Raw genomic sequence first — 54,489 nt, 5'->3', positions numbered from 1 at the left:
GAAGTGGAGCGCGATCTTCGTGTCGCGCCCGCGGGGAGCCTTGCGGAAGGCTTCGCGGAGCCCGAGGCGGTTGGCGAGGCCGGTCAGGGGATCGCTGCGGGCCAGGGTCCCCATATCCAGCCGGAGCGTGATCTGCCGGACCGCGACGCGATAGGCGAACCGGACACCGTCGAGACCGCCGAGCAGGAAGACGCTGAACATCGTGGCGATGATGCCGTGCGGCGTGTCGCCGACCCGCGCCGCGGACACGATCGCGGGAAGGGCGGCCAGCAGGACCGCTGCGGTCGCGATGACGGGGCGCACCGAGAGGCGGCTGACGACGCCGCTGCAGTAGCCGAACAGCAGGGCGGTCGCGAGCATCTGCATCGCCATGTCGGGATGCGTGAAGATTCGCGCGGCGATCGTGCCGACCGAACCCGCGACGCAGACGGTCGACAGGGCATGCCGCAGCTCCCATTGCCGCGCCTCCGGCATCGGGAGCGGTCCCTGGGCATTGCGCTGCCCGTGCAGGAACATCAGCACCAGCTTGCTGACCGAGGCCAGGGCGCCGATCACGGCGGCCGCGAACAGGATGGGATCGTCGAGCACCTGAGCGGTGAACAGGCCGACGCCCAGCAGGGTGAGGCCCATGATGCTGGTCGGCACGCGGGTCAGCGTCAGTTCGGCAACGAGGGCCCCATAGACCTCTTCCGATTCCCCGCGCGTCGACATTCGGCAGGCTTTCCCCCCGAGAACGGGGATAGGGAAAGCACGGGTCGGTTAAAGTTCGATGGGATTCCGGGCCGAACGGCCGTCCCGGCCCCTCTGCCACAGGATGCGCCCCGCCTGAGCCGATCGGCCCGGGCGGGGCCTGTCGGGCCGGTGTGGTCCCGGCGCCGCACCCCGCCTCCGATTCATGCGACCGCCTCCCCCTGGCCCGGAAGTTCCATCGCGCCTGGCTCCGGGCCTGTAAGCGAGACCATGACCGACCGCCTGCTCCACGCCGCCTGCAGCATCCTCGTCCTCCTCGCGATCGGCGTGCTGTTCTCGACGAACCGACGGGGTATCCGGCCGCGCGTGATCCTCGCCGCCCTGGCGCTGCAGGTCGGCCTCGGGGCCCTGGTTCTGTTCGTGCCCCTGGGGCGGGACGGCTTGAGCGCGGCGGCCGGCACGGTGCAGACGGTGCTCGCCTATGGCGACCGGGGCACCGCCTTCCTGTTCGGCGGCCTCGTCGAGCCGAAGATGTTCGAGCTGTTCGGCGGCAGCGGCTTCATCCTGGCCCTGCGGGTGCTGCCGCAGATCCTCTACGTCTCCGCGCTGATCGGTGTGCTCTACCATCTCGGCGTGATGCAGGCCCTGGCGCGCGGGCTCGGCGCCGTGCTGCGCCGGCTCGTCGGCACCTCGCCGATCGAGTCCTTCTCCGCCGTCATCACCATCGCCATCGGGCAGAGCGAGATCGCCGTGGCCCTGCGGCCGTTCCTGCCGCTCCTCACCGGGGCCGAGCTCTTCGCCGTGATGACGAGCGGGGCGGCCTCGACCGCGGGCTCGATCCTCGCCGGCTACGCGGCGCTCGGCGTGCCGATGACCTACCTGCTCGCGGCCTCCGTGATGGCGATCCCCGGCGGCCTCCTCTACGCCAAGATCCTGATGCCCTCGGCGGAGCCGACGCGGATCCTGACCACGAAGGTCACCTTCGGCGAGAGCCGGGCGGCGAACCTGATCGAGGCGGCGGCTGACGGCACCCAGAAGGGGCTCGCCGTGGCCGTCTCGGTCGGTGCCATGCTGATTGCCTTCGTCGGGCTGATCGCGTTGGCCAACGGCATCCTCGCCTCTCTCGGGAGCCATCTCGGCTACCCGCAGGCCTCGATCGAGGGCGCCCTCGGCCTGCTGCTCAGCCCGCTGGCGTGGCTCTTGGGCGTGCCCTGGGAGCAGGCGCCCCTGGTCGGCGGGGCGATCGGCCAGAAGATCGCCTTCAACGAATTCCTGGCCTATGCGAACCTGTCGCCGACGCTGCAATCGGGCGCGCTGGGCCCGCGTAGCACGGCGATCGTCTGCTTCGCGCTCTGCGGCTTCGCGAATTTCGCATCCATCGCGATCCAGCTCGCGAGCTTTTCGAGCCTCGTCCCGGAGCGGCGCGCCGAGGTGGCCCGCTACGGCTTGCGCGCCATCCTGGCCGGGACCCTCTCGAATCTCACCAGCGCGGCGATCGCCGGCCTGTTCATCGGGGGCACGGGCTGACCGCCATCCGCTCCCCGCACGAAGCCCCTACCCGGCCACGTGCGGGGCGAGGGCCGCATTGCCGCGGATCAGCGCGCGGCCGGCATAGATGCCGCCGACGGTCTCCAGCGCGAGGCGCTCGAGATCCCGGCGGCGTACCTCGGCCATGGCCTCGGCCGCGGAATCCGGCTCGTCGCCGATCGTCAGCAGCGCCTGTTCGCCGAAGGCGAGCGCCGATTCGAATGTCTCCCGGATCTGGTAGGCGACGCCCGCGTGGATCAGCGCAATGGCGTGTTCGCGGTCCCGGGCGCGGGCGAGCACCGGCACCAGGGGGAATTCCGCCCTCGCCAGTTCGGCGATGCGCCGCGCGGCCTCCGCATCGTCGAGGCAGACCAGGATGGCGCGGGCCGTGCCGGCGCCGGCGGCCCGGAGGATGTCGAGGCGGGTGCCGTCGCCGTAATAGACCTTGAAGCCGAAGCCTTCGGCGAGGCGGATGTTCTCAGCGCTGGTGTCGATGATCGAGACCGAGCAGCCGCGGGAGATCAGCGGCTGGCTGACGATCTGCCCGAACCGGCCGAAGCCGACGATCAGGGCGCTGCCGGCGAGGTTCTCTGGCACCTCCAGACCGTCCGTCGTGACGGCGGGCTTCGGGCCGAGGCGGTCGAAGGCGATCACCATCAGGGGCGTCACCGCCATGGACAGGATCACGGTCGCGGTCAGGACGGCGTTGGTCGGCCCGTCGATGAGGCCGGCGCCCGTGGCCGCCGCGTAGAGCACGAAGGCGAATTCGCCGCCCTGGGCCATCAGGGCCGCCCGCTCCAGGGCCTCCGGATGCGAGGCCCGGAGCACCCGGGCCACGGCGTAGATGACGAGGCTCTTGGCGACCATGTAGGCGGCCACGCCCGTGAGGATCAGCGCCCAGCTCGCGGCGATCACCGTGAGGTCGAGGGACATCCCGACGCCGAGGAAGAACAGGCCGAGCAGGATGCCGCGGAACGGCTCGATATCGGCTTCCAGCTGGTGTCGGAAGCTCGATTCCGAGAGCAGCACCCCCGCCAGGAAGGCGCCCATCGCCATGGAGAGGCCGCCGAGCTGCATGGCGAGCGCCGCGCCCAGTACCACGAGCAGGGCCGCCGCGGTCATCACCTCCCGCGCCTTGGCCGCCGCCAGCAGGCGGAACAGCGGGTTGAGCAGCCAGCGTCCCGCGGCCACGAGGGCGAGGACCGAGCCGAGGGCGATCCCGATGGCGATGATCCGGGCGAGCCCGCCGGTCTCGGCCCCGCCCGGCGCCATCAGGGCGACGACGGCCAGAAGCGGCACGATGGCGAGGTCCTCCAGCAGCAGGATCGCGACGATGCGCTGGCCCTTCGGCTTCGAGAGCGCGCCCCGTTCGTCGAGGAGCTGCATCACGATCGCCGTCGAGGTCAGGACGAAGCCGGTGCCGGCCACGAAGGCGATTGGCGCCGAGAAGCCCAGGGCGAGGCCGACGAGGGTGAGCGCTGCGATGCAGGCCCCGACCTGGGCGAGGCCCAGGCCGAAGATGTCCCGCCGCATAGCCCAGAGCCGGGAGGGCTCCATCTCCAGCCCGATGATGAACAGGAACATCACCACGCCGAGCTCGGCGATGTGCAGGATGGCATGGGCGTCGCTGAACAGGCCGAGGCCGAAGGGGCCGATGGCGAGGCCCGCCACCAGATAGCCGAGCACCGAGCCGAGTCCCGCCCGCTTGAACAGCGGCACGGCCACGACGCCCGCGGCGAGCAGCGCCACCACCTGGACGAGCTCCCCCGTCACCCCGGATCCTTCGACAGTCATGGCGTTCACGCGACCTTTCCTGCGGGTTTCATGGGGTCCGGGGCTTCACGGATAGCGGACGGGCGGCGGGTCCTCGGGGAGGGGGATGAACTCGCTCTCGCCGGGCACGGTGTCGAAGCGGGCCCGACGCCAATCCTCCTTGGCCTGCGCGATCCGCTCCGGCCGCGAGGAGACGAAGTTCCACCAGAGGTGGCGCGGCCCGTCCATCGGTTCGCCGCCCAGCACCATGAAGCGGGCAGCCTCGGTCGCGCGCACGCTGATGCGGTCGCCCGGCCGGAACACGAGGAGCTGCCCCGGGCCGAAGCCGTCGCCGGCGATCTCGATCGCCCCCGAGACCGTGTAGATCGCCCGCTCGTCGTAATCCGGGTCGAGGGGCAGCACGGCGCCAGCCTCCAGGGCCACGTCGGCATAGACCATCGGGCTCGATGTGCGCACCGGTGAGTGGGCGCCGAAGGCCTCGCCGGCGATCAAGCGCACGCGCTTGCCCTCGCCGGAAAGCACGGGCAGCGCGTCCGCGTCGTAATGCGCGAAGGCCGGGGCCGTCTCTTCGTCCTTCGCCGAGAGGGCGACCCAGCTCTGGATGCCGAACAGGCTCGATCCGGTCTTGCGCAGGTCCGCGCCGGTGCGCTCGGAATGGGTGATGCCGCGCCCGGCGGTCATCCAGTTCAGCTCGCCCGGCCGGATCGGCAACGCCGTGCCGAGACTGTCCCGGTGCATGATCTCGCCCGCGAACAGGTAGGTGACCGTCGAGAGCCCGATATGCGGATGGGGCCGCACGTCCATGCCCTGGCCGAGCAGGAACTCGGACGGTCCCATCTGGTCGAAGAAGACGAAGGGGCCGACCATCCGGCATTCCGTCGAGGGCAGCGCCCGCCTGACGGCGAACGAGCCGAGATCCCGCGAGCGCGGGATGATCAGGGTCCGGATCGCGTCGCAGGAGAAGTGATCTCCCGGGACCGGATCCTCCGCACCGTGCCAGCTCATGGGTGGTCCTCCCGTGTCGTCGAAAGCGGAGAAGGCGGGCCTCAGCCCCGGATGAAGGCGAGGAGGTCCCGGTTGATGACGTCCGGATGGGTGGTACACATCCCGTGGGGCAGGCCCTCGTAGGTCTTGAGGGTGCCGTGCTTCAGCAGGGGATGGGCGAGCAGGGCGGAATCGGCGATCGGCACGATCTGGTCGTCGGTGCCGTGCAGGACGAGGACCGGCACGTCGATCGCCTTCAGGTCCTCGGTGAAATCCGTCTCCGAGAAGGCCTTGATGCAGTCGTACTGCGCCTTGGCCCCGCCCATCATGCCCTGGCGCCACCAATTGTCGACGATCCCGTCCGAGACCTGCGCGCCCTCCCGGTTGAAGCCGTAGAAGGGGCCGGCGGGCACGTCGCGGTAGAACTGCGCCCGGTTGCCGGCGAGCGCCGCCCGGAAACCGTCGAAGACCTCGATCGGCAGGCCGCCGGGATTGCGGTCGGACTTCACCATCACCGGCGGCACGGCGCCGATCAGCACGGCCTTGGCGACCCGGCTCGGCTCGGCGCGGGCAACGTAGCGGGCGACCTCGCCGCCGCCGGTCGAGTGGCCGACATGGATCGCGTCCCGCAGGTCGAGGGCGGCGGCAAGCGCGACGACGTCGGCCGCATAGGTGTCCATCTCGTTGCCGGTGGCCGTCTGGCTGGAGCGGCCGTGGCCGCGACGGTCATGGGCGATCACGCGGTAGCCCTCGCCGAGGAAGAACAGCATCTGGCTGTCCCAATCGTCGGCGCTCAGGGGCCAGCCGTGATGAAAGACGATCGCCTGCGCCGTGCGGGGACCCCAATCCTTGTAGAAGATCTCGGTGCCGTCCTTCGTCGTGAGCGTGGGCATGGTGAACCTCCTGAGGATGGTCGGGCCGCCGGATCCTTCCGCCGGGGACGGCGCCGCCTTCGACGTCAGGAGAGTGCCCCGGGTAAGAGCGCTCGAAAACAGAAACGATCGAAACGTATCGTTTCCAGTTTTAGTCTGATCGCGAAGCGGCCTCCGCCGGGCGATTCCCCTTCTGAAGCGCTGGCGCAACCAGAAGATGAATATGCGGTGCAGACAAGTCTCAAGCGAGCGAAGGCATAGGAGCGCGCGAGATTTCGTCGATGCCCGTCCGTCGAAATCCTTGCGGGTCGCCCCGCTCCGACCGTAGCGGTGAAGGCGGGCTTTCCTGATTTATCGAACGGTTCGATCGAACGTATTCGGCTGTTTGGGAGGAGCGGGCGGGACCATGTTCCCTCCATCCGGTGGCGGCCACAGCGACCCTCACCGCAGCCCGAAGATGGAGCTCCGATCATGTCCCGTATCCTCGCCGCCGCCCTCGCCCTCTCCCTCGTCGCCGGCACCGCCGCCCAGGCCCAGAGCTACACCGCCCCGGCCGGTCTCCCCGCCCAGACCACCCATGCGGTGAGCGGGCGCTGACGCCTCCGCCCCCTCCCCCAGGGGCCGGCTTCGTCGTGTCAGGATATGGCGGAGGGGGTGCCCGGCGGCGTTACGGCGCCGGGGGTGTGTCTCGTTCCGCCGCTTCCAGCGCGGCGCGCCAGGCCTCGATCGCCGCCTCGCTCGGGCCGGCGACGGCGGAGAGGGGATCGGAGAACAGCCGCCATGCCTCGGCGAAGGTCGGCGCCACGGCGGTGAGGATCGGCCGCTCCGCCGCGATCGCCGCCGCGAAGGCGGCGACGAGCCCGCTGCGGGCGGCCTCCAGCTTGCCGAACTTGCTGAGCACCACGAGATCGCAGCCGGCGAGAATCTGGCGCTGCACGCTTTCGCAGGCGGCGACGATGCCGGAGCCGCACAGCTTGCAGGCGTCGGAGCCCGGCCCCAGCTCCTGATAGATGTCGTAGCGCGCGCCGGTGGCGAGGTCCTCGAGCCGGTGCCGCGCCCCCTCCGGATCAGGTCTCTCGACGACGCCGGCCACGCGCAGGCCCGCCCCCTGCCAGCGCCGGGCGCTCGCCAGGAGAAGCGCCTGCATGGCGTCGTTCGGGGCTCCCTGGAGAGCCAGGATCGGCCGTCTGAGGATCGGCAGGCTCATGCCGTGCGCCGGATCGTGAAGCGAAACCAGATCCTCCCTACGGCAACCGGGCCCTCTCGGGGAAGCGGCGGTCTCAGGCACGGCCGGGCAGCGGCTCCGCTGTGACCGCGTGGAGGAAGCTCGCGAGGCTGGCGCTGCGCACGGGCCGGAAGGGCGTGCCGCCGGCCTCGCAGCAGCGCTTGACCAGCCCGGTCGCCTCGTGGCTGACGCACTCGACCGGAAAGAGCACGAGGTCGCTCTGGCTCACCAGGCCCGGCAGCAGGCTCATGCTGTCCTCGATGCCCCCGTCATGGCTGAGCAGCGTACCGTCGCGGGCCTCGACGAACCGGCGCAGGCGCGCGACCTGTCGCGGCCGTCCGCCGACATAGAGCAGCCGGCGCCCGGCGAGCGGGGCTTCCCCCGGTTCCGGCGCCTGCGCCGTCGCCTCATCCCCGCCGAGCAGGCCCTCCAGGGCGGCGAGCTCCGCTTCGAGGGCGCCGCGCCGCGCGAACTCGGTCTCGAGCGCGCCGCTCAGCTGCGCCGAGGCCCGCATCAGAACGGCGAGCTTCTCCTCCAGGGCCTCCGTGTGGGCGCATTCCCGAGCGAGCCGCGCTTCGAGGGCGTCCAGCGCCGCGCGCATCGCCGCGTCCGGCTTCGCGGGGGAGGCCTGGGCGACGGCCCGGGTGGCGAGGCTTTCGCGCCGGCGGGCTTCGAGGTCGTCGCGCTCCCCCGTCAGCGCGCGGATCCGGGTCTCCTGCGCCGCGATCCGCTCCTCGCGCTCGGCGAGGTCGCCCTCGAGCTGGCGCAGCCGCCGGATGTCGGCGCGGTTCGACTGGCCGACGAGGTGCGAGAGCATGTGCACCTCGCCGAAGATGTCCTGGACGAGGGGCCAGTCGGTGGCGGGATGCGTGATCGCCGCCCAATAGGCCCCCGGGATCTCGCCGCGCTCCAGCGATGCGCGCCAGAGCGCGCGCACGGCCTCGGCGCTCTCTGCCCTGTCGAAGCGCCGGATCTCCCGTTCGTGGCGCCGGTCGAGCATCTTCTGGAGCAGCCGGCCGCCCCCGTCCCGGCGCCGGGCCAGATGCACGACCTCCCCGTGCAGCCGATGCTCGCTCATGCTGCGCGCCTCCGCGACGCCGAGCTTGGCGAGCAGCGAGCGGGCGTCCGCCGTCGAGAGACAGGTGCCGACGATCGAGCAATGCAGCGTCTCGGACAGCTCCCAGATCCGCTCGCGCCGATGCTCCGGGGGCGCGCCGATCTCCGCTGGGGCGACGCCCTCTGGGGATGCGGAGACGGGCGCGAAGGCCGGCCGGACGCCCCTCGCCTGCAGGGCGCGCAGGGCGGGTCCATCGAGATGAGAGCCGTAGGCCACGCGCGTCCCCATCGGTCTGGCTGTATCTAATCAGATATAGCGAGACTGGCGCAAAACACGGCTCTTGACCAGGGGCTTTGGGAGGGCTTTCGCGCCCCGGCTCTATTCAGGCGGATTGAGCGCGGACCGGAGGACGAGGGGAGTCTCCCTCGCCCTCTGGTCCCGGGACGGCCCTCAGGCCGCCATGCTGCGGGAGGCTTCGCGGACCTGCTGGGTCGAGCGGTCGACCTCCTGGGTCGCCGCGGCGATCGCGCCGACGCTCTGGCTGATCTCGGTCACCGCGGTCGTCATCGCCTGCATGTTGGCCGACATCTCGTGGGCGACGGCCGATTGCTGCTCGATGGAGGCGGAGATCGCCGAGGAGATCTCGTTGACCTGCGCGATCGTCTGGCCGATCCCGGAGATGGCGGCAGCGGCCTCGTTGGCCGCGCCCTGGGTCTCGTTGATCTGGGTGCTGATGCTCTCGGTCGCCTTGGCGGTCTGGGCGGCGAGGCTCTTCACCTCGGCGGCGACCACGGCGAAGCCCTTCCCCGCCTCCCCGGCCCGGGCTGCCTCGATGGTGGCGTTGAGGGCGAGGAGGTTGGTCTGGGCGGCGATCTTGTCGATCAGCTCGACCACCTCGCCGATGCGCTGCGCGGCCGCCGCGAGGCCGGCCACGACGGTGGAGGTGGCATTCGCCTGCGCCACGGCCTGGCCGGTGACCTGCAGCGCACGGGAGACCTGCTGGCTGATCTCGCCGACGGAGGCGGCGAGTTCCTCCGCGCCGGAGGCGACGCTCTGGGTGTTGCCCGAGGCTTGCTGCGAGGCGCTCGCGGCGCTCACCGCCTGCTGCGAAGCCTGCGACACGGCGTTGGCGATGCCGTCGAGGTCGCGGTCGATCCCGCGCTGAAGCTCGGCCCGCCGCATCCGGTCGACCACGGCCGCCGTGACGTCGGTGGCGAACTTGACGACCTTCACGAGCCGGCCTGCCGCATCCATCACCGGATTGTAGGTGGCCTGGATCCAGACCGGCCGGCCGCCCTTGGCGATGCGCTTGTACTCCGCCTGCTGGAACGTGCCCTGGCGAAGCGCCGCCCAGAACCGCCGATAGGCCTCGCCCTCCCGCTCGGCCGGATCGACGAACAGACTGTGGTGCTTGCCCTGGACCTCGGCGAGGGCATAGTCGACCACGGCGAGGAAATTGGCATTGGCGGTGATGACCGTGCCGTCGAGATTGAACTCGATGATGCCCTGCGAGCGGTCTAGCGCCTGGATCTTGCCCTCGAAATCGGCGTTGCGCAGCTTCTGGGTGGTGACGTCGGTGGCGCATTTGAACACGCCGTAGGGCTTGCCGTTGCGGCCGATCAGCGGGTTGTAGGAGCCCTGGATCCAGACCTCGCGGCCGCCCTTGGCGATGCGCCTGTACTCCGCCTGCTGGAACTCGCCCCGGCGCAGGGCCGCCCAGAACTGGCGATAGCCGTCGCTCTCCCGCTCGGCCGGATCGACGAACAGGCTGTGGTGCTGTCCCTGGATCTCCTCCAGGCGGTAGCCCAGGGCCGCCAGGAAATTGGCGTTGGCGGTGACGACCTTCCCGTCGAGGTCGAACTCGATCAGTGCCTGCGACGCGTCGATGGCCTTCAGCTTGGACGTGGCAGCATGGTTGCTCAACAACATCGGCAATCCCCTTCTGGATGTATTTTGCACCAGTGGCCAAGAGGATAGCCGGGACGAGGCTGCCAAGAATTGAAGCCGCCCGCGACGCGGCGGCGTGCACGCTCAATTTTCTTGGTAGATTTTATACCATTTTTACCAACGTGCCCGTGGCGGCAGTCTGGATACCGAGATTCCGGTCATTTCGGCAAGCAGATCGTGCGCAACCATGGCGGTTAGCCAGCATTGCGCATCCTCGAATGGTGGGATGCTGACCGCCGAACGCCCCGGCGACCGAGTGAGGTCATGATTCAGCTTGCTACCTTCTCATAAAATTTCGCGGATGGCGAGCTAATGCTTTTGAGGAATTGGCGTGTCATGCTTGCGAATTGCGCGGCTGCCCGATGCAAAAAAAACGCGCGGGGCTATGATTTTTTCAGTTCCTGATTGTAAACTTGTTGACAAATTCGCTTGCAATTGAGCGGGCGGACGCCTGCGCGAGGCCGGTCATTGTCTTTCATTGCTCGCGACATCGATCGATGCAAAATAAAATAGGTTTCGAGACGAGGACTGTCCATGTTATTCATGGCCTGGGTCGGGAAAGGCCGGGGCAAGGTGCGAATCACTGGAGGGCGCCCTGAGGCCACTTCTTGCCGTGCTGGCAGACTTTTCCGAGCCCTCGATCATTTCGAGGCATGGACCCCGTCCCCTCGGAGTCTCTGTCATCGAGGCGGGTTCCCATGCCGACACGATCATTGCTGCGGGCGGCGCCGAGGGAGCAGGGTGCATCGCTGCGCGGCCTCTCCTCCCGCCATTTCCTGAAGCTCATCGAGGATACCGGCGAGGTCGGCTTCTGGTCGGCCGATCTGAGCGGTGAGCGGTTCGAGGCGTCGGTCGGCCTCTCTCGTATCCTGGGCCTCGACCCCACCGTCGTGGTCACCTTCGATATGTGGCTCGACATGATCCATCCCGAGGATCAGGCGGCCCATGGCGACCAGATCGAGGTGCTCCGCTCGGGGCAGCCCATCGCCCGGGAATTTCGTGTCATCCGACCGGACCGGACGCAGCGCTGGCTGCTGCATCGGGCCGAGGTGATCCTGGGGCCGGACGGCCAGCCGAGCCACGGCATGGGCGTGGTCTTCGACGTGACCCTGCGCCACGACACCCTGAAGGCCATTCGGCAGCATCATGACCGCATGAACGCCCTGATTACGGCCAAGATGGCGGCGTTCTGGGTCATCAAGCCCAACGGCGCTCCCAGCGAGATGCTGCAATGGATGGCCCTGACGGGCCAGACCCGCGCGGAGACGGAGGGGCACGGCTGGTTGAACGCGATCCATCCCGACGATCGGGCCCGGACGCAGGCGGCCTGGGCGGCGGCGGTCGCGGAGACGACCCCCTACAACGCGGATTACCGCATCCGCTGCGCGGACGGGGTCTATCGCTGGTTCAACGCCCGCGGCGCGCCGGTGCTCGACAAGGATGGGTCGGTGCGGGAATGGGTCGGCGTCTGCCTCGACGTCCCGGGCCGCGGCCGGCTGAGCTCGGGGGCGTCCTCCCCCTCCCCGGTGGTCTCGGCTTCCCCGGACGAGGCCTCAGGACAGCTCCTCACCCCCGCGCAGATAAGGGCGGCCCGGGGCATGGCCTGCCTCTCGAAGGAGGAACTGGCTCGGCGCGCGAACGTCTCGGTCTCGACGATCGTCCGGCTGGAGGATGGCGAGTCGCCCGTGCGCCCGCGGGCGGACACGCTTCTCGCCGTGCGCCGGGCTCTCGAGGAGTCGGGGATCGAATTCCTGTTCGACACGGCCGGCAAGCCCGGCTTGCGCGAGGTGTGATCCCGCTTCCGCGGGCGTGTGCCGGACAAGGAAAAGGCCCGCCGGGGGTAAGCCGGCAGGCCTTTGCAGGGTCCACGCAGGTCAGTGCCGCGGGAGCCGCACGGTCAAGGAGAGGACCGGGGCTCGACCAGCCGACGAAACGAGCTGCCTCATCCCTGCCGGTCGTAGTCGGGCGGCGTGTCCTGATCCGGGGCGGCAGTACGCGAGGGGGAGCGGCTGGGGCCGTGATGCATCATGGCTGACCTCCTTTCGCAAGGCGACGCGCCGGGCGTCGAGGAGGTCAGGCTAGGACCGTTCGCGGGGATCTCGCAAGCCCCTTTTCGCGTCGGCTAACCGTTGTGAACGGTGTTGTCCGGTCCCGCAGCCCGGCGGGGCGTCGTCCTCCGCGGCCCCTGTCGTGGGAGGAGGGCCGGGCGCACGCCAATCTGCCGCACGGCACGGGGCAAGTCCTGCGCCTGTTGTTTCTGTGAAGCACGCTGCGACGAAGCAGGGTGCGACGCGGAGAGGCTGCCGTGGCTCTCGCCCTCATCATCATGGCGGTCGGTGCCCTGGGCGCCATCGCCATCACTGTGGCCGCTCTGCCAGGGGCCGACCGATTCTTGCGCTGGTAGGGCAGCGCGAGGAAACCCGGCGGCCTCTCGCGGGTTGGTGCGCCGAAAGATCGCGCACAAGGTGTCTTCCCATGGCCGGACTGGTGATGCTCGCGGGGCTTGTCGGAGCGGCCGGCACGATGGTGTGCCTGATGCCCGGCCTCGATTCCTTCTTCGAGTGGTGACGGATCGGCCCCGGCCCGCCGGGGAGGTCTCGTAGCGGCGGCGCTGCGGTCGATGCGCTACAGGAGGCGGCATGGGCCTCCTCCTCATCCTTCTCATCGGGCTCGCCGCCGGCCTCGTCAGCGGCATCATCGGCACGGGGTCCTCGATCATCCTCGTGCCCGTCCTCGCCTCGGTCTACGGGCCGAAGGAAGCCGTGCCGATCATGGCCGTCGCCTCGGTCATGGCCAATGTCGCGCGCATCCTCGCCTGGTGGCGGGCGGTGGAGTGGCGGGCCGTCGCGGCCTATGCGGTCACGGGCGCGCCCGCCGCGGCCCTGGGGGCCCGGACGATGCTCGTCCTCCCGCCCCGCGCGGTCGACACCGCCATCGGCGCCTTCCTCCTGCTGATGATCCCCGCCCGGCACTGGCTGGCGGCCCGCCTCCTGAGGCTCACCCTCTGGCACCTCGCCGGGGCGGGGGCGCTGATCGGCTTCCTGACCGGCATCGTCGCCTCGACGGGGCCCGCCTCGGTCCCCGTCTTCCTCGGCTACGGGCTTACCAAGGGACCCTTCATCGGCACCGAGGCCGCGGGCTCGCTCGCCGTCTATGCGAGCAAGGCGCTGACCTTCCGGGATGCGGGCGCCCTGCCCTCCGCGAGCCTGATGCGCGGCCTGGCGGTGGGCGCCTCGCTGATGGGAGGAGCCTTCCTGGCCAAGCCCTTCGTGCTGCGCCTCGCGCCCGAGACCTTCCGCTTCGTGATGGACGGCCTGCTGCTGCTCTCCGGGGCGAGCCTTCTCTGGGGCGGCCTCGTCCGGCCCGCCCTGCCGTGAGCGCTCAGACCTCCGCCGGGCAGGGCTGCTCGTCCCGCTCCGCGGGCTCGTAGCCGCACCAGAGGCACTGGCCGAGATCCGCCATGCGCTCCCCGTTCCGCTGCGAGCAGAGCGGGCAGACCACGAGCTTGAGCTTCGTCGGCGACCGGAAGGCCAGCCCGCGGCCCAGGAAGGTCACCTTGCGGGTGGCGTTCTCGGGGGGCTGTCGGTCGCGGCTCATCGGATCCTCGGTCGGGCGGCGGGGGCCGCGCTCAAGCTGCGATTCAACGGCCGAGCCGCAGGGAGGTTTCCTCGGACCGGGGCGGCGGCCTCCCGGCCCGCCGGCCCTGCGGCATGCGGCGCGGGCGGTCGATTTGGCTTCGTCGGGCTTCGAGGCGTCGGAAGCCGGGGCTTCGAAGCCGGATCTCCCCGGCTTCGGGGCGTCCGGCCGGGGGAGCCTGTCCGCCTCCGAAGCCGGCCCCCGCCCCGTCCGGATCCAGCCGCAGAGCGGAAACAATCGGCGCGTAGGAATGCGGCCTCCGCGTACACAACCGGGTGGAATCCGATGAAACGTCTCGTTGCCGCCGGCCTCGTCACCCTCCTCGGCCTGTCCGCGGCCGTGGCCGAGCCGCAGCCGCCCGGCCCGCCCGGCGGCCCGCCTCCCGGACCCGCCGAGGGTGCCCGCCCCGAAGGCCCGCGCCGCGGCCCGCCCGAGGGCGAGCGCGACGGCGGTTTTCGCCCCCCTCCCCCGCCGCCGCGGATGCCCGAGACGAAGGGCGCCCATCTCCGCTTCCACCGGGGCGAGACCGGCCTCGACTTCAAATGCGCCGCCGAGGATTCCACGAAGGCCTGCGTCGACGCCCTGATGCCGCTGGTCGACAAGCTGCTCCAGCCCCGCTGAGGCGGGAGGGGCCGGGCTCAGTGCGGCTGCGTTCCGAACCGGAAGCGCTGGAGCCCGGCCAGGCTGTGGCCGACCTCGGCGAGGGCGAAGACCAGGGAGACGGGCTTGCGCTCCAGGGTCACCGCCGGGTGGAGCGCGTTGAAGGTCAGGAGCTGCCCGGCCAGCTGCTCGAGATCGTTGCCGTAGCTCTGGTCGGCGTAGAGCGGGCCCAGGAAGCGCCCGATCCGGCCGCCGGCCACGGGCGGCTGCGCCCGCGCGGCGGAGACGGTGCCGACGGAGCCGATGAAGCCCTGGAAGACGTCGTCGTGCAGGCGGCGGGCGGGCACGCCGCCCCCCACCACCCAGACGGGGGTCCCGTCGGGCCGCAGGACGCGGTAGCGCACGGAGAACTCGCTCTGCGCCGCGATCGCCGTGGCGACGACCGAGCGCGTGAGCGCCCGGTCCTCCGGGTGGACGGCCTCGGCCCAGCCGAAATCCGCGGCCCGGGCGAGGGATTGCCCGGTGAGCCTTTCCCAGTCTTCGCTCAGATAGGTGAGGCACCCGGCGGAATTTGTAGAGAAGATCATGGTTCCCGAACGCGGCCGATCCCTCGGGTAGGCCACCGCCCCGGAGAATTTTCAAGCTGTCCGACTGAAGCATCGCCGGCTCAGTCTGCGCGAAAACGCGACGGTGATCCGCGCCGTCTACGGCGTGCCGCGCCGGATTTCGGCGAGCACGTCCCGTTTCACGTCCCGCAGGTAGCGGATGAGGCGCCGCCGCATGCCGGGATCGCGGGTGAGGACCCAGATGCGGGATCCCAGCAGGCCGGGTCCGAGGCTGCGCAGCAGATCCTCGGCTGGTCCGGCGACCTCCCGCTCGGATGTGCCCACCATCCGGCGCAGGTCGCGCGGGGTGGCCACGACGATGGCTACCTCGGCAGGCCCGCTCATTCCGACAGGGTAAGCGGCCGGGCGCGCCGGCGAAAGTGGTAAAAAGTCTTACGCTTTGCGGGCCGAGCGATGCGCGCGGCCTATAGCGGGGCGGCTCCCGCACGGGAGGCCGTCTTCTAGTTGATGTCGATAAGGCAGCTGGAGGAGTCGATCCCCGGCTCGGGCGGGATCGATCTCTTGTCGGCAATGAAGGCACGCGATCCAGGCGCGACGTTGACGCTCGGCCAATGCGTGATGCCGCACGAGGAGCTGAATTGCCCTCCCGAGTTCGTGACGGTGTTGTCGCGTACGTCGATCATGCCCGTCGCCCCATCGACGTTAATGCCAACACGAGCGTTGGAGATCGCGTTGTTCATGATCGTTCCCCCGGAAACCTGAGCTTTGTACCAGGGGTTCGAGCCTATCATGAGCCCGAAGCCGCAAAGCTTGGCCGGCCCGCAATCGATCGTGTTGTCCTTTACGGTGCTACCACCGTAGCGGCCGCTGGTTTGGGGCCAAGCGTGGATCATCAACTCGGCGAACGAAGCACCTCGAATATCACGGCTGTGAGAAAGATTATTCTCTTTTATTGAGCATTTTTGGCATCCACCTAAAATTAATTGTACGTCAGTGTTGTCGCGAAATGTATTAGAATCAACAATCACGTTGCTGGCATCCCGGATGGTCAGGCCATCGGCCCACAGGCCCTTCTCACCGTGGTTGCCGTTCGAGCCAATGTAGTTGCCGGTGACGTTTAATCCTGATTTGAGTCCGAGCACTTCGAGAGCAGAATAGCATGAGATTTCGGAAATTGAGGAACGCTGGATCGTGAAATTATCGGCGTCGATCCTTAGGCCGCCGCCGAGCCGTTTTCTCGAACGATCACTACAGATCGCGCGGGTGGCATTGCGGTCCTTGTTCATGAAGCCTTTGATCGCGATCCCATCGAAGCTCACGTTCCCGGCGGTCACCCGGATCGGCAGTCCATCACCCGCCAGAGCAATCTGCGGTGATATCTGGATGACGGCACATCGGCTGGCATCGGTCCGGCAGTCCACGGTGCCATTCGGACCCGGACGCGTCTTCAAGGTGACGGGCTGATCGACAACGAGTTGCGTCTTGATCAGATAGGTCCCGCTGGGCAGCTCGACGGTGCCCCCTTTGGGTGTCTTGCGAATGCAGTCGCTCAGGATCGGTGCAACATCGACGTTTTGCCGGTCCGCGCCGGACGGCAGGGCGCAAGCCGCTGCCGGCCCTGCCATCGAAAGGCCAAGAGCAGTCGCTGCCGCTCTCAAGAGCATGGCCATTCGCCGTCTCCTCTCACGAATCACAACCGAGGCGTGCTTCTATCAGCCTCGCCGACGCCAATCATCGGTTGTTGCGGTGAGAATGTCCTTTGGATCAGTTTGTTCGCGCCAACCTCCGGATCGATCGTGCGACGGCTGCACGCCTGAAGGGACAGGGGGAGGATAATTCTAGCAAGAAAATCAGGCGTCTCGAAGGTTAGAGGTAGCTGCGACGAAATGGAGCAGTCGCCTCTCTTGCTGCAGCAAAATGTTGCCTGCGCAACTACATTCTCGCCTTCAGAAATCGCGAAAGGATTCCCGGTGTGTTAGGACCTTGGCCCTGCATGGCTGCCCAAGGGAACAGAACGAATACGGCAGAATGCCTTTTGGCGCAGGAGACAGGACGTATGGTTTCATTGTTTAGAAATTCGGAAATTATGGATGCCCTGTTGCTACTGCGGCCCTACGATATGATTGATAAACAAAAACGCCGGTTCGGGCGTGCGTTGGACGGGGGGTATGTATTACTTGATGATACGGTGAATTTTGATTCGGTTTATAGCTTTGGGATTAGTAATGAGATTTCATTTGAAAAAGAAATGGCGGAGCTTGGGAAAGCCGTCTATATGTACGACCATACTATTGATGGAATTCCGGAAAATCATCCAAAATTTTTCTTCCATCGCAAGGGTATTGCAGGCACTGATCGCCCCGATGAACAACTCTTTAGTCTGGAGACGCTGATTTCAGAGAATGGGAATAAAAACAATAGCAATATGCTTTTAAAGCTTGACGTTGAGGGAGCTGAGTTCGAGGTTTTTGAAAAGGTCGATTTGCAAGCCCTTTCGCAATTTCGGCAGATTGCGATCGAAATTCATTGGCTAGCCAAGCTATGGGAGCAAGATTTCCGAAAAACCTTCGTGAATGGCATGAGGCGGCTGCTTACAAATTTCTCCATCGTTCACGTGCACGCCAATAACAACCGTCAAGCCGTGTTCATAGAAGGATTTCCGATCGCAGACGTTCTCGAGATCACATTGGTCAGATCGGATATCGTATCATTGCGACCATCTCGGACAGTATACCCGACCAATCTCGATTTTCCAAATAATCCTAGGCAGCCTGACGTTCTTCTGTGGTTCTTCCCATTTTACCCATTTCTAGACCAGCATGAGGAGCCCAAGTATTCTGATGCACTGCAAAATGCGAACGTATTCGCCAAAAGACAGCAGGCGGAGGATATGCGTAAGACGGTCGCCGCTCTCAAGGAAGCAAGATCTGAGAGCGCCAAAGTAAGCAGTGTGCGTCCGACTGCTGGCGAGATGGTCTCAAATAAATCGAAGAAGCTCAAAATATTATATTACGGCTTCCATGAGGTTCTGGCGTACGATGATATAAGCCTTCTGTCTCGGTTAGGGCATACCGTCTTTAGCCCGTTGGTTTTTCGATCCTTGGATCAAAGCCGAAAGCTGCGCTCGGTTCCATCCAGTTATATTCATGCGGAACTCGCAAAGCAGTACGAAAAAACTGGCCTCAGCCGTGAATTCGTGTCGCAATTCGACGTCGCGATATATATCCACAATCCATCTGAAAATATCAGTAGGCATATTCAGGCGTTGAAACATATTCCTGTCGTGTACCGCACAATAGGGCAATGCACAAACGCAAGCGAGGCTGCCCTTAAGCCCTTCGAGAATCAGTTGACGATTGTTCGTTACTCAGATTTTGAAACACGCGGACTCAATCATTGCCGAACTGACGCGGTGATCAGATTTGGAAAGAAGATCGATTTCCTCTCAAATCGAACGGAAAGCGGACGAGTGACGACGTTTCATAGTGGATTTGTGAGGAGAACGAATCAATCAACTCCAAATGTCGAGGATTATAAATCTATATCTTCCTTGGGAAATTTTGATCTCTATGGTTCTGCCAATGAAGGTATCCCTGTTTATCGCGGACTCGTGGATGATGAAAAGCAATTGGAAATCTATAACAATTCAAGCTTGTATCTGTTCGTTCATACGGTCCCGACCTCATACACTCTGAATTTCATCGAAGCCCTTTGCTCAGGAGTACCTGTTCTGGCGCCGACGGCAGATTATATTGTGAGAAATACGCATAAGTATGGGGTGCATGTCGATTTTTATGCGGAGCGGTACGAGATTCCTGATCTGCTTGGCAACGACGAGCGTGTCCTGTTTTATTCCGTGGACGATGCAAAAAAGAAAATAAGCCGCTTGATGGATGATGGCGATTTGCGGCAGGCGATTAGATACAATCAGACAAGGGTAGCAATTTCCGAATTTGACGAGAAGTCGGTCGGAAAGGATTGGGATAACCTGCTGAGACGGATCATCTAAGGCTGGTTCGATCATGTGGCGACTGAGATGGCCGGTTGCCGAAAAGGTAAGCCCGCAGGATTGTTGACGAGCGGGTTTGGCGGAAAAGGCGGACATTCGGTCGCCTCTCCGATGACCTCCCGGCAGGCCGGCGCGGCTCCACCTTCGGCGGTGGGGCCGCCGTCGCAAGGGCCTGTCGCGCAGGCGGCTTGAGACCTCTTTGACGGACAACGCGTCCGGCCGGGCCCGCGGAGGCCGGCTGGCGGAAGGGGTGTCCGCCACACCAAAATATGATATGGCATAAATATATGATTATTAGAGAGAATTTTTAAATCGATCGAGGCAGCGTTGGACGTTTTGTTGGACGTTGTGTTGGCTGTTCATCTGAACTCCTAGTTATCCTGCACCTCCTGCACCTCCTGCGCCCGGCTGGTTGTGCTAACGTATCGAGATGCCTTCCCTGCTTACCGTCGCTGACCTCCACGCCCAGCTCCAGGTGATGGAGAGCGATCTGGATGCCGCAGTGAGCGCCTACCTCGCCGACCCGAGCACGTATCTGTTCCGGCTTCCGCAGGGGTTTGGTGTCGACCTGGCGGCTGCGGTCCAGGCCTCGGCTCTCGCCCGGTCCGTTATCGCGCGCCCGGACTCTACGACCGCTCAGCGCCGGGCGGCCCTGCGCCGCGCCATCCTTGCCGCCCCACTGGTCCGTGAGTGAGGACTCGCATGGTATTCTGCGACGCTTGGCGTAGGCTGGGCGCCCCGCACCAGCGAGAAGAAGACAGATGCCTGCCGAGGGACATGGCGAAGTGACGGCGGGGCAATACGGCCGGGCTGTGCGGCTGAACATCAGCGGAGGGCGCGCTCTCGGCAAAGGTCACACTGTCCTCCTGCCGCCGGCCGAGGCGGTGAAGCTGCTTCGGGAGGTCGCCGCAGCAATCGAAGCGATCATCAAGCCGACCAGCAGTGAGCAGGCTGGGGATGATCGCTGAGGAGCCGCCCGCCCAGCGCTTCGAGCGCTACCTGAAGGCGGTGGAGTCCGGGCTGCCGGAGCGCTATCGCATTCCGGGGCGCCCACGACCTCAACCTGCACCGTTTCTCTTCCGGGCCGTTCTGCGGACGATGAAGCTCATCAATGTTCGGTCGGTCGGGCTTTTAAAATTTCTCCGAAGATATATCCAATTTCGATGAGTATTTTTCTCAGCGGCTCTGCAAGCCATGTATAATTTTTATTTTGCGACACATTTCTCAGTTCGATCGCCAAATCATGCAGATCAAGCAATGCCTGCTCTAATTCCTCATCTATGAGAAATTTTGAGGACAAGGCTATCTGCCTCGACTCGGTTTCGCATTATGGAATGCTGACGGATATGATTTGATTAGTCCACGAATTGCAGGTTGCAATGAGGTGTCGTTTTACCAGTCGGGATCTCCTGACGCCGATTGGCCTCCTGATCGTGATGCTCGGCGTGATCGCGCACGCTATCGGCCGGCTGGTGGGGTGGCTGCCGTGAAGATTCATGCCCAGGCGGTCGGCAAATCCGCGACCTGCGTTGTGTAGCAAGGCGAGCGCATCTCGAACTTCGTCGACCAGTCCGTGCGAGCGCGCTCCAGCCCGGCCCCGGCCGGCACGACGGTGCCGCGGCCCCAGCGTGCGTTGCAGGCGTCCAGCGCCGCCATCAGCGGGCCGGAACGCTCGCGGTCGAGTCGGCCGATCAGCGCCCGTGGGCTCTCGGCCAAGGGCACCAGATCGGTGGTGATCACCCCGGCCTTCGAATAGCGCCACGGCACTTGGCCCTGCTCACGCCAAGTGCGGGCCACGCCGAGCTGCGCGGCTTGGATCAGCACGAGGCTGTCGTTCGTCGCCTCCGGCAGCCCGACGACAGTCTGAACCGAGCGCTGCGGCTCGCCGCGGTCATGCTCGCTCGTATGGTAGAAGACCGTGACATGGTTGGTCGCCAGCCCTTCGCGCCGCAGCTTCTCGCCGAGTCGGGTGGCATGGGCTGCCACCGCCTGCTCCAACATGGCCTGCTCGGTCACCCGGCCGGCAAAGGAGCGGGTCACCGCGCAGCCCTTGCGTCGGGCCGGTACCAGGTCGAGCCCGATGCAGGAGACGCCGCGCAACTCGAAGATCATGCGCTCGCCCACCACCGTGAGCGCCCTGCGCACAGGGCGCGGATCGATGTCGCGCAGGTCCGCCACGCTATCGATGCCGAGCGCCTCGAGCTTGGCGAGCGAGGCCCGGCCGATTCCCCATAGCGTGCCGACATGGATGCGCGGCAGCCAGTGGTCGTAGGCTGCGGGATCGGTCAGGTCGCAGACGCCGCCGAGTTCCGGGACGCTCTTGGCGATGTGGTTGGCGAGCTTGGCGAGCGTCTTGGTCGGGCCGATGCCGATGCAGGTCGGGATGCCGGTCCAGGCCCGGACCGTCGCTCGGACATCGAGGGCGAGCGTGAAGCGGTCGCGCCGGGTGAAGCCGGTCAGGTCGAGGAAGCTCTCGTCGATCGAGTAGACCTCCACGTCGGGCGTCGCGTCGCGATAGATCGCGTTCAGCCGCGCGCTCATGTCCCCGTACAGGGTGTAGTTCGAGGAGAAGACCCGCACGCCTTGCGTCTGGCAGAGCTGGCGGATCATGAAGAACGGCGCGCCCATCTTGATGCCGAGCGCCTTGGCCTCGGCCGTGCGGGCGATGGCGCATCCATCGTTGTTGCTGAGCACGATCACCGGCACGGCCGAAAGCCGCGGGTCGAACACGCGCTCGCAGGAGCAATAGAAGCTGTTGCCGTCGATCAGGGCGATGGCCCGGCCGCTGCCGATCCGGTCGCGCAGGCGTGCCGCCGGGTCGCTCACCGGCCGAGCCCGGCCCGGGCGATGTGCCAGCGGATCGTGAAGCGGACCACGCCCCAGATCTCGGCGAAGCCGTACTCGTCCAGGGCGAAGAGCGGCATGGCGTCGTTGTCGAAGGCAAGCCGCGGGCGGGCGTGCTCGACGAGGTAGCGCTTGCAGGAGAGCTGTCCGTCGATCACGGCGACGACGACGCTGTCATGGGCGGCGGTCAGGCTGCGGTCGACGCAGGCGAGGTCGCGATCGTGGATGCCGGCCCCGCGCATGCTGTCGCCGCGGATCTGCATCAGGAAGGTTGCCGGCGGGTTCGGCACGAGCCAGCGCGGCAGCTCCAGGGCGCCTTCGAGGAAGTCGTCGGCCGGGCTCGGAAAGCCCGCGCATAGCGCCGGCCCGACCAGGGGCACGCGCACCGTACCGTCACCCGCTGACGGTAGCTCGTCGACATATCTGATTCCCGCAGCCCATGAGCCTGCCACGCGCTTTCACCCGTGCTCCGGCCGGCCCGCGCGGACGTAGCCATGCGAGATGGCCTTGCGCATCTCGGCGAGGTCCTGCTCGACCCGCAGCAGATCCTCGATGGCGAAGGCGAGCGCCCGCTCTGCATCCCCCTCTGCGGCCTCCAAGTAGGCGACAGCCGTCACCTGCGCCTCGCTCATGGCAGCAACGGTCTGGATCTGCGACGCGGTCGCCATGGCTGCCTCCGTCCCGGAAATTGAGAACGAAAGAAGAACAAAACCATCGGTCGCATCCGGTCAAGGCACGATCCGGCGTACCTCGAAGATCGGGGGAAAGCGGGGAAGAATCAGTCGCCGGGGCTTGACGGTGCAGTGTGACGCTGAGTGTCAAAAGGCTGAATCAGCCGGAAAATGTGCAGCCCCGATCGGACCGCTCTGATGGCTCAGGCCCTGTGCTCGTTCGGGCATAGGCGGCTATCGCCCGCCCCGGCTATCCGGCCGGCATGTTAGCCTCAGCACCGAATCTCGCCTTCCTGCCGCCCGAGGCCGCCGCTTGGCGCACGGCCTTCGTCGCGCTCCATCGATCTAACTCGCCCTGCCCGCATCTGAACGCAGAGCGCTGGGGCGCGATGTACGATTCCGCCCTGGCCTTCATCGACCGGTTCGGCGCCGAGGCGGTGGCCTGCGGCTGGACGGACGTGGAGCTGTTCGGGGTGCATCCCGAGCACGGCACGCTGCGCGTGGACTGGTGCGGCGCGCTCATGATCGGGGTCAGGCCGGCCGTGTCGGTCTCCGCCGACCGCATCAGCTTCGGGACTATGGCCATCCGCCACCACGCGCCGGGCCGCCCGGTGGGCGTGCCGATCTGGACGTTCGCAGCTAGCCGGAAGAGCCGCTGAGCGGGTAGGCTCGCGCCATGGCCGATAACACCCCACTGCCGGCGAGCAGTTCAAGGCGAACGCGATCACAGCCGGCGACGTCGTCGCGCTGATCGCGGCCTAGGAGAAAAAGCCCGGTGACTCGCCGCCTCCGCTCGGCGACGGCTACAAGCTCGACGTCGGCGCCGCGATCGAGGCGCATGCGCCCGCGGCGAAGGCCCTGGCCGACGCCAGTGACGACACGTGGATCGTCGAGGCGCGGCGGATTCTGGCAGCGGTAGAGTAAATGCTGCTCATAGCAGTTACAGGATGTGTTGCGTAAGGGTCTCTTCAGACCACTGCAATACCTGCGGTCTCTGTTCAGTGGTTGTGCGTCCGACCGCCATGCCGAACGGAACCGTGACATCAGCCTTCCTTAGCGCATACGTGGCGGCAAGCATTTGGGAGCCAGAGGTGATGACGTCGTCGATCAAAACGACGGGCCTCGAGAGCGATTTGGTTATGCGGAGCTGTGCGTGAAATTGGCTCGCACTGCGATATCCGCCAACTAGATGCTGCTTATCCTTTGGGGCTGCCCAGAGGAGAGCAGGACAGGCTTCTGCGATTCCGTTTGAGTATCGGGCGATAGCCTCTGCAAGTGCTAGTGTTCTGAAAATAGGCGGCACACCAATGTGTGCATGACTATTAGGGATTGGAACCAGCGACACTTGGACTTGCGTCAATTCTACGAGCCGCGCCGCCAACGTTCTGGCCGCCAATTCAAGCCCCACATCCATGTTGTCCTTAGTTAAATTGACAGCGCGTCCATTGACTTTCACGGTGCAGTATCCGTTGAATGGCTCTCCTTTTACGCTTTTTACTATAGCCAGAGCGCGGTAGTCGGCGTCTCTCCATTTCCCGCCGGCGGTCAGATACTGGCAGGCGATGTGTACAGGCAGAGATGTCATTTTCTTATGGCGTCGAGCACATCCTGCGTCGAAGAGATCACAGCAACCTTGGGCTTGTCTATAAATTTTGCAGGCCAGCTTAGCGACCGATCCTCGGCAACCGACCGCATGATGAAAAGCCAACGCCCGAGCCGCCCACACTCGGCTGCCTGGTGTAACGTCCCAGATGTGTCCGACGCCTCCACAATCACGCTCGCGTCTGAAACGGCGGCCATAACGCGATTGCGCTTGGGGAAGTTGCCCTTGAACGTGGGCTCTCCGATAGCAAAAGGGGTCAGCAGCAGATGGTCAGCATAGATCTGCTCTTGAAGCCGTGCGTTCTCGGCCGGGTATGCTTTGTCGAGTGGGGTTCCAATCACCGCTGCGGTGCGCCCCCCGGCTTCCAAGGCAGCGGTCAGGGCTGCCGTATCTACGCCCTTAGCAAGTCCGCTCACCACGGTCACACCAGCTTGTACAAGCTCTTTAGCGAGCCGGCGTGCGCGCCTCCTTCCTTCGTCGCTCACATCGCGAGTACCGACGATGGATATTGACGGCGGAGTCAGCGCTGCGAGGTCTCCAGCATAGTGGATCGTCGCAGCGCCGTCGTCGCGCGGCGAGCTAAGAAGATTGAGTTGCTTCGGGTCGAGCGCGGGACGCTGAATGAAATCGAGCAGATCTGGCAACGCCAATGAGGCCGAATGGCCAGGGGCCTGGTACCGAGCGCGTCGAGGAGGCGCCGTGTGTCGCCGGTGCAATTCCATGGCAAGCATGATCTTACCGTCGAGCTTAATCGCCTGTTGAGAAAATCGTAATTTTTTTGTCAAGGTAAACGAAACTTTGCGCCCTGGCAGGGGCTATCTCGCATTTTGCTGGGTGCAAAAGCGCGCAACGAAAAGCCCGCCGCGGCGAGCCGGGCGGGCGAGAGATATTCTGGGAGGAGTCGGGTGGCTGCAAGTGCCGCGCCAGATCACCCCTTGCGTGCGGCCCGATCCGCGATGAACCCGCAGATGCAGCCGCTCGCCAGGGCGCTCGTCCTTGAAGTCGCGGACGAGCTTTCTCATGCTCGATAGGTCGGAGGGGGCGCGAATAGCCCCCAGAGCCCTCGAAAGCTCATGGCTCTCGATTGCCGCCGATGGTCGGGTCAACCGGCGGCGGTGGTTCATCCCCACTCGCAGCCGACAGCGCTCATGACGACAGCTGCGCGTGCAGAGGGGGGCAGCGTGCCGTCATCTCGATGCCACTCGTAGGCGCGGCCGAACGATGGGCACCAAGAGTTTGCCGCGGAGCCGTCCTGGCCCGTGATCTCGCGCATTACTCGATGGTGCTCGTAGACCAGCCAATCGGCATATTCCCGCATCAGGCGGCAGCTTGCGGGCTCGGCGACGGCGGTCGGCGTGCCGATCAGGCTGAGCGTGCCACCGATCAGCGGGAGGGCGACAAGCCCGCGCAGAAATCCGCGGCGCGGCGGATCCGGCTCTTGGCGCATTGCCGTGATGGCGCGGGTTACCGGACCTGTGGTATAGGTTTTCTCACGCATCTGGTTGATCCCTTCTCGATCCTGGGTGTTCAGGCCTCGGCCGGTGTTCCAGCACCTGCCGAGGCCGTCTTATTTGTGCGCTCCATCCTCTCGCGAACAGCGCGAATGAACTCTGCGTTTTGCGATGTACGGTTGCGCTTCGCCTCACTGGCCAAAAATTGTCTGACGTCATCGGGCATTCGAAACGTAGCCCTGTGCTCTCGCTCCATGCTATGTCCCCAGCAGTCACCGTGACTGCATGCAGGCACTGTCACGGTGACTTATAGGCGTCAAGCAATTTATGTCACGGTGACATCACATGGCAGCCGAGGCCACCGGGCGCGCGTCCGACAAATTTATGCTCCGTCTTCCAGACGGCATGCGCGATCAGTTGAAGGTTTCTGCTGAAGAGAACAAGCGGTCAATGAATGCCGAAATTGTAGCGCGTTTGGAGGAGAGCTTATCCGGTAACGCTGCGATGCGAGCGCTTGCTACTAGGAAGGAAAGTGCTCTTCGCGCTCTTATTGATGCTGTAGAAGAAATATACGAAGAAGCAATTCTTGTAATGTTTTGCTATATAAGCCCAGAACAATCTGAGAAAATGCTGAATAACCTTAAGCCGGATGAATCTCGCAAGTCTCGTTCTCTCGCGGTCTATCAATTGTTAAGGGATGCCTACGAGAGGTATCGAGGATAGCTTACCAGCTTGCCTCGGATTTGAACGCAAACAGCCCGCCGCGGCTGTGCCTGGCGGGCTGGAAGGTCGAGCGGGTGTGGTTGGGGCCCTACGGCGGCCCGCGGCGGCGCTCCTCGAGATCTCGGACGATGGCGGCGATAGCGATGCCCACGATGGCGCCGCCGAGACCCGCCATCCAGAGCCAGGACGCCGCGCACGGAAGGGTGCAGGACGTCATGTCGGCGGCGCCCCTGCAGGCGACAGGAACGAAGTCTTCCACCAGTCGCCGATGTAGGGCCGGGTCCTCTCGAGCCAGGGCTGCACGTCGGGCTTGCTGGCGACCAGGGCGCCGACCATCAGCACCGCGCAGCCGAAGCCGATCGCGAGCGCGTACTGGTTTCGCCTCGGCACCGCCGGCCGGCCGTCCCGCTCGTCCAGGGCTCCCGGGGTGCACACGTGCAGCACCACCGCCACGATGCCGATCATGATGACCCAGGGCAGCAGCTCGTTGTTCAGGAACCACTGCGGCGCGCCGCCGAGGCGGTAAAGGATCGCGTAGATCCCCTGCAGCTCGCTGCTCAGGAACTTGAGCCAGATGCCGACGATGAGGAAGTCGCGAGGAATCGGCGTGCGTCGCAGGAAGCCGCCCCAGGCATCCGGGGCGAAGATCCAGAGCGCCACCGCCGTCGCGGCCACGTCGAGGATCCTCACATAGAGGATCATTTCCCCGTTGGGCACGAAGACGTTGAGGATCTGGTACCCCGTGAAGAAGACCGCGGACGCCCAGATGATGATGCTTCGGATCGTCTCCGGGCGGTTGTCGGCGTAGATGTTCACGAACACGCTCAGACCTCACCATCACCCGGGCCACCGAAGCTCCTGAGCTTCAGGACGTCCTCGATCGCCATCACGATGCCCCGATCCTGCTCGGCGCGTTTTCTGCGCTCGCGCCGCGCCTGCTGTTGGGAGATCCGACGCCGCGCGTGCTCGGCGATCAGCTCCGCCTCCTGCGAGTTGCGCTCGGCCTGCTCGGCCGCCGCCGTCGTCGCCTGGGACAACGCCTCGCTCGCGAGCACCTGCTCCGAGAGCGCGCCGTCGAGGCGCTTCTCGGCCTCCTGCCAGTGCGGGAAGAGCCACGACATGATCCGCCTCCAGATCATTCGCCGTCGTCCTCTGGCGAGGCGCGCAGGCGCTTGGCGATCCCCCGGATAGCCGAGCCGATGTTCCGCAGATCGTGGCGGGCTTCCCTCGTCTCGCCTTCGAATTCCCGCGACAGCGTCTGCACGGCGGTGGTCAGGCTGGTGATCGTGGCCGTTTGGCTCTTCACCGCCTCCGCGTTGTCGGCCGAGGCATTCTTGCTGGTCTCGATCGCGACGATGACGCGCTCAAGCAGATCGCCGTGCCGGTTGTGGGAGCGGATCAGCATCCAGAAGAGGATCGCCACCGCCAGCAGCAGCAGCAGGCATGCCGCACCCAGCACCTTGTATTGGAGCAGAATGTCGGCCGCCTGCGCGGCCGCCTTGGTCGCCTCCGCGGTCTGAGCGACGGCCTCGCTGATGAGCACGATTCAGCGCTGCCCCTGCTCGCACACCGCCCGCCATTTGGCGTTGAGGATCCGCAGCTGCCGGCGGGTCTCAGCCGTGTCCCGGGCCGCGTAGAGCACCGGCGCCGTCATGGTCTTGCAGAACCGGGCCGCGGGCGGCGTGGGGTCCGGGGTCTGGCAGGCGAACACGAAGAAGCCCGCCACGGTGCATGTGACCAGCATCGCTCAGTCCCTCCGGAGGTCTCGGGGATCGTCGGGGTCGTCCGCGGCGGCGTCGCCTGCGCGTTCCGCCGCCGCTTCCTGGCGCTCGGCTTCCTGATGGGCGGAGGCGGCCTCGCGGGCCGCCCCCAGTTCGCGTTGCGCCTCGGCGGCCCGGGCGCCATCAATCCAGCCGACGATCACGTTGCCGAAGGTGCGCGCCAGCAGGCTGAGGATGGCGCTGAGCAGCGCCGAGGCGGAGAACATCAGACCGGCGCCACGGGGGTCGGCGTGGGCGTGATCGCCGTCGCCGTCGCGCCGGCAAGGGAGGCCTGCTCCTCCATCGGCAGCAGAGCGATGATGTGGTCGCGGATCGCCTGCTCGCCGCCGATCCATTTCACGAACCAGGTCGGCGCGTTCGTCACCGCATAGTTCAGGGCGTTGGCGAGAACGGCGTTTCCGACCGGCACCGAGAGCGTCTTGCCCGCGACCGCGCCGGCCACGGTCGACATGCCGAAGGCGATGGCGCGCTCGACGAGCTGCTGGGTCAGGATGCCCCGCACCACGGCGCCCGCGGCGGCCGGCAGGCGGCGGCAGGCGAAGGCGATCACCGCCATGATGACCGAGACGACGATCTCCTGGATGCCGGCGGCGGCGGAGGTGAGCCACGAGCCGTAGGGCACCGTGACGACGGCGGTGTTGTTCGACGGCTCAGCGATGGTGGCGGCGGCCTGGGCGAACGCCGCATCGCAGCCGAGAGCCAGGATTACGGCTGCCCCGGCTGCGACCACCAAGCCGAGGACGTTGAAGCGATGTGCAGCCGCGAGCAGAAGGCCGCCCGCCGCCGCCAGAGCAGAAACGAAGAGAAGGCCGCTGGCGAGGCCGACAGCGGAGCCATCTTGCCCAGGCGGGTACGCCATGGCGAAAGCGGGGGATGCGACACAGGCGAGCGCCAGCGCCGCGAGGAGAGCCTTGCGGATCATGGTTGGTCTTTCGGTTGTGAGGTTGCACGGCGGGCCCGGCCGGCTCGGGTTGTGTCACGCGATGCCCCTGTCGTGAGAGGCAAACGCGGTTGGGTTTCACCGGTGAGAGGCTACGGGCTCAGCGCCGGGTGAGACGGTCGAAGAGCCAGCGGCCGAGGCGCGCCCACAGCGAGGGGTTCGGCGGGTAGCGGACCGGCGGCAGCGGCGGCGCGGGCGGGTTCGGGCGATCGTCGCTCATCACGCCTCGCTCACGCCGGCCCGCGCGCCAGCGATCGTCGTGGGCAGCTTCGAGGCGGTCGGCAGCGGCACGTCGGCCGGCCAGCGATAGGCGACGATCTCCGACCGCTTGAAGGACGCCACGTTGACGGCATCGCTCTGGTTGCCGCCCAGGCCGAACACGGTGTCCTTGTTGGCCCCGACCACGAAGAAGGTGTGGCCCTGCCAAGCGGAGTTGCCGCGCTTCTTCGTGGCGATGGCGCCGAGCACCGGCTCCTTCAGCCCGACGCCCCAGCCCTCGAAGGACCGGGCCGCGAGGCTGCGCGATCCGCGGTGGCCGGCCCGCTCGAGCATCGCGTTCACGAAGGCCGCGCACCAGGCGGTGCTGTCGGTCTTGATGCCCGGGAAGCCGGCATCCGCGAAGAGCTTCACCACCTCCGGGTTGTTGGCCGCGCCTGGGGCTTCCTTGAGGCCGTTCAGCGCCTCCGCGAGCACGAGCCAGCCGGGTTTCTCGATCGACTCACGCTGCTGCGTCAGGTCGGCCTTCTGCAGCGCGGCCCGCGTCTTCGGCCCGGCGATTCCGTCCGGTACGAGCCCCGCCGCCTTCTGAAAGGCCGTCACCGCGGCGATGGTTTTGGGCCCGGCATCGCCATCGGCGCCGGTCGGCCCGAGGTCATACCCGCGCGCGATCAGAGCACGCTGGATCTCAGCGACGGTCATGATGATTCTCCTGGGGATCCGGCGAGCCCGGCCGGCGCGGGAAGATCAGCGCTGCGGGATGAAGCCCGAGCCGGTGAAGTTCAGCGCGGTGGTGCCGCTCGGGACGTTGGCGGTCGTGATGTTCGAGGCTGCGTTGTTACTGCCGGACTGCCGGAAGTAGACGAACGTGTCCGCCGCAATGGCGGTCAGGAAGTTGTAGCCCGACGTGAAGGTCATCTTGCTGTATGGGCCAAGCACGACCGGATTGCCGATCTGGCCGGCCGAGAGGCCAAAAGGCAGACCGGCCACAATGAACTGGCCGCTGGCGGTCGTGTACGTCCCGATGTTGCCGGAGACGTTGAAGCTGAAGCGCATTCCATTGGCTTCGTACCAATAGAAGCCCTTCTGGTTCGTGTAGGTGGTTCCCGCGAGGTCGCCCGGCGTCGTGAACGTCATCGTCGGCGTCCACGTGAAGGGCTCGACGAAGTTCGGCCCGTAGAGGCCGCTGCGGGAGCCGAAGGGCACGCTGTAGCCCCAGGCCCCGAAGTCGTTGCCCATGATCTTGTTGCCGGGCCCGTCCTGGCTGATCTGGATCAGGTTGCCCGACCCGGTCGTGCGATAGGTCGCGGTGTTGTTGGTTGCGATCAGGATGCCGCCAGTCTGCTTGACGTAGCCGACCGTGCGGGCCTGGGTGATGTCCGGATCGAAGGTCGTGCCCGTGATCCAGAGCTTGCCGCCGCCCGAGACCGACGCCGCCGGATAGTCGGCAAGGCGCTGCTGGATCTTGCCGCCGTTGACGGTGAGCACCCCGTCCCCGCTGGCACAGACATCGCCATCCGGGCTCGCCACACCGCCGACCGTGTTGATGCGGGTGATCGTCGCCCGGCCGTGGCTCACGAGAACCGAACAGCGCGTCGAGGCGCCGGCGGCGGACTTGGTCGAGTTGAGGCTGTCGATCTCCACACGGCGGGAGCCGACCACGTCGAGCACCGCGCCGTCGCCGTCCATGTCGAGGTGGCCGAAGAAGTACCAGGTGGTCTCGGTGTTGGTCCCGACGATGAGCCGCTGGCGGTAGCTCGAGAAGAACCGGAAGTTGGCCGCATCCGAGCGGCCGAGGCTGAGCGCCACCGGCGTCCCGTCCTGGTAGATGTTCAGGAGCTGAGCGTCGTTCGCGTTCCCGGAGTTGATCATCCCCCAGGGCCAGTTGTGGACGACCAGGGCCTGGACGTAATCGGCGTTGTTGTCGATCGCGAGGCCGGTATTGAGCGGGCTCATCTCCAACTGGCGGATGGAGAACGTGCCGCGGCTGTTGACGTTGACCGCGTTGACGCAGAACCAGCACTTCTGGAGGCGCACGTGCCCGATCATGAAGCGATCGGTGTCCACCAGGTCGAGCGCGGCCGGGTACTGCACGACGGCGGCGCGCGTGGTGACGCCACTCTGGTCGAAGTCGATCAGGACCCCGTCGATGCCGGCGTTGTCCGCCGCCTTGAAGACGGATCCGGCTGACATGTTGAAGGTCTTCGGGACCCGGATCGTGGTGCCGTAGCGCCCGACCTCGCGCGCTGCGCCCGCGCCGCGGAGCTGCTGCGTGTTGCAGAAGGTGATCCGGTCGGTGATCGTGTAGCGGCCGGTCGGGAAGCGCACGTCCTTGCAGGTGGCGAAGGCGTTGCGCACGTACTGGGTCAGATCGGCCGTGCTGGTGCCCGCGCGGATGTCCGCCCGCAGGCCCGGCGGGATGAACGCCATCACGTTCACTTCGTCCGCCGACCGCTCGCCCAGGCCGTAGGCGAAGGCGCCGGTGACGGGTGCCGTGACGCTGAAATCGGCCGCCTCGCCGGTCGAGCCAGGGCCCCCGATCTGCAGCGCATCCGGGGTCAGGATCGTCTTGCCGGCCTGCCGCTTGCCGAGGTTCGGCAGGCCGGAGCCGAAGCTGATCGTGCCGTCGCTCTTCAGCGTGCCCGGCGAAAGCGGGCGGTCCTGAGAAAGCGCCGGCCCGGCAGCGAGCAGGACGCCGAGGAAAGCAAGGATGCGAAGCGCGGTCATCAGGCAAGGATCCACAGGTTCGCAGCGCCCCGGCGGAAGCCGAGGCCCTGGTAGGGGTTGGTGATCTGGAGGGAGGCCTGACCGGCGATGCTGTCGCCCGTGCCCGCGCCGGCCTGCACAGTGATCGGTCGCGTCTCGGAGCAGGCGCCGCTCTCATCCGCGATGAAGAGCGTCTGCCCCATCGGGTATGAATCGACATCGGGCAGGGAGATCGTGCGGCCCGCCGTCAGGGTCGCTATGCCCACCTGAACGTCGGAGGGCAGGCACTGGTAGTCGGCGTCCTGAACGGTGGTGTGGCCGATCGCGGGAGCCTGGATCGCCCAGGGCTCGGACGGCCATGCGCCGCCGGCCTTCGGGCCCCACATGCGCCGACCCTGGTTCGAGGCGGTGCGATCCTCGATGTAGTAGTCGCCATCCTTACCGACCAAAGACGTGGGCGGGATCGTGCCGGGGATGATCGTGGCGCCGCGCTCGCCCTGCCGGCCGGCGATGGCCACGGGCGTGATGATCGGCTGCTGGCGCGCCGCGAAGTTCACCACCACGCCCACGAAGCGCGAGACGTAGGAGAGCAGGCCGGACGGCTCGTAGAGGTTCACCCGCACCGGCATGAAGAGGTGCCGCTCGTCGCCGACCACCTCCAGCACGTCCGCGGTGAAAACACCTCGAGGGAAGCCGCGCGTGGTGCTTCTCGGGACGCGGAAGATGAGCGTGTTGTCGGCCCCGGCCTTGAGCGACAGGCCGCCGCCGGTCTGCATGCTCAGCTCGAGGACGGGTTCGACGGAAGTGGTGCCCGCGACGGCCTGCGTGATCGGCATCACGAACGAGCGGCCGGCCAGGGACAGGGCGTTGCCGCTCGTGTCCTGAAACGACAGCTCCCCGTACCAGTCTTCCTGGGTCGTGAAGGGGTAGAGAGGAAAATCGGCCATGAGCGCGTCCGCTGGCATGCGCCCGCGCGCCAGGAGGCGGGCCCGGAAGAGCCTGCCTTGACGGTGCGAGCGCGGAGGGGATCGTGAGGCGGGTGCGCGCCTAGTGCGCGGTCGTGCCGGTGCCGGGCTGTGCCGGCGGGTCGTCGGCGCGCGGCCCGGTGGTCGCGTCGCTCTGGTGGCCCTGCTGCAGGAGCGCGGTCAGGCGCTCCATCTCGGCCTTCGCTTCCTTGAGCAGGTCGATCAGCTCGGCGTTCTGGCCCGCCAGCATCTGGCATCGGGCGAGCGCGGCGTCCCGCTGCGCGGTCAGCTCGCCGAAGCGGCCGTTGATTTCGGCCGCGCTGAGCGGCTGAGGCGCTTGAGGCTGCCCGGTCATGCTGCCGCCTCGGGCGCGCCGCGCTTGGTGAGGTTCGTGGTCTGGATCTGGACCGGCATGGCCACGCCGCCGCTGGTGAGCACCATCACCCATGAGAAGGGTTGGTGCGGGAGATCGCACAGCATGATCCCGACATCGCCCACGGCGATCTCCGGAACGAGGCCGGCCCGCGACGTGATCGAGACCGGCTCGCCGAACGCGAACGGGCTATCCGCGGTCGCCTGATCGAACTTGTCCTTGAGATACGCGGCGATCTCATCGGGAGTGCTCAGCGTGCGCTGGACGCTTTCGGCAAAGGTGAGCATGTTCTTGTCCTCATGCTTTCGGGGTTATGCCGGCGATGTGGAGTTCGTCTATCTGGACTTTGCCGGCGGCATTGTTGGAAGTGTAGCTGTATTGAATTCGCGCGTTGTGGTTGCCGGCCGAGAGGTATCTCAGCGCCGACCCAGAGAAATAAGCTTGGTTGGGGCCTGAGAACTGTGTCGACTGTCCATTGAAAAGACAGTAGGCAACCAAGTTTCCGTCAATGAGCAACTTGATGCCGCTGACGGTCGCGATGTTGGTTCCGCTGGTTCCGGAGACCGTCAACCTGCCGAATATCTCGATGATGGTTGGAAAGTCCGGGTTGGAGACCGAGAAATTGAAGTTCAGGTTCGCGTCGATGTTGTCGTTCGCGGTGCCGGAACCGGAGATCAGGGTGTATGAGCCGATGTCGACCCGGAGGGGATTGGAGGCCTGCCCGGAGGTAAGCCGCAGATACGGGACGCTCAGGGTGCCGGTGCCTGAATCGAACGAGAGCAGAGGGACGCTCGACCCGCCCGAGGTGATGAAGAACCCACTCGCGTCGACCACGAAGCGGCTGGTGCCGTTGTCGAGCAGGTCGAGATAGTAGCCCGCCCCATAGGTCTGGCCGCCGCGCTGGGTCGCGAGCAAAGCCTGGACGCGCGCCGAGACGCCGGACGGGCCCGACACGGCCTGCATCGAGAACCGCCCCACCGCCGTGCCGGCATCCGTGCGGGCATAGACGTCGCTGATCTGCGAGGCGAAGGCGTTGTCGCTCGAGATCCGGGCCTGCTGCTCGTTCAGGAAATAGGCCCGGTCTGCATCGGTTTGCGCGACCACTGCGCTGACCCGGGAAGACAATGCGCCATCGGCATCGGCGCGAACGCTCCTCTCCTCGACGATAAAGCCGACGAGGTTGCCGACGTGGTTATTCACCTCGGCCCGCAGTGTGTCGATGGACGTTGCGTTCGCGCTATCGGCGGTAGCCCTGGCCGTCTGCTCGGCGGTGATCGCGGCGCTGTTCGAGTTGGCAGTCGCTACGACCGCTTCGATACGAGTGCTGAGTGCGCCATCTGCATCGGCGCGGACACTCCTCTCCTCGACGATAAAGCCTGCAAGACTGGTGACGTGCGTGTTCACCTCGGCTCGCAGGCCGTTGATCGAAGTGGCATTCGCACTGTCGCCGTCCGCGCGAGCCGTGCGCTCGGTCGTGATGGCCGCCGTGTTGCCGTTGGCGACGGCTCGGACCGAGTCCAGGCTGGTCGCGAAGGCCTCGTCGGCAGCGCTGCGTGCAGTGCTCTCGGAAATGATGGCGGCAGTGTTGTCACCGATCTTGGCGACAGCAACGCTCAGATCATGAACAAGGGCATCATCCGCGGTCAGGCGCTCGGTACGTTCGGTGTAGATCGCAGCGGCATTGGATGCACCAACGCCAAGGCCTTCGATGGCTCGGTCGAGAGCGTTCTGCGCCTTCGCGTCGGCCGCAAGGAAATCGGAGATCGCTTTGGCCGAGACCTGCTGAGCGTAGGCCTCTACCTCCAAGATGTGATCAATCCGGCTGCGGACGTCGTCGGTGAGCCCGGCATAGTCGATCGGCGGCAGGGTGACGTTGACCGAGGACGCCGGCAGGGTGACCGGGGCGTAGAAATAGGCGCCCGGCAGGCCCGTCGCGCCGAAGGCCCGGGCGCGCAGGATGAGCGTCGTGGGATCGACGGGGTTCAGCTCAATGGAGCCGGAGACCGGCGCGTCGTCGCGGCGGTCGTACCGCGTGCCACCGTCGTATGAGAGGCCCACCTCGAAGGTCTTGGCACCCCGGCCGGGCGCGATGGCGTATTCCAGCCGGAAGCCGGCGGCGACCGGCACGGCATTGGCCGTCAGGTTGAGGATGGACGGGCTCTCGGGATCCGTGATGCCGCCATAACCCGCAGGCGGGACGCCCGGGGCAGCGCCGATCTCGGCCCACACCCGCGGATCGTCGATCAGTGCCTCGACCTGCGCCCGGGTCGGTCCGTCCATCTTCACGGACTGGATCAGGTAGTTTTCCTGCAGCACCTCCAGGCGCCCCACCTGCACGGCGGTCATGTCGCGGCGGCCATCGGACAGCACCTGCGCCAGGGACAGACCGGTGGCCGTCTCGATGGCGTGGCGGGACGACGCGTCCAGAACGATCTCCCGCGGCGTGCGGCCCTGGCCGGAGACGGTGAGCGGCCCCCATTCCCGCCCGGCCCGGTCCCGCAGCACGGCGACCTCGCCCGCCTCGAGCACGATGTCCGCGTCGAGGATCAGCCGATCGCCGATGCTCTCGACCACGGCCGCCACCTTGCGGACATCCAGGAACCACGGATCGACCGAGATGGAATTGCCGCGCCTGTAGATGCGGCCTTCCATCTCGACGCCGAACGGGGCCGTCTGCCGCCGGAAGGCGCCGCAGGCCGCCTTCCAGCGGGTCAGGTGCTGCCCGTGGGCGTAGCTCTTCACGCCGGTCCAGCGCTGCCGGGTCGGCGTCAGCGAGGCCTCGCCGTAGATGGCGGTGGCCTGGTTCGGCGCGCGGTAATCGCCGTCCTGATCCCACTCGCCGATGACGTGGCCGGCGCCCGCCTCGGTGTCGAGGTCGAAGGCGAGCTGCGTGGAGCCCTTGGCGATCTGACGCCGGGTGATGACGTGGCGGCGGACCGATTTCGGCTCGTCCCGTACCAGAGACCAGAAGCGGCCGAGATGCACAGGCTCGGCCCGCATCGTCAGGAGCACGGTCGAGGCCGCCTCATAGACCGAGACCGGGCCGCGGATCGTCGCGTCGAAGGTGTCGAATTCGGTGAGCCGCCCCGCGTAGCCGAGCGCCGTGCCGAGATCAAGCTGGCTGTCCGGGATCGCGCCGCCGTAATCCTGGTTGCGCATGATGTCGAGGTAGGCCCAGACGGCCTTGCTCGTCTCCTGCTCGATCCAGCCGGATCCGGTCCAGACCGGAATGATGGCGGCGGCATCCACCTCGACCTCTGAGAAGGCGGCCGCCTGGTTCCCCTTGGTCGCGTAGATGCGGAAGGCCAGCTCGGTGATGCCCGGGCGGATCGCCACGTCGCCGACCCAGCCCGAGGCCGCATCCCACTGCACCTCGTCGACATTGGCGACGCCGTGGCCGCTGTTGGCGGACGTGTCGACCATGCGGTTGCGCCCGCGCACCGCGTAGCGCCCGGCCGGCACCTCGCGGAACTTGGTGCGCCGCACCGGCTTGGTCGCGAAGATCAGGCCCTCGCTGGCGTTGTCCCCGGCATAGAGGGTCTGCCACGGGCCCGTGGTGTTTCCGCTCTCGTCGATCGGCGCATACTCGAACAGCACCGACCAGGCGCCGGGCTTGTCCGACAGGACCGCGCCGCTGCCCTTGGTGATGGTCGCGCTGATGCCGCGGGGAAACTGGAAATCGACCTGGATGCGCGTGATGAGCGCGCCGCGCTGGTTGATGTTGAAGGGACCGGCGACGGATGGATTGTCGGCCGGCCGCGGCAGGGTGCCGCCGACGCCGGAGGCGCTGACGACGTTGCTCGGCACCAGCGTCGAGGCGGTGCCGTAGAGGAATTCGACCGCGTTCCGGGCATCGTCGAACGGTGCGATGAAGCCCGTGCCCTCGCGCCACATCACCTGCTTGCCCGCCCGGATCTGATAGACCCGGTAGCGGCCGAGCCCGAGCGTCTGGCGCTTGAACAGGATCTGGTCGTCGCCGTCGTATTGCGAGAAGTCCGGCTGGCTCAGGTCGGGCTTCATCCAGCTGCGGCCGTAGGCGCGCGGGATGCGGTCGCCCTGCTTCGGCAGGTTGCCGCCGCCGGCGACGCCGTAGATCTCGCGCGTGTCGGTGGCCTGCTTGTTGGCCTTGGCCCGGGAAGCCAGGGAGAGCATCGCCGCGCCGCCGATCACGAGGCCCGCCTGGATGGCGGTGATCGCGAAGGTGGAGGTGATGCCGGCAGCCGCTCCGATGGCACCGGCGATTGGCGCGGCGAAGGCGACCAGCGCCACCGCCGCGATGCTGAGGGCGATCGAGAGCGGGCTCTTGCGCTGCCCGGAGGCGCCCCCGCCCATGCCGCCGCGCGGCAGGTAGACCACCACCACGATGGCATCCGCCGGCAGGTAGCGGCGCGGCCACGGCTTGACCTTGCCTGCCCTGTCCCGGCCGCGGGTTACCCACGCTTCTTCCAGCGGCTGCAGCGGATCGCGCGCGCGCTGGACGGCGATCATGTGCGGGCGCGAGCGATCCACGTGCCGGCCGACCACCTGGGAGAGGCGGCGGCGGCTCGGGTCGAGCGTCCGCGGCGGCGCAAGAGGCTTGCCCGCGGCATTGAGGGTAATGAGCTGCATGTGTAGATTACTACGAGGAGAAAGCCATGTCAGACGAACTCACAATCACGGTCTTGCCTGATCCGGTCGCAAAGTTTGAAAATCGCGAGGCATTGATGGTCGTAGACGTAGCGTCTGCCTCTGATTGTCAGCTCGGCCAAATATTTAGAAGTCGAGAAGAAATCGAAAGTTTTATATCTCTGCTGAAAGAGGCAAGGGACAAAGCCTTTCCGGAACATTAAATCAGCGCGGCAGATAAAAATCGCAGCGCCAGTTGCGCATGTGGAGATCGGCGGGGCCGTCGAAGGTCACCCCCGCCTTCTCGTCGGCATGCAGGACGCCGCCGCCGTCGAGGTCGAGATAGACACCGGCATGGATGGCGCGGGCATGCGAGCCGGGCCGGTGCATCAGGACGACGGCGCCATGAACCGGAAGCGGCACCTGCTGCCAGCGGGCGCGCTCCTCATGCCCATGGAAGGCGCGGACGAGTTCGCGGGCGTTCAGCCGGTCCGGGATCAGCACCGGCGGCAGGTCCCGGCCGAAGAGATCGCGCTGGATCTCGCGGACCCATTCCCAACAATGGCGCTCGACCGTGTTGGGCTGGCCCTGAAGCGCCGAGACGTAGGCGGCAGGATCCATCACGAATTCCACAGCCCCGGATAGGTCTCGAGGTCATAGGTCTGACGCGGGAAGGCCTGCGTCGCGATCTCTCTGAAGGTCAGCTCGCCCTGCGCCGAGGCCGCGGACAGCGTCACCTTCTTCAGCTCCAGGCCTTCGATCAGATCGACCGGCGTGCCGAAGTCGTCGCCGAGATAGGCCCGATAGGTGACCTTGACGACGCCGCCCCCTACGGCGCGTTTCAGCACCGGAAACAGCTTGAACGACACGCCGTCGATCTGCAGGTTCGCTGGCGTCGGCCCGCTGTCCTCGAACCCGGGCGGCGTGAGATCGAAGGCGCAGGCGATGGCCGTGGCCGCCTGCCCGTCCTCCAGCCGAATCGCAACGTCCTCCTCGACCCCGGCCATGAAGAACAGCGGGGCGTCGAAGGACGGGTGATCGAGCTCGACGACATGGTGCACGATCTGATCGACCGGTGCCGAGGCATAGGCCTCGTCCCGCGCCTGCTCGGCTGCTGTCGCCACCTGATCACCAATCCAGAACGTTGAGGGTGAAGGAGACCAGCATCTGCATCGGCGCGGCCGGGACCGGCTTGGCCCTCCACACGCCTCCTTCGAGATAGACCAGCTTCTGGGGCCACGGGTCCGGGGCGTAGAACCGGCCCACCGGCATCATGAAGCGAAGCGTCCCGCGCACCAGCGTTCGCACCACGAAATCGTCGGCCACCTCGAATTCTTCGGAACTGAGGCGCATCTGATAGGCGAACTGCGTCCAGACGGAGGTTGAGCTTGGCCGGTTCCGCGTCGGCCCCTCTTCCATGGGCGTGCTGATCGCCGGCGCGTAGCGCTGCGTCATGTCGATCGGCGTGCGCAGCGGCCGATAGGGCAGCTGGCCGGGCCATACCGGGACACCCATTCGTCAGCCTCGAAGCCTGCGGCCGCCCGACACGCCGGCCACCAGGGGGCCACGCCCCTGCGCGAGGTCCGAGGCCTGCTGGCGCGAGATCATGTCGACGACGATCCGCGGATTTCCATCCGGGCCGCGCTCCATCCGCGGCTGCGCGCGGTCGCCGCCAGGGGCTTCGTTCACGATGACGTTGAGACCAGAGCCCCCGCCCGCGGGCCGGAAAGCGGCCGGCGACGGCGATGTGAACCTCTCGGCCCCGACGATGCCTCCCTCGGCATATCCGCGCCCCCCTCGCCGGATTGCGTCGGCGATGGCGACGCCGCCGACCCTGGCGACATCGTCCTGGCTCCAGACGATCTCCCCCGCGTGAACGATGCCCCGAGGCGCGCTCTTGTCGCCGGGGCCCGTGTAGCCGCCGGAGGAAAAGAGGCGGACGCCGCCCGTTGGCGAATCCCCGCCCCCCAGGAATGAGCCAAGAATGCCACCGCTCCCACCGCCGCCGAGCAGGTTGCCGAACAGGCTGGAGATGGCCTTGTCGGCGGCGACGCTCAGAAGACGATCGGCGAAGCGCGAGAACGCGTTCGAAAGGGCGGTCATGGCCGACACGCCATGCGAGATGTCGGAGAGGAACCCACCGAACGCGTCAGTCGCGAGTTGCTTGGTCTCCCGCAGGTTGGCGTTCATCAGCTCCTGCTGAACGATGAACTGGGCCGCGGGCGTGCTGGTATCGCCAACGAGCGAGCGAGCACGAGAATAGGCGCTCTGCTCGCTGGAGGACCGGCCCAACTGCTCGCGCTCGAATGTGCTGTCCGAGGCATACTGGACGAGCTTGAGCCTCTGCGCTGCCGTGGCGCTCTGCGTGGCCACGTCCAGAAGGCTCTTCGCGAGCGCCTCGCTGGCAGGAACGCCCCGAGCGAGCATCTCCTGGTACTGCTGCGCCGCGCGGGTCGACGCTTCAAGCTGGAGACCGTTCTTGCCGTAATACTCGGTGTTGAGCCGCAGGTTGTCGTTGGCCTGCTGCAACGCGCGCGCGTTCGCGTCCTGATCGCGAGCGACACCCGCCTCGGTGGCGTCCCCCATCTGACCGGAGCGCCGAAGCACCTCCGTCAGATATGCACGGTTCACCGAGGGATCGTTGGAGCCGCGGTAGGCCATGATGCCGCGGTTCAGGTCGCCCCCGTTCTGGTCGATCTTCATCTGCAGCACGGCCGCGATGCCCTGAGCCATCGTTGCCGGGTCGGTCCGGTCGTAGCCTCGCGGCAGGTATCCGAGCCTCACGGCCTCCTCCGCGGTCCCGCGGGTGATCTGGCCCAGGCCGTATGCGGAAGAAGGACGCCCGTCCTCGCCGAGCACTTTCGAGAAACCGACGTTCGGATTCCCGCTCGACTCCTTGCCGGCGATGGCCGCGATGATGCTCGCGGGCACCTTGCCGAACTCCTGGGAGGCGTCGAGGATCTGGCGCTGTACCGTGCTCGACAGGCGCGAGAAGGCGCCGCCGAGCTGGGTCTCCTGCAAGGCGGTCTGCGCGTTGAGGGTCTGGAGCTGCGTGATGCGCTCCATCTCGATGCTCTGCAGCTTGGCGAAGATCTCGTTCTGGGGGCCGCCGGCACGATAGGCCTCCCGCTCGCGCGAGGCCGCGGTCTCGTTGATCTGCGCGGCCGAGAGGCCCTGCTGCGTGAAGCCGACCGTCCGCTGCTGAAACCCGGACTGGCGCAGGCTCTCGGCAAAGCTGCTCCCACCGGCCTGTAGATCCTCGCGCAACTGGCGGGCCTGGCCGACGAACCCGTCCATGGAGCGCTTGGCAGCGCCGTAGGGGTCGAGCCAGTTCTCGCGGAAGTAGCGCCGGATGTTCTCCGCCTTCGCCTCGATTTCCTCGATTTGCCGGGTGGCGCCGTCCTGGCCATCGACGAGCGACTGGATTTCCAGTCCGCGGCGGCGCTGGCGCGCGGATGATCCCTCCCGATCCCCCTTGTCGATCTCGGCCTGCACCTTGGCGATGTCGGCGCGGATCGTCTCGATGTCGAAGCCAAGTAGGCTGTCGAACAGGCCGCCGGCAGCGCCCATATTGCGCTGCCGGAAATTGAGCTGTCCCTGGAGAGCGCGCAGGCGCGTCTCGGCATCGCCGCCGCCAAGGCCGCGGTCGATGAAATTGCCGATCGCCTCAATCTCGTTGGACGATGCGGCCTTGAAGCGCTCCCAGCCTCGAGCAAAGAAGCCGAGCCGCTCGTCGGCCTTCTGGATGCTCCCGGCCATGCTGTCGAACAGCAGCTTCTGCGCGCCGAGGGAATTGCCCTGCTGCGCCAAGGTGCGGATGTTCTTCTGGGTCGCGGCATCGAGGAAGCCGAGCTGCTCGTTGAGCTGATCGGCCCCCTTCACCGGATCGGCGAAAGCCGCAGCCAAGAGCCGGGTCGCATCCGGAAGATCCTGGCCCGTCATGGTCGCATAGTCGCGCGCGACGCCGATCAGGCCGGCATACATCTCCGAACCGATGCGGCCCGTCGCGGCGAACTGGCCCGCCATCTCGCGGGCACTGGCGATGGACACGCCGCCGCTCATCGCCGACGCCTGAGCGATGGCGTTGATCTGGCTGACGCTGGTCTGGCTCGCCCGCCCGACTCCCTGCAGCTGCTGCTCCAGTTCTTTCTGTCCGGAGCGATAGGTCGCCAGCGCCGCAGCGCCGAGGCCGACCGCCGTCGTCAGAAGGCCGAACCCGGCCACAACGGGCGTGATGCGGGCCAACAGGCCGGAGGCGGCCTCGCCGGCCTGCGCGAATGCCCCCCGGACACTGGCTCCCTGCGGTCCGGCGAAGGTCTGCGCGATCTGCGGCCCCTGCTGGAACGCGATCATGCTCAGGGGGCTGCCGCTTCCGAGCTGCGCGAGGACGTCACCGCCCTGATAGAGCAGATTCTGCACCTGGTCCGAGCGCAGGCGCGTATTCCCGTTGGCGGCCTGTGGGGCGACGCCAAGGGATCCCAGTCGACGAGAGGCTTCGATGTTTGCGAGCGCCGCCGCGCCGGCCGAGCCGAGATCGCGCCAGCCCGACGTCGCATTGCGGATCGCCGTCGTGCGCAGGTCGGCCGTCTGCTTCAGTGCTTCGGCTTCCCGACGATAGGCCTCCTCAAAGACCGATGCGGATGCGCGCGCGGCCCCGATCTGCGCATCGCGAACGCCGAGCAGTGTGTTGATGTTGGCCTGGGCGGAGCGCGCCGCCTGCTCCTGACGCGCCGCCTGGATCTGGTCCTGGCGGGCTAGCTCCTGCTCGAAGGCGGAGGCGGATTCGCGCGCCGATCCTGCCGTTCCAGCGCCGACCCCGAGGAGCGCGTTGACGTTGGCCTGAGCCCGCGCCTGCGCCTCCGCTTCGCGGGCGGCCTGCGCCAGCCGCTGGAATTTGGCGGTCTGCCGATCGGTCGCGGCGCCGGCCGCATCGGCGGCAGCGCCAACACCCTGAAAGGCGGCCTGGCCGGCGCGCCCGGCATCTTCGAGGGAGCGCTTGACCTCGGCGCCTCCCTCGACCGCGAGGCGGATGGCAATACTAGTCGGCATCGTCGGCCTTCTGTCGATAGGCTTCGATCATCACCACCTCGACGCTCGGGAGGATCTCGGCGAGAAAGGCCGTGCCGATGCCCATGGCCGCCGCCATCGTCAGGATGGCGGTGAAATCGAGGGCATAGGGGCCGCCCTCGCCCATCCGGATCTGGCCGCCGCAGCGGCGGAGCACTTCCCAGGCGAGCATGCCGTCTTCAGTCTGGGCGGCATGCTCTCGGTAGGGGCATTCCTCGCAGGCTACGCCGCAGGCAGCGCAGTAGTCGGAGCCTCCGCCGAAGTGCCATCGGGCGAGTTCGAGGATCCGTTTTTTTCCGCACTCATGACGAAGGCCGGACCGACATAGAGGCGGTCGACCGCATCGTAAGCCGGCCAATGCTCCATCAAAAGGTCGACCGCCTCGGGCGTCGCTTCGATCGGATTGCCATCGGCGTCACCGACCCCCTCCCACTCGACGACGCCACGGCGAGCCAGCGTGCGGGTAAGCGCCTCTCCGCCCGCCACGGTGGCATCCTCTTCCGCGCCGTCCGCCAAGACACGCCGCACCTCCTGGCGGGCGACCAGCATCATGGCCGGCGTGATGCGGCGAAAGCGAACGCGCACGCCCGGCAGCAGATCGAGCCAGTAGGTTTCCTCGAGGGGCCCGAGACGGATCATGAAGGGGTCTCCGTTGGAGGGGCGCGAGCGCCGATCAGTAGCTGGGAACGTCGTTGATGAGGGTGGCCGTCACGGTCTTGCCGAGGGCATTGTCCCTGGCGGCCTGCCAGTTGAAGGTCGCCTGGACGCCGGTCGGGCCCGTCACAGGGGTCTTCGCCCGGGGCAGGTAGACGCTGTGCGCCTTGAAAATCAGCGAGCGCGACGCGTCCGTGACCCAGCCGAAGGTGAGTTCGACCGGCGTGCCGGCGGTCGCCTGATCCAGCAGAGTGGTGTTGGCGAACCGGACCGCGATGGACCCCGTCATGCCGACCATGCCCGGGTCGGCATCCTCGATGCGGCCATCGCCGCGGATGACCTCCACCTTGTCGAGGTTGTTGCTGTAGGTGAATTCCGCCGAGACCACGGAGCCGAGCGCGACGCCGCCGCGGGTGATCGCCCCCTGGAACGGAGAGAACCTCTCGACGGCGGATTCGGCCGGCGTTCCGGCGCCAGACGCGGCGAGCTTGTTCTCGCCCTGCGCGATCAGCCCGAGCGTCGCCGTCAGGAGCCCCGACCGCTGCATCTGCACGCGCATGGTGTTGCCGCGGATGCCGAAGTTCTGGCCGTAGCTCGGCACTTCGGGCAGGCCGACCTCGACCGTCATGGACGGCAGGGACGCCGCCCCGGACGTGAAGACGTGCGTGCTCGTGCCCGCGTTCGCCGTCGAGGCCGGCGCGCCCATGAAGAGCTTCAGCCAGTTGCCGAAATTCCGCAGGTCGATCGGCACGACCACGTCGCCTTCATTGTTGACGACGTCGCGCGAGGGCGGAAGCGGCTCGCGGCCGTAGCCGAGCAGATCCGACGCGATCAGGCCCTGCTCATCGCCGAGATTGGACTGCACGAAGGGCAGCTTGCGATAGCCGGTGGTCGGGGGCGTGCCGTAGGTGGTCTCGAAGGCTCCGGCCATGATGGCGTTCGAGCCGCGTGCGCGAGCCATGGGTCTCTCCTGGGCGAAGATCAGTTTAGGGGATCGGTCGTGCCGTAGACGGCCACGATGTTGACGAGCGCGTAGCGGGAGACCGGCGCGCCTTCGGTGGTCAGGCCCTCGGTCTGGGCGGCCGTGACCATGAGGTAGTCGCAGAGGCCGCCGAGTGTGCGATCGGCTGCGACGGCTGCACCGATCGTCTGCAGAAGCCCATCAAGGCGCACCTCGGCGGTGACCGTCCGGGACGCGTTGGCAGCGACCTCGACCGGGATGGTGTGCTCGTAGAGCCACGTGGTGGGGTTGAGCGTCACCTCGGGCTCGCCCGGGTCGCCGTCGTCGACATTGACGTAGCCACCGGCGGCGATCGGCCTCTGCTTCTCCTCGTTCCGATAGTGCTCGGCCCTGGGCAGCGCGGCCCTGATGAGCGCCGCCACGGCCTGGATGACTTGCTCGCGGGTGCTAGGCATAGGCTACTGCGTCGGCTCGCGGGCGATGACCATCAGCGAGATCGTCGGCGCGGTCGCGAAGATGGTAACGATCGTGTTGACCGCGGCGAGGTTGACCGCGCTCGACTGCCAGCATCGGCCGGAGGCGCCGGACGCGGTCCGGAGCGCCACGTTGCAGGTCGCCGGCGAGGTGCTGCCGTTCACCGGCAGGGCGATGACGATGGGCGACGAGGAGGAGAAGGGCCGCGCCCAGGTGACCGACCAGGACCCGTCCACCGAAGTCTGCACGTTGCCAGCCTGGACGACGGTCGGCCGGCTGGCATCCCGCGGCACGTAGCAGTTGGCGGAACCCACCGTGCCCATCAGCGTGTCGGAGGTCGGAACCGAGGCGCACGGCGAGGGAACCTGCGACTGGATCACGCTGTTCTGCGCGGCCGCATCGGCCTTCGTCTGATAGCTTGAGAGATCGGGAGGCGGCGGCGCCACGTCGAGGCCGGCGCGGGCCACGTAGTAGCCGGCGGCCCAGAGCGCCAGAGAGAGCGGGATGCCGATCACTAGGCCACGGAGCGGAGATCCCATCAGGCTGCCCCCTTGCCCGAGAGGTAGGCGGAGATGCGGCTGTGAAGCGCCGCCTGCTGCGCGTCGGTCAGACCGGCACCGGACCAGAAGGCGGCGAACCGATCGTCGGTGAAGCTCGTGCCGGAGCGCAGCAGGCACCCGTTGGTCGTGTTCACCGCTACCGACGCCGTGGTCAGATCGGCGGTGCGCGATCCATTGAAGAACCCGCGCTTGACCGCCGCTCCGGTGCGGCTCCAGGCCCGGTGCCCAACCCGCGACAAGGGAGAGGCCATCAGAACGTCGGTGCTGCTGTCGTTGGCCTGAAACAGCTCGTTGCCCGCGGTGCTGCGCGGAGTGATCGTCGAGCGCGGCGAGTTGGCGAGATTGCCGATCTGTGGCATCGCCCCGCCCGAGGTCTGGGCGTTGCACCACACGCCCATTGAGGACGAGTTCAGCGCGAACTGGTTTCCAGTCGCTGCGAAGGCCTCGCCGAGGTCGAGGTATCCGGTGGTGCCATCCCCCGCGAAGCCGCGATCCGCCGTGAAGGTGACGGTGCCGCCGACCGTCAGCGTCTTGGTCGGGTTGCGGAGATCCCGGAGACCGGCCTGCTGCGTCTCGGCAGCCAGGACGTTCAGACGATCCAGCGGCGGCCAGACGCCATCCGCCTTCAGCCCGGTGACCAGGCTGTTCAGCCGTGAGCGCTCCGCGGCGCTGGGCGGCGTGGTCAGCGCCGAGATGTAGGCCGCCACGTCCACGTCGTCCGTGCTGAGGAAGCGGAATCCTGCCCGGGCGCCGGATGGCTGCGCGGGCCGCAGGAGCTGCGCCTGCGCGCCGCCGGCGACAACGGCGAGCGCGCCCGCCAGAAGGCCACGACGGTGCAGCATCAGCGCAGGTACTCCGTCACCACGCAGGTCTGCGCGGTCGCGGTGTAGGCGGTCACGGCGGTAAGCGTGGCGACAGGCGGCGTGAAATAGGGGCCGCTGCCGCTCGGGATGAACAACGAGCCCTGCCCCACGGCCGCGCCCGTCAGCGCGGCGCCCGTCTCGGAGAGGCTGACCCCGCCCGAGGCGCATTGCACGCCAAGGGCAATCCGGCTCGCGTTGGCCGCAGCGATCGTGGTGCTGGTGTTGGCGCTCAGGCTCGTCGAGGTGACGGTGACCTTGCCGGAGGCCGCGGTCGGCGGCTCCAGCACGCCGGTCGTCGTGGTGCGGAGCTGCCGGGCCGTGCTGCCGTCCGTGCCGAACGCAGCCGTGTTGACCGTGGCGAGCAGGCGATCACGGATTGCGCGCAGAGCCCCGATGATGGTGGTGTTGGTGCCGGAGGCGGTCGCTGCATCCGCCGCCGCCCCGGTGGCTGCGTTGATGGCGGCGTTCGATGTGGCGACGTTCTGCTGCGTGGTCTCCAGCGCGAAGGCATTCGCAATTGAGCCGATCTGGTTGGTGCCCGGCGGCAGCGGCGAGCCGAGGGACACGATGCCTTCGCGCACGCTGACGTTCGTGGCGACGGCGATGGTGCCGGTGCCGGCCGTCGAGACGCGGACACGGATGTTGGTCCGTCCGGACGCGCTCAGGGCGATCTGGCCATCGGTGTTTCGGGTCGATTCCGCGACGCCCGTGCCGCGGTTGACGGCGTTGATGCCGGTCCAGGTCGTGCCGCCGTCGATCGACTGCTCATAGGTGAGCGTCGCGCCGCTGCCGGTGAGGCCGGTGAAGGTGTAGCCGACCGTGGCCTGCCCGTTGATGGCGGTGGCGACGGCGCCGTTCAGCGTCGCAGCGTTGAGCGTGGTGGAGGCGCGGACGTCCTGCTCCTGCGAGCCGGCGACCACGCTTGAGCCAGTTCCCGGCGCACCGTTGAAATTCACGATGTTGCCGTTCGAGTCGTAGATCGCCACCGGCTGAAGCCCGGTCCCCGCGGGCACGCCCGGGGCCGTGGCTGGCGGGCTCTCGGCACGCAGGGGCGATACCACGAGCAGAAGGGACAGCAGCCCCGGCACAAGGCGGCGGATCATGGGGGATTCCTGCAGAGGAGGGGTCAGGCCTGCCAGTTGGCGGCGATGGCGCCCGGGATCTTGTCGGCCCAGCGCTTGGCGGTGGCCTCGATGTCGAGACGCTTGGGCAGCTTCACCTGCCGCACCAGGACGAAGATCACGACGAAGGCGCGCCCCTTGTCGGGGCCGCTCTCCCGGATCGGCTTGAAGGACTTGCGCCGCTGGAACCGGGCGGCCTGGCGTCGATAGAAGGCGTCGGCGACAAGAACGCCGCCGCTCTTGCTGGGCACGAACCGCAGCTTCACGCCGGTCTCCCGTTCCCAGGCCGCCGGGGTCAGCGTGTTTCCGGTCGATCCATTTCCGCGCCGCGCGGAGATCTGGCGCACGCCGGCATCCGGGGTCGGGATCGCGAGGTACTTCCGCCCCTTCGCGACGATGGTGACGCCCCGGTCGAAGGCGTCGATCAGCTTGGGCGCGTTCGACGAGACGTAGGCCGCGGCCTCGGTGCTCTCGCCGCTGCGGGGGAAGGTCTGGCCGCGCCAGGTGTTGGCGAGGCGCTGGCCCAGGCCGGCCGACACGACTTCGCCGCGCAGGTCGCCCTTCAGGCCGTCCGTGATCTGGCGCATGCCCGCGGTCACGGACTTGGCGATCTGCTGCTCCGTGCCCGCCAGCGCCGCGGCCGGGCTGGAGGCGGTCGCCGAGAACCTCACGGCGCGCCGTCCTCGTCGTCCGCGTCGAGCGGCGCGACCTCGCAGGTGCGCACCAGCCGGCGGACGTCGATGCGGGCGAGATTGGTCACCTGGACGGTCTCGGCCACCATGCCCGCCTCGTCGAGGATATCGACTTGGTCGCCCCGGGCCGGCTCCGGCACCTCGGAGAGGCGCACCGAGATCAGCATGGCGTTGAGGTCGAAGCGGTTGTCGCCGAGGCCGACGATGGCCTCGGGCGACAGACGCAGGATGCGCACGGGCAGGCCGGGAGCGGCGCCGCCGATGCGCCAGATGGCGTCTTCGCCGTGGTTCGGATCCTCGAACGCGGCGTCGAGCGCCATCGCGAAGGCGCTCATTTGCCGGCCCGCAGCGCCTCGATGACGTCGGCCTTGGTCTTGGCCTTGGAGACGTCGATGCCGCGCTCAGCGGCAAGCTGCTCCAGCTCCGGCCGGGTCTTGTCGTCGAGACCGTCGTTTGCCCCCTCGCCGTCCTGGCCGTCCTGCTGCACGCCCGAGCCGGCCTGCTCGACCGGCGTGGCCGAGCGTTGGTTGCCATCAACAGCAAATTTTCCGTCGATGGCATCCTTGGCAACTGCGTCGGGCAGATCTCCGACCCAGCCGCGGGGCGCGATGAACCGGGCGCCGGCCTCGTCCTTGAATTCGAAGGACCGTTCCATCCGAACATACATCGTCATGCCTCCTCAGTTGGCCGTCAGCTTCACGATGAGGTCCGGACGCAGGCAGACCGGCAGAACGTTCGATTCCGTGTGCAGGTCGAGACCCTTGCCGTGCGGAAGTTCGTCCGTGGAGACGAAGATCTTGGTCGACGGCGGGATATTGGCGTCCTGAATGGTGTCGGGCGGCGCGACGTAGCGCTTGAAGAACGGAGTCCCGAGCGGGATCGCGATCGCCTCGTTATCGGCCACCGCATCCCGGACGGCGAACGTGCCGTCAGCCTGCCGGTAGTAGAAGTCCTCGTCCACGCGCTCGATGGTGAGGCCAGCGAAGGTAAAGACGTCGTTGACTTCGTCGCGGGCCGGGTTGGCGGTCGGGCCGGCATAGTACTTGAGCCCTTCCTTCACGCTGATGTGGCCCACGTACTTGTCGAAAAAGGTCGGCCCGGCCAACACGCGGACGCTGGCGGATCCCGTGCCGCGCAGCGCTTTGCGGATGGCCGACTTCACCACCCGGTTCTTGGCCGGCACATCGGTGCTGGCCGAGTCGAGCCCGAACGGCACCACGGTCTGCGTGATGTCGAAGGTGGTGAAGAGGTTGAGGAGCTGCCGCCCCGACGCGTCGAGGACGAGACCGTTCAGAGCGCCCCAGTCGAGGTGCGAGTGCGTGGCATCGTGCTTCTCGCGCACCGATTCCAGCTTGGTGTTGAACACGCTGGCCAGCGTCTGGAAGACGTAGTCGCTCCCGTAGACCAGCAGGTTTTGCATGTCCGACGGCGTGATCGCGTCGTCCAGCGGGAAGTGCGGAATCGGGAACTGGACCTCGCGGAAATCGCCGCGCATGTTCTTGTTGCCGGGGCCGCCGCGCTCGCGCGACGGGATGATGGTGATCTGCCCGTCGATCAGCGCGGCCTTCACGTAGGTCGTATTGATCGGGGTGTCCCGGAAGATGCCGAGCTGGGCCGGCCGGCCCGTGGCATAGGGCGGGATGTTGATGCTCTCGGTGAGCCGGTTGGCCGCGAAGGCCGGGGCTCGGAGAAGATCGAGCGGCGTTGCCATAGGTTAAACCCCCATCCGGGCGACGATGCCCTTGGCTTCGAGAGCGGCCAGGGCAGCCGCCTGCTGGGTTGCGGTGATGCCGGCCGGCCACTCCAGAGCCTGGAGCACCACCTCGGCGTGGCGGGAGAGAATGACGACGCGCTGATCCGCGTTCGTCGCGTCGACATTCTCGAGCAGAACCGCACCGGCGGTCTGCGAGCCGTCGCTGGCCGCCGGTGCCAGCGGCACCAGCTTGTTCGACGCGGTGATGCGGCCGAGCACGCGGCCCGGCCGAAGGATCCCGCTACCGCTGGCGAGAACGCCCTCGTCGCGGCTGATGCGGTTCCGACCTTCGGTCTTCACCACGTCGGCGTCGGTCTTCAGGGAAAGGGTGGTCGGAGCCATGGGGAAGCCTCCTCAGTCCTTGATGCCGTGGCGGCGCTTCATGTCGGCGGCCAGGTCGACCTGCTTGGCCGAATCCGTGCTGGGGTTGTCGCCGGCGGGGACGTGACTGGAGATCGAGGTCTTGTTCTCGGCCGCCACGAGCTTGTCGAAGAGCGCCGTGCGGATGTCCTCGACACCCTTGCCCTCGGCGAGCATCCTGGCGGCGAGATCCTCGGGGATGCTCGGATCCTTCGCGCGGGCGAGGGCGACGAGGTTCTTGGCCTCGCCGGCCGCCGCCACCCGCTTCTTCGCGTCCTCGACCGAAGCGCCCTCGGCGAGCAGGGTCGCGACCATGGCGGGCTGACCGCCGGTCACGCAGATCCGGGCGATCTCCGCGGCATCGGCGCGCGTGACGGTGGTCGCGGCGTTGACCGTCTGCGTGCCCTCGCCGGCCGAGATCTCGCCGTCGAGGCGGGTGACCTCGCTGGCGGCGCTCTCGAAATCGCGCGTTTCGTCGTCGGTCATCGAACGGCCGCGCGCGGCGGCGACCAGTTCGGACATGCGGGCAGAGGCCTTCGCGCGATCACGGCGAAGGGCTGCCAGATCGGCGGCCATGATATTGTCCTTCGGTGAATGGCGCGGAGGCGCCGGGTTACCGGCTCGATGGCCGGATCGGATGCGGGCTCAGCCCCGGGCGGCCCGGGCCCGGCGCTCGGCCGAGGCGGTGCGGGTCAGCTCGACGAGGCTGCGCTCGTAGGTCTGGACGCGGTCGGCCATGCCGGCGGCGACTGCCTGGGCTCCGACCTTGACGCCGCCCTTGCCGAAGTCGTTGCGCACGCGCGCCTCGGTCGTCTTCCGGCCGCGGGCTACGTCGGCGATGAACTGGGTCTCGATGCTGTCCAGCAGCGTGCGGATCTCGGCTGCGCCCTCCTCGCTCTGCGGGTCGGGGCGCTTGTTCGGGGCGTTGGACGAGACGATCTCGATGGACAACGTGCCGGAGGCGTCCGGTTCGACCTGCTTCGGCACCGCGGCCACCACGCCGATCGAGCCGACGATGCCGGTCTTCTCCACGGCCAGCTCGCCGGCGGCGGAGGCGAGCCAGTAGGCGGCGGAGGCGGCGGTGCCGGTGACGTGCGCCAGGACGCGCTTGCGGCCGCGCATGGCGTAGATCTGGTCGGCCAGGGCGTTGATGCCGGTCGGCGAGCCGCCGGGCGAATCCACCATCAGCAGGACGGCGCCGACATCCGCGCTGTCCCGGGCCAGCTGCAGGTCGCGGGCCAGCATCGCCGCCGAGGTGCCGGTGCCGGACAACTCGGTCATAAGGTTCGCCCGGGGGAAGATCGGGCCGACCACCGGCACGATCGCCACGCCCTCGCGGGTGAGCATGGTGTAGCGCGCACCTTCGAGACGCTGCGCGCTCGGGCCGGCCGCGGCGGCGAGGTCGAGCCGGAACCAGTCCTCACCCTCGGCGGAACGCCGATCGGCCCGACCCTCGCGATCGAGCGCCGCGAGCGAGGCCATGAAGTGCAGGTAGTCGGGACGGATCGCCCACGGCTCGGCCGTCAGGGCGCGCAGGGCACTCGTCATTGCGGCTCCTTCGGATCATTCGGCCTGGGCGGGTCGTCGGTCTGGGCGGGCGCGCCGGCCGGCGCCTTCACGGCCTTACGCCCGTCCGAGGTGTAGGAGAGCCCAAGTTCGTCGGCGCGGGCGTTGTCCGCTTGGTTCTCGGCGTCGACCTGCTCGACGTCGTACCCGGCCCGGGCAACGACGCGGGTGCGGGTCGAGAATCCCGCCTGGACCTCCTTAGCCTTGCCCTCCACGTCCTGCACCGGGTGGATGTAAGGCCAGGCCTGCGGCACCCACTCGACGGCGTAGGCCTGCGGGCGGGTCATGCCGGCCGGCAGCTTCAGTGCCCCCGAGAGCAGGGCGAGGTCGATGAAACGGCGCCAGATCGGCCGGCAGAACTGGAACACCACCAGGTGGTGCTGCCAGCGCTCGACCGAGCGGCGGAAATCGTTGAGCGCGGCGCGAAGCACGCGATCGTCCATCTCGCCGTAGTCGCCGCTCAGGACCTCGTAGAGCAGCCCAACTGCGGCGGCGACGTTGCGCTTGGCCTCGCGCACGAACGGCTCGAACATGGTCCCGACATCGGCGGGCTCGCACATCGTGATGTCTTCGCCATCGGCGAGGACCTGCACGGTGCCGGGCTCCATCTCGATGGTGCCGACTCCTTCGTCATCCGGCGGGCCGGAGCCCAGCGGGCCGTCGACGGGCAGCGGATCGCCCTCGGCATCGAGGGTCTTCTTGACGAAGGCGACGAGGCGGGCGGCGTTCTTCTTCCGCACCAGCTCCGCGTCAAAATACTGGTCGAGGTCGTAGAGCGTGCGCAGCGCCCGCGAGAGCCAGGGCTCGCCCCGGTCCTGGCCCGGGCGCCGGGCACGGTAGAGGTGGCAGATGTCGCCGGCCGGGACGAGCGTCTCTTCGAACCCGGCCGCGGTCGCGATGGCCTCGCCCGGGTGCTCGCGCCGCAGATAGTAGCCGACACGCTTGCCGATCGCGTCGAACTTGATGCCCTGCCGGATCCCCGCGCTGGCATCCGTCTTTAGGTGGTCGCAGTGGTCGCCCTCGAGCACCTGCAACTGGAGCGGCACGGTGAGGCCATCGGACAGCAGCCGGGTCCGGAGGCGGGTGAAGCTCTCGCCACCCTCGACCATGCCCGTGACCGCGATGGCCTGCAGGCCGTAGAAATCGTGAGCGCCGGTCGAATCGGCCTCGTCGGTCCAGGCCAGGAAGAGGCTCTGCAGCCCGGCGCGGAAGGCCGCGTCCTCCTTCTTGATCCGCTTGGCCTGCTCTTCGTCCAGCCCTTCGACGGAGCGGGCCGCGATCGAGCGAGGTACGATGCCGGTGCCGATGATGTTGTCGACGAGCCGGTCAACGGCGGCGCCGGCATAGCCGTTCTTGCGGGCGAGGTCGCGCGACTTGCGCCGCAGCTCGTCCAGAGCATAGGTCAGCGCGGCGTTCGGCCCCCAGGACCCGACCCGCCAGGATCGGGAGCGCCGACCCGAGCCGCCCGCCACCTCGAACGGAGTGGCCTCGGCCGCGACGCTCGAGCCGCCATCGAAACCGCCCAGCGCGACCGGTTCGACGATCTCGCCGGTGCCCTTGACCCGCAGCCGGGTCCGGAACGCCTCCGCCACGGTCAGAAACCGCTTCGCCCGACCAAGACGAACCGGTGCGTCCGCCGGCGCACGGCGCCGGACAGCGACGCGTCGAGGTTGCCGATGCGCCGAGACAGGTCGGAGCGGGCCTTCTGCATCTCGGCATAGCTCCGGTAGGTGGTGCGTCCGCCGTTGTCGGCCTGCTCGACGGTCAGCACGCCGCTGCCCATCGCCGTGTTGAGGCGCGCGAGTTCCGCTCGCAGCTTCGCCAACTCCTGTTCCGGTGTGCCCGCCATCACCACCTCGCCGGACCCTTCCGGGCGACGCTGCGCCGAGCGCTGCGCCGCATGTTACGATCTGCGAGCGAGCCGGCCGCCACGACCGGCGCCGGAACTTCGGCGGCCCTGGCCGCGCTCGCTCGTTCGATGCCGAGCGCATCCTCCAGCGCTCGCCAATGCGTCTCGCGCCAGCGGTCCCAGCCGCGCATGGCGGCGAGGCCGCGGGCATAGTTCGCGCAGTCGAGCCATTCGTTGCGGCGGCCACCCAGCACCACCCACTCCCGCCGCGTCCGACCCCGGCTCACGTGGCTGACCAGCTCTTCGGAGGTCAGCTGGCGGACACCGTCCTCGGTGATGTCCTTCGGCAGATGGACGAAGCCGGCCGGAAACGGTGCATCGGCCGGCGGCCGCTGCAGGCTGAGGCAGCCCATCAGCTCCTGCTTGGCGAACGAGGCGCCGACCCGGACCGTCTTCAGCCCGCGGCGCAGCTTCTTGCCGGCGGCGGTCGCATCCTTGGAGCCGAGGCCAAGGAAGGCCCCCGAGTAGCTGTCCTGGCCGTCGATCGCGTGCACGTTGCCCCGCCCGGCCTGGGACCGGACGAAGGCGTAGACCTCGGCCGTGAAGGCGCTGGAATCGATGCCCCAGTCCCGAACCGCCATCTCGGCGCCGCTGGCATGCTCCCAGGTCTCGCCGAACATCGCTTCGAGCTCGGCCCAGACCTCGGGCCGGGTAGTATCACCGGGCAGCACCCGATGCTCGATGTGCCACCGCTCGCGGTTGCGTCCGAAGCCCCAGACCGAGACCTCAATGCGATCCTTCTGCA

Annotated in this window: 59 protein-coding genes (2 of these 59 running past the window's edge); 10 read left to right on the top strand and 49 right to left on the bottom strand. The window is 67.3% G+C overall.

Going from position 1 to position 54,489, the window contains the following annotated elements; translation table 11 throughout:
- A protein-coding gene (locus MMB17_RS18760) for a GGDEF domain-containing protein (RefSeq protein WP_241099889.1) crosses the window boundary here: on the bottom strand, window positions 1-711 show its 5' portion. Its footprint begins 414 nt before the window's first position; only the first 711 of its 1,125 coding nucleotides appear in the window; the start codon lies at window positions 709-711; its stop codon lies beyond the left edge, outside the window.
- A 249-nt stretch (window positions 712-960) separates the two neighbouring features.
- Here MMB17_RS18760 and MMB17_RS18755 point away from each other — a divergent pair, with 249 nt between their 5' ends.
- Window positions 961-2,217 (top strand): NupC/NupG family nucleoside CNT transporter, encoded by a 1,257-nt coding sequence (locus tag MMB17_RS18755; RefSeq protein WP_241099888.1) that lies wholly within the window; start codon window positions 961-963, stop codon window positions 2,215-2,217.
- Window positions 2,218-2,244: 27 nt separating this feature from the next.
- On the opposite strand, the gene MMB17_RS18750 is transcribed toward MMB17_RS18755, so the two are convergent.
- The 3 genes from MMB17_RS18750 to MMB17_RS18740 are packed head-to-tail and all read right to left on the bottom strand — an operon-like array spanning window position 2,245 to window position 5,867.
- Entirely contained in the window at window positions 2,245-4,011 is a 1,767-nt protein-coding gene (locus MMB17_RS18750) for a monovalent cation:proton antiporter-2 (CPA2) family protein (RefSeq protein ID WP_241102236.1), read from the bottom strand.
- A gap of 45 nt (window positions 4,012-4,056) precedes the next feature.
- A complete protein-coding gene (locus tag MMB17_RS18745) occupies window positions 4,057-4,995 on the bottom strand; it encodes a pirin family protein (protein WP_241099887.1) in 939 nt (312 codons plus the stop codon).
- Between the two features lie 41 nt (window positions 4,996-5,036).
- The gene (locus MMB17_RS18740) at window positions 5,037-5,867 is read right to left on the bottom strand and encodes an alpha/beta fold hydrolase (RefSeq protein ID WP_241099886.1); all 831 of its coding nucleotides are present in this window, start codon (window positions 5,865-5,867) and stop codon (window positions 5,037-5,039) included.
- Between the two features lie 450 nt (window positions 5,868-6,317).
- Here MMB17_RS18740 and MMB17_RS25285 point away from each other — a divergent pair, with 450 nt between their 5' ends.
- The gene (locus tag MMB17_RS25285; protein ID WP_276518046.1) at window positions 6,318-6,443 is read left to right on the top strand and encodes a hypothetical protein; all 126 of its coding nucleotides are present in this window, start codon (window positions 6,318-6,320) and stop codon (window positions 6,441-6,443) included.
- 70 nt (window positions 6,444-6,513) lie between these two features.
- Here the strand turns inward: MMB17_RS25285 and MMB17_RS18735 are convergent, their stop codons facing one another.
- The 3 genes from MMB17_RS18735 to MMB17_RS18725 all read right to left on the bottom strand — a co-directional run bounded on the left by MMB17_RS18735 (window position 6,514) and on the right by MMB17_RS18725 (window position 10,057).
- Window positions 6,514-7,053 carry a DUF2478 domain-containing protein gene (locus tag MMB17_RS18735; protein ID WP_241099885.1) on the bottom strand — a complete coding sequence of 180 codons (540 nt, stop codon included), beginning with the start codon at window positions 7,051-7,053 and terminating at the stop codon, window positions 6,514-6,516.
- A gap of 73 nt (window positions 7,054-7,126) precedes the next feature.
- Window positions 7,127-8,416: a DUF2325 domain-containing protein gene (locus MMB17_RS18730; protein ID WP_241099884.1), complete on the bottom strand. Its 1,290-nt coding sequence runs from the start codon at window positions 8,414-8,416 to the stop codon at window positions 7,127-7,129.
- Between the two features lie 162 nt (window positions 8,417-8,578).
- The gene (locus tag MMB17_RS18725) at window positions 8,579-10,057 is read right to left on the bottom strand and encodes a methyl-accepting chemotaxis protein (protein ID WP_241099883.1); all 1,479 of its coding nucleotides are present in this window, start codon (window positions 10,055-10,057) and stop codon (window positions 8,579-8,581) included.
- A gap of 716 nt (window positions 10,058-10,773) precedes the next feature.
- Between MMB17_RS18725 and MMB17_RS18720 the strand changes: the two genes are divergently transcribed.
- Both MMB17_RS18720 and MMB17_RS18715 read left to right on the top strand, forming a co-directional pair.
- Window positions 10,774-11,868, top strand: a complete 1,095-nt coding sequence (locus tag MMB17_RS18720) for a PAS domain-containing protein (protein WP_241099882.1) — start codon at window positions 10,774-10,776, stop codon at window positions 11,866-11,868.
- Between the two features lie 846 nt (window positions 11,869-12,714).
- Window positions 12,715-13,452 (top strand): sulfite exporter TauE/SafE family protein, encoded by a 738-nt coding sequence (locus MMB17_RS18715; RefSeq protein ID WP_241099881.1) that lies wholly within the window; start codon window positions 12,715-12,717, stop codon window positions 13,450-13,452.
- Between the two features lie 4 nt (window positions 13,453-13,456).
- On the opposite strand, the gene MMB17_RS18710 is transcribed toward MMB17_RS18715, so the two are convergent.
- Window positions 13,457-13,672, bottom strand: a complete 216-nt coding sequence (locus MMB17_RS18710) for a hypothetical protein (protein ID WP_238311217.1) — start codon at window positions 13,670-13,672, stop codon at window positions 13,457-13,459.
- Between the two features lie 324 nt (window positions 13,673-13,996).
- Here MMB17_RS18710 and MMB17_RS18705 point away from each other — a divergent pair, with 324 nt between their 5' ends.
- The gene (locus tag MMB17_RS18705) at window positions 13,997-14,332 is read left to right on the top strand and encodes a hypothetical protein (RefSeq protein WP_238311216.1); all 336 of its coding nucleotides are present in this window, start codon (window positions 13,997-13,999) and stop codon (window positions 14,330-14,332) included.
- A 17-nt stretch (window positions 14,333-14,349) separates the two neighbouring features.
- Here MMB17_RS18705 and MMB17_RS18700 read toward each other — a convergent pair whose 3' ends face one another.
- From MMB17_RS18700 to MMB17_RS18690, 3 genes are all read right to left on the bottom strand, one after another.
- Window positions 14,350-14,898 (bottom strand): PAS domain-containing protein, encoded by a 549-nt coding sequence (locus MMB17_RS18700; protein ID WP_241099880.1) that lies wholly within the window; start codon window positions 14,896-14,898, stop codon window positions 14,350-14,352.
- A gap of 117 nt (window positions 14,899-15,015) precedes the next feature.
- Window positions 15,016-15,231 (bottom strand): hypothetical protein, encoded by a 216-nt coding sequence (locus MMB17_RS18695; RefSeq protein WP_241099879.1) that lies wholly within the window; start codon window positions 15,229-15,231, stop codon window positions 15,016-15,018.
- Window positions 15,232-15,377: 146 nt separating this feature from the next.
- A complete protein-coding gene (locus tag MMB17_RS18690) occupies window positions 15,378-16,547 on the bottom strand; it encodes a right-handed parallel beta-helix repeat-containing protein (protein ID WP_241099878.1) in 1,170 nt (389 codons plus the stop codon).
- Between the two features lie 323 nt (window positions 16,548-16,870).
- Between MMB17_RS18690 and MMB17_RS18685 the strand changes: the two genes are divergently transcribed.
- Both MMB17_RS18685 and MMB17_RS18680 read left to right on the top strand, forming a co-directional pair.
- Complete coding sequence (locus MMB17_RS18685) at window positions 16,871-18,886, top strand: FkbM family methyltransferase (RefSeq protein ID WP_241099877.1); 2,016 nt, start codon at window positions 16,871-16,873, stop codon at window positions 18,884-18,886.
- Window positions 18,887-19,647: 761 nt separating this feature from the next.
- A complete protein-coding gene (locus tag MMB17_RS18680) occupies window positions 19,648-19,854 on the top strand; it encodes a hypothetical protein (protein WP_241099876.1) in 207 nt (68 codons plus the stop codon).
- A gap of 526 nt (window positions 19,855-20,380) precedes the next feature.
- On the opposite strand, the gene MMB17_RS18675 is transcribed toward MMB17_RS18680, so the two are convergent.
- The 3 genes from MMB17_RS18675 to MMB17_RS18665 form a co-directional block, all read right to left on the bottom strand.
- Entirely contained in the window at window positions 20,381-21,712 is a 1,332-nt protein-coding gene (locus MMB17_RS18675; RefSeq protein WP_241099875.1) for a Y-family DNA polymerase, read from the bottom strand.
- Entirely contained in the window at window positions 21,709-22,116 is a 408-nt protein-coding gene (locus MMB17_RS18670; protein ID WP_241099874.1) for a LexA family protein, read from the bottom strand. Before MMB17_RS18670 ends, MMB17_RS18675 begins: the two co-directional genes overlap by 4 nt.
- A gap of 72 nt (window positions 22,117-22,188) precedes the next feature.
- Entirely contained in the window at window positions 22,189-22,398 is a 210-nt protein-coding gene (locus MMB17_RS18665; RefSeq protein ID WP_241099873.1) for a hypothetical protein, read from the bottom strand.
- A gap of 266 nt (window positions 22,399-22,664) precedes the next feature.
- On the opposite strand from MMB17_RS18665, the gene MMB17_RS18660 reads away from it, so the two are divergent.
- Complete coding sequence (locus MMB17_RS18660; RefSeq protein WP_241099872.1) at window positions 22,665-23,060, top strand: hypothetical protein; 396 nt, start codon at window positions 22,665-22,667, stop codon at window positions 23,058-23,060.
- Between the two features lie 922 nt (window positions 23,061-23,982).
- Here MMB17_RS18660 and MMB17_RS18655 read toward each other — a convergent pair.
- Window positions 23,983-24,648: a DNA-processing protein DprA gene (locus MMB17_RS18655; RefSeq protein WP_241099871.1), complete on the bottom strand. Its 666-nt coding sequence runs from the start codon at window positions 24,646-24,648 to the stop codon at window positions 23,983-23,985.
- Between the two features lie 476 nt (window positions 24,649-25,124).
- On the bottom strand, window positions 25,125-25,502 hold the full coding sequence (locus tag MMB17_RS18650) for a hypothetical protein (protein WP_241099870.1): 378 nt from the start codon (window positions 25,500-25,502) through the stop codon (window positions 25,125-25,127).
- Between the two features lie 298 nt (window positions 25,503-25,800).
- Here MMB17_RS18650 and MMB17_RS18645 point away from each other — a divergent pair, with 298 nt between their 5' ends.
- Window positions 25,801-26,178: an Arc family DNA-binding protein gene (locus tag MMB17_RS18645; protein WP_241099869.1), complete on the top strand. Its 378-nt coding sequence runs from the start codon at window positions 25,801-25,803 to the stop codon at window positions 26,176-26,178.
- Window positions 26,179-26,391: 213 nt separating this feature from the next.
- Here MMB17_RS18645 and MMB17_RS18640 read toward each other — a convergent pair whose 3' ends face one another.
- From MMB17_RS18640 to MMB17_RS18585, 12 genes are all read right to left on the bottom strand, one after another.
- Window positions 26,392-26,994: a hypothetical protein gene (locus MMB17_RS18640; protein WP_241099868.1), complete on the bottom strand. Its 603-nt coding sequence runs from the start codon at window positions 26,992-26,994 to the stop codon at window positions 26,392-26,394.
- Window positions 26,995-27,002: 8 nt separating this feature from the next.
- Entirely contained in the window at window positions 27,003-27,299 is a 297-nt protein-coding gene (locus MMB17_RS18635) for a hypothetical protein (protein ID WP_241099867.1), read from the bottom strand.
- Window positions 27,300-27,313: 14 nt separating this feature from the next.
- A complete protein-coding gene (locus tag MMB17_RS18630; protein WP_241099866.1) occupies window positions 27,314-27,721 on the bottom strand; it encodes a hypothetical protein in 408 nt (135 codons plus the stop codon).
- A 3-nt stretch (window positions 27,722-27,724) separates the two neighbouring features.
- A complete protein-coding gene (locus MMB17_RS18625) occupies window positions 27,725-27,922 on the bottom strand; it encodes a hypothetical protein (protein WP_241099865.1) in 198 nt (65 codons plus the stop codon).
- Between the two features lie 3 nt (window positions 27,923-27,925).
- Window positions 27,926-28,165, bottom strand: a complete 240-nt coding sequence (locus MMB17_RS18620; RefSeq protein WP_241099864.1) for a peptidoglycan-binding protein — start codon at window positions 28,163-28,165, stop codon at window positions 27,926-27,928.
- On the bottom strand, window positions 28,165-28,881 hold the full coding sequence (locus MMB17_RS18615) for a hypothetical protein (RefSeq protein WP_241099863.1): 717 nt from the start codon (window positions 28,879-28,881) through the stop codon (window positions 28,165-28,167). Before MMB17_RS18615 ends, MMB17_RS18620 begins: the two co-directional genes overlap by 1 nt.
- Window positions 28,882-29,118: 237 nt before the next feature.
- Entirely contained in the window at window positions 29,119-29,817 is a 699-nt protein-coding gene (locus MMB17_RS18610) for an NlpC/P60 family protein (protein ID WP_241099862.1), read from the bottom strand.
- 45 nt (window positions 29,818-29,862) lie between these two features.
- Window positions 29,863-31,842 carry a hypothetical protein gene (locus MMB17_RS18605; protein ID WP_241099861.1) on the bottom strand — a complete coding sequence of 660 codons (1,980 nt, stop codon included), beginning with the start codon at window positions 31,840-31,842 and terminating at the stop codon, window positions 29,863-29,865.
- Window positions 31,842-32,768, bottom strand: coding sequence for a hypothetical protein (locus MMB17_RS18600; RefSeq protein WP_241099860.1), 927 nt, complete (start codon window positions 32,766-32,768; stop codon window positions 31,842-31,844). The genes MMB17_RS18605 and MMB17_RS18600 overlap by 1 nt, the downstream gene beginning before the upstream one ends.
- A 100-nt stretch (window positions 32,769-32,868) precedes the next feature.
- A complete protein-coding gene (locus MMB17_RS18595) occupies window positions 32,869-33,141 on the bottom strand; it encodes a hypothetical protein (RefSeq protein WP_241099859.1) in 273 nt (90 codons plus the stop codon).
- Window positions 33,138-33,446 (bottom strand): hypothetical protein, encoded by a 309-nt coding sequence (locus MMB17_RS18590; RefSeq protein ID WP_241099858.1) that lies wholly within the window; start codon window positions 33,444-33,446, stop codon window positions 33,138-33,140. The genes MMB17_RS18595 and MMB17_RS18590 overlap by 4 nt, the downstream gene beginning before the upstream one ends.
- A gap of 10 nt (window positions 33,447-33,456) precedes the next feature.
- The gene (locus MMB17_RS18585) at window positions 33,457-37,767 is read right to left on the bottom strand and encodes a host specificity factor TipJ family phage tail protein (RefSeq protein ID WP_241099857.1); all 4,311 of its coding nucleotides are present in this window, start codon (window positions 37,765-37,767) and stop codon (window positions 33,457-33,459) included.
- Between the two features lie 26 nt (window positions 37,768-37,793).
- Between MMB17_RS18585 and MMB17_RS18580 the strand changes: the two genes are divergently transcribed.
- On the top strand, window positions 37,794-37,988 hold the full coding sequence (locus MMB17_RS18580) for a hypothetical protein (protein ID WP_241099856.1): 195 nt from the start codon (window positions 37,794-37,796) through the stop codon (window positions 37,986-37,988).
- A 1-nt stretch (window position 37,989) separates the two neighbouring features.
- On the opposite strand, the gene MMB17_RS18575 is transcribed toward MMB17_RS18580, so the two are convergent.
- The 21 genes from MMB17_RS18575 to MMB17_RS18475 form a co-directional block, all read right to left on the bottom strand.
- Window positions 37,990-38,385, bottom strand: a complete 396-nt coding sequence (locus tag MMB17_RS18575; RefSeq protein ID WP_241099855.1) for a glycoside hydrolase — start codon at window positions 38,383-38,385, stop codon at window positions 37,990-37,992.
- Window positions 38,385-38,888 (bottom strand): DUF1833 family protein, encoded by a 504-nt coding sequence (locus MMB17_RS18570; RefSeq protein WP_241099854.1) that lies wholly within the window; start codon window positions 38,886-38,888, stop codon window positions 38,385-38,387. The genes MMB17_RS18575 and MMB17_RS18570 overlap by 1 nt, the downstream gene beginning before the upstream one ends.
- Before the next feature lie 4 nt (window positions 38,889-38,892).
- Window positions 38,893-39,279, bottom strand: a complete 387-nt coding sequence (locus MMB17_RS18565; RefSeq protein ID WP_241099853.1) for a hypothetical protein — start codon at window positions 39,277-39,279, stop codon at window positions 38,893-38,895.
- A gap of 3 nt (window positions 39,280-39,282) precedes the next feature.
- Entirely contained in the window at window positions 39,283-42,813 is a 3,531-nt protein-coding gene (locus MMB17_RS18560; RefSeq protein ID WP_241099852.1) for a phage tail length tape measure family protein, read from the bottom strand.
- Window positions 42,803-43,003: a DUF7697 family protein gene (locus tag MMB17_RS18555; RefSeq protein WP_241099851.1), complete on the bottom strand. Its 201-nt coding sequence runs from the start codon at window positions 43,001-43,003 to the stop codon at window positions 42,803-42,805. Before MMB17_RS18555 ends, MMB17_RS18560 begins: the two co-directional genes overlap by 11 nt.
- Before the next feature lie 50 nt (window positions 43,004-43,053).
- Window positions 43,054-43,470, bottom strand: coding sequence for a hypothetical protein (locus MMB17_RS18550; protein WP_241099850.1), 417 nt, complete (start codon window positions 43,468-43,470; stop codon window positions 43,054-43,056).
- Window positions 43,471-43,504: 34 nt separating this feature from the next.
- A complete protein-coding gene (locus MMB17_RS18545) occupies window positions 43,505-44,446 on the bottom strand; it encodes a phage tail tube protein (protein ID WP_241099849.1) in 942 nt (313 codons plus the stop codon).
- Between the two features lie 20 nt (window positions 44,447-44,466).
- Window positions 44,467-44,901, bottom strand: coding sequence for a hypothetical protein (locus tag MMB17_RS18540; protein WP_241099848.1), 435 nt, complete (start codon window positions 44,899-44,901; stop codon window positions 44,467-44,469).
- Window positions 44,902-44,904: 3 nt separating this feature from the next.
- Window positions 44,905-45,459 carry a hypothetical protein gene (locus MMB17_RS18535; protein ID WP_241099847.1) on the bottom strand — a complete coding sequence of 185 codons (555 nt, stop codon included), beginning with the start codon at window positions 45,457-45,459 and terminating at the stop codon, window positions 44,905-44,907.
- Window positions 45,459-46,322, bottom strand: coding sequence for a hypothetical protein (locus MMB17_RS18530; protein ID WP_241099846.1), 864 nt, complete (start codon window positions 46,320-46,322; stop codon window positions 45,459-45,461). Before MMB17_RS18530 ends, MMB17_RS18535 begins: the two co-directional genes overlap by 1 nt.
- Window positions 46,322-47,446, bottom strand: coding sequence for a hypothetical protein (locus MMB17_RS18525; protein ID WP_241099845.1), 1,125 nt, complete (start codon window positions 47,444-47,446; stop codon window positions 46,322-46,324). The genes MMB17_RS18530 and MMB17_RS18525 overlap by 1 nt, the downstream gene beginning before the upstream one ends.
- Window positions 47,447-47,469: 23 nt before the next feature.
- Entirely contained in the window at window positions 47,470-48,135 is a 666-nt protein-coding gene (locus MMB17_RS18520) for a DUF6441 family protein (protein WP_241099844.1), read from the bottom strand.
- Window positions 48,132-48,491 (bottom strand): head-tail joining protein, encoded by a 360-nt coding sequence (locus MMB17_RS18515; protein ID WP_241099843.1) that lies wholly within the window; start codon window positions 48,489-48,491, stop codon window positions 48,132-48,134. Before MMB17_RS18515 ends, MMB17_RS18520 begins: the two co-directional genes overlap by 4 nt.
- Window positions 48,488-48,811 (bottom strand): hypothetical protein, encoded by a 324-nt coding sequence (locus MMB17_RS18510; protein ID WP_241099842.1) that lies wholly within the window; start codon window positions 48,809-48,811, stop codon window positions 48,488-48,490. The genes MMB17_RS18515 and MMB17_RS18510 overlap by 4 nt, the downstream gene beginning before the upstream one ends.
- Before the next feature lie 24 nt (window positions 48,812-48,835).
- On the bottom strand, window positions 48,836-49,867 hold the full coding sequence (locus MMB17_RS18505) for a major capsid protein (RefSeq protein WP_241099841.1): 1,032 nt from the start codon (window positions 49,865-49,867) through the stop codon (window positions 48,836-48,838).
- 3 nt (window positions 49,868-49,870) lie between these two features.
- The gene (locus MMB17_RS18500; RefSeq protein ID WP_241099840.1) at window positions 49,871-50,251 is read right to left on the bottom strand and encodes a head decoration protein; all 381 of its coding nucleotides are present in this window, start codon (window positions 50,249-50,251) and stop codon (window positions 49,871-49,873) included.
- A 12-nt stretch (window positions 50,252-50,263) separates the two neighbouring features.
- A complete protein-coding gene (locus tag MMB17_RS18495; RefSeq protein ID WP_241099839.1) occupies window positions 50,264-50,845 on the bottom strand; it encodes a hypothetical protein in 582 nt (193 codons plus the stop codon).
- Window positions 50,846-50,914: 69 nt separating this feature from the next.
- A complete protein-coding gene (locus MMB17_RS18490; RefSeq protein WP_241099838.1) occupies window positions 50,915-51,817 on the bottom strand; it encodes a S49 family peptidase in 903 nt (300 codons plus the stop codon).
- Window positions 51,814-53,427, bottom strand: a complete 1,614-nt coding sequence (locus tag MMB17_RS18485; protein WP_241099837.1) for a phage portal protein — start codon at window positions 53,425-53,427, stop codon at window positions 51,814-51,816. The genes MMB17_RS18490 and MMB17_RS18485 overlap by 4 nt, the downstream gene beginning before the upstream one ends.
- 2 nt (window positions 53,428-53,429) lie before the next feature.
- Window positions 53,430-53,684 (bottom strand): phage head-tail joining protein, encoded by a 255-nt coding sequence (locus tag MMB17_RS18480; RefSeq protein ID WP_241099836.1) that lies wholly within the window; start codon window positions 53,682-53,684, stop codon window positions 53,430-53,432.
- Window positions 53,684-54,489, bottom strand: the end of a protein-coding gene (locus MMB17_RS18475) for a phage terminase large subunit family protein (RefSeq protein WP_241099835.1). 1,213 nt of this gene lie beyond the right edge of the window; only the last 806 of its 2,019 coding nucleotides appear in the window; its start codon lies off the right edge, out of view; it ends in the stop codon at window positions 53,684-53,686. The genes MMB17_RS18480 and MMB17_RS18475 overlap by 1 nt, the downstream gene beginning before the upstream one ends.

The organism is Methylobacterium organophilum, assembly GCF_022533465.1.
GTDB lineage: Bacteria > Pseudomonadota > Alphaproteobacteria > Rhizobiales > Beijerinckiaceae > Methylobacterium > Methylobacterium organophilum.
Note: the sequence above shows the minus strand (reverse complement) of the source record. Positions and strands in the feature narration are given on the sequence as shown.

Bases quoted from the DNA above. Each gene is read 5' to 3' on its own strand.
- MMB17_RS18755 (WP_241099888.1), top strand. From the start codon at position 961: ATGACCGACCGCCTGCTCCACGCCGCCTGCAGCATCCTCGTCCTCCTC.
- MMB17_RS18750 (WP_241102236.1), bottom strand. From the start codon at position 4,011: ATGACTGTCGAAGGATCCGGGGTGACGGGGGAGCTCGTCCAGGTGGTG.
- MMB17_RS18745 (WP_241099887.1), bottom strand. From the start codon at position 4,995: ATGAGCTGGCACGGTGCGGAGGATCCGGTCCCGGGAGATCACTTCTCC.
- MMB17_RS18740 (WP_241099886.1), bottom strand. From the start codon at position 5,867: ATGCCCACGCTCACGACGAAGGACGGCACCGAGATCTTCTACAAGGAT.
- MMB17_RS25285 (WP_276518046.1), top strand. From the start codon at position 6,318: ATGTCCCGTATCCTCGCCGCCGCCCTCGCCCTCTCCCTCGTCGCCGGC.
- MMB17_RS18735 (WP_241099885.1), bottom strand. From the start codon at position 7,053: ATGAGCCTGCCGATCCTCAGACGGCCGATCCTGGCTCTCCAGGGAGCC.
- MMB17_RS18730 (WP_241099884.1), bottom strand. From the start codon at position 8,416: ATGGGGACGCGCGTGGCCTACGGCTCTCATCTCGATGGACCCGCCCTG.
- MMB17_RS18725 (WP_241099883.1), bottom strand. From the start codon at position 10,057: ATGTTGTTGAGCAACCATGCTGCCACGTCCAAGCTGAAGGCCATCGAC.
- MMB17_RS18720 (WP_241099882.1), top strand. From the start codon at position 10,774: ATGCCGACACGATCATTGCTGCGGGCGGCGCCGAGGGAGCAGGGTGCA.
- MMB17_RS18715 (WP_241099881.1), top strand. From the start codon at position 12,715: ATGGGCCTCCTCCTCATCCTTCTCATCGGGCTCGCCGCCGGCCTCGTC.
- MMB17_RS18710 (WP_238311217.1), bottom strand. From the start codon at position 13,672: ATGAGCCGCGACCGACAGCCCCCCGAGAACGCCACCCGCAAGGTGACC.
- MMB17_RS18705 (WP_238311216.1), top strand. From the start codon at position 13,997: ATGAAACGTCTCGTTGCCGCCGGCCTCGTCACCCTCCTCGGCCTGTCC.
- MMB17_RS18700 (WP_241099880.1), bottom strand. From the start codon at position 14,898: ATGATCTTCTCTACAAATTCCGCCGGGTGCCTCACCTATCTGAGCGAA.
- MMB17_RS18690 (WP_241099878.1), bottom strand. From the start codon at position 16,547: ATGGCCATGCTCTTGAGAGCGGCAGCGACTGCTCTTGGCCTTTCGATG.
- MMB17_RS18685 (WP_241099877.1), top strand. From the start codon at position 16,871: ATGGCTGCCCAAGGGAACAGAACGAATACGGCAGAATGCCTTTTGGCG.
- MMB17_RS18680 (WP_241099876.1), top strand. From the start codon at position 19,648: ATGCCTGCCGAGGGACATGGCGAAGTGACGGCGGGGCAATACGGCCGG.
- MMB17_RS18665 (WP_241099873.1), bottom strand. From the start codon at position 22,398: ATGGCGACCGCGTCGCAGATCCAGACCGTTGCTGCCATGAGCGAGGCG.
- MMB17_RS18660 (WP_241099872.1), top strand. From the start codon at position 22,665: ATGTTAGCCTCAGCACCGAATCTCGCCTTCCTGCCGCCCGAGGCCGCC.
- MMB17_RS18650 (WP_241099870.1), bottom strand. From the start codon at position 25,502: ATGCGTGAGAAAACCTATACCACAGGTCCGGTAACCCGCGCCATCACG.
- MMB17_RS18645 (WP_241099869.1), top strand. From the start codon at position 25,801: ATGGCAGCCGAGGCCACCGGGCGCGCGTCCGACAAATTTATGCTCCGT.
- MMB17_RS18635 (WP_241099867.1), bottom strand. From the start codon at position 27,299: ATGTCGTGGCTCTTCCCGCACTGGCAGGAGGCCGAGAAGCGCCTCGAC.
- MMB17_RS18625 (WP_241099865.1), bottom strand. From the start codon at position 27,922: ATGCTGGTCACATGCACCGTGGCGGGCTTCTTCGTGTTCGCCTGCCAG.
- MMB17_RS18620 (WP_241099864.1), bottom strand. From the start codon at position 28,165: ATGTTCTCCGCCTCGGCGCTGCTCAGCGCCATCCTCAGCCTGCTGGCG.
- MMB17_RS18615 (WP_241099863.1), bottom strand. From the start codon at position 28,881: ATGATCCGCAAGGCTCTCCTCGCGGCGCTGGCGCTCGCCTGTGTCGCA.
- MMB17_RS18610 (WP_241099862.1), bottom strand. From the start codon at position 29,817: ATGACCGTCGCTGAGATCCAGCGTGCTCTGATCGCGCGCGGGTATGAC.
- MMB17_RS18605 (WP_241099861.1), bottom strand. From the start codon at position 31,842: ATGACCGCGCTTCGCATCCTTGCTTTCCTCGGCGTCCTGCTCGCTGCC.
- MMB17_RS18600 (WP_241099860.1), bottom strand. From the start codon at position 32,768: ATGGCCGATTTTCCTCTCTACCCCTTCACGACCCAGGAAGACTGGTAC.
- MMB17_RS18595 (WP_241099859.1), bottom strand. From the start codon at position 33,141: ATGACCGGGCAGCCTCAAGCGCCTCAGCCGCTCAGCGCGGCCGAAATC.
- MMB17_RS18590 (WP_241099858.1), bottom strand. From the start codon at position 33,446: ATGCTCACCTTTGCCGAAAGCGTCCAGCGCACGCTGAGCACTCCCGAT.
- MMB17_RS18585 (WP_241099857.1), bottom strand. From the start codon at position 37,767: ATGCAGCTCATTACCCTCAATGCCGCGGGCAAGCCTCTTGCGCCGCCG.
- MMB17_RS18580 (WP_241099856.1), top strand. From the start codon at position 37,794: ATGTCAGACGAACTCACAATCACGGTCTTGCCTGATCCGGTCGCAAAG.
- MMB17_RS18575 (WP_241099855.1), bottom strand. From the start codon at position 38,385: ATGGATCCTGCCGCCTACGTCTCGGCGCTTCAGGGCCAGCCCAACACG.
- MMB17_RS18565 (WP_241099853.1), bottom strand. From the start codon at position 39,279: ATGGGTGTCCCGGTATGGCCCGGCCAGCTGCCCTATCGGCCGCTGCGC.
- MMB17_RS18560 (WP_241099852.1), bottom strand. From the start codon at position 42,813: ATGCCGACTAGTATTGCCATCCGCCTCGCGGTCGAGGGAGGCGCCGAG.
- MMB17_RS18555 (WP_241099851.1), bottom strand. From the start codon at position 43,003: ATGCTCGCCTGGGAAGTGCTCCGCCGCTGCGGCGGCCAGATCCGGATG.
- MMB17_RS18550 (WP_241099850.1), bottom strand. From the start codon at position 43,470: ATGATCCGTCTCGGGCCCCTCGAGGAAACCTACTGGCTCGATCTGCTG.
- MMB17_RS18545 (WP_241099849.1), bottom strand. From the start codon at position 44,446: ATGGCTCGCGCACGCGGCTCGAACGCCATCATGGCCGGAGCCTTCGAG.
- MMB17_RS18540 (WP_241099848.1), bottom strand. From the start codon at position 44,901: ATGCCTAGCACCCGCGAGCAAGTCATCCAGGCCGTGGCGGCGCTCATC.
- MMB17_RS18535 (WP_241099847.1), bottom strand. From the start codon at position 45,459: ATGGGATCTCCGCTCCGTGGCCTAGTGATCGGCATCCCGCTCTCTCTG.
- MMB17_RS18530 (WP_241099846.1), bottom strand. From the start codon at position 46,322: ATGCTGCACCGTCGTGGCCTTCTGGCGGGCGCGCTCGCCGTTGTCGCC.
- MMB17_RS18525 (WP_241099845.1), bottom strand. From the start codon at position 47,446: ATGATCCGCCGCCTTGTGCCGGGGCTGCTGTCCCTTCTGCTCGTGGTA.
- MMB17_RS18515 (WP_241099843.1), bottom strand. From the start codon at position 48,491: ATGAGCGCCTTCGCGATGGCGCTCGACGCCGCGTTCGAGGATCCGAAC.
- MMB17_RS18510 (WP_241099842.1), bottom strand. From the start codon at position 48,811: ATGGAACGGTCCTTCGAATTCAAGGACGAGGCCGGCGCCCGGTTCATC.
- MMB17_RS18505 (WP_241099841.1), bottom strand. From the start codon at position 49,867: ATGGCAACGCCGCTCGATCTTCTCCGAGCCCCGGCCTTCGCGGCCAAC.
- MMB17_RS18500 (WP_241099840.1), bottom strand. From the start codon at position 50,251: ATGGCTCCGACCACCCTTTCCCTGAAGACCGACGCCGACGTGGTGAAG.
- MMB17_RS18495 (WP_241099839.1), bottom strand. From the start codon at position 50,845: ATGGCCGCCGATCTGGCAGCCCTTCGCCGTGATCGCGCGAAGGCCTCT.
- MMB17_RS18490 (WP_241099838.1), bottom strand. From the start codon at position 51,817: ATGACGAGTGCCCTGCGCGCCCTGACGGCCGAGCCGTGGGCGATCCGT.
- MMB17_RS18480 (WP_241099836.1), bottom strand. From the start codon at position 53,684: ATGGCGGGCACACCGGAACAGGAGTTGGCGAAGCTGCGAGCGGAACTC.